The 44,939-nt window shown below is 40.5% G+C and carries 39 protein-coding genes and 1 riboswitch; of the genes, 20 read left to right on the forward strand and 19 right to left on the reverse strand.

Going from position 1 to position 44,939, the window contains the following annotated elements; translation table 11 throughout:
• Window positions 1–127 precede the first annotated feature (127 nt).
• From AC3WLU_RS07545 to galU, 5 genes are all read right to left on the reverse strand, one after another.
• Entirely contained in the window at window positions 128–298 is a 171-nt protein-coding gene (locus AC3WLU_RS07545) for a hypothetical protein (protein ID WP_156404290.1), read from the reverse strand.
• Between the two features lie 72 nt (window positions 299–370).
• The gene (locus tag AC3WLU_RS07550) at window positions 371–1,174 is read right to left on the reverse strand and encodes a cytochrome P450 (protein WP_492597062.1); all 804 of its coding nucleotides are present in this window, start codon (window positions 1,172–1,174) and stop codon (window positions 371–373) included.
• Window positions 1,123–1,755, reverse strand: coding sequence for a cytochrome P450 (locus tag AC3WLU_RS07555; protein ID WP_492597063.1), 633 nt, complete (start codon window positions 1,753–1,755; stop codon window positions 1,123–1,125). The genes AC3WLU_RS07550 and AC3WLU_RS07555 overlap by 52 nt, the downstream gene beginning before the upstream one ends.
• A gap of 192 nt (window positions 1,756–1,947) precedes the next feature.
• Complete coding sequence (locus AC3WLU_RS07560) at window positions 1,948–2,088, reverse strand: hypothetical protein (RefSeq protein WP_156404291.1); 141 nt, start codon at window positions 2,086–2,088, stop codon at window positions 1,948–1,950.
• Between the two features lie 262 nt (window positions 2,089–2,350).
• On the reverse strand, window positions 2,351–3,211 hold the full coding sequence (galU, locus tag AC3WLU_RS07565) for a UTP--glucose-1-phosphate uridylyltransferase GalU (RefSeq protein ID WP_034315138.1): 861 nt from the start codon (window positions 3,209–3,211) through the stop codon (window positions 2,351–2,353).
• Window positions 3,212–3,373: 162 nt separating this feature from the next.
• Here galU and AC3WLU_RS07570 point away from each other — a divergent pair, with 162 nt between their 5' ends.
• The 10 genes from AC3WLU_RS07570 (at window position 3,374) to AC3WLU_RS07615 (ending at window position 17,394) form a co-directional block, all read left to right on the forward strand.
• Window positions 3,374–5,044 (forward strand): DUF6044 family protein, encoded by a 1,671-nt coding sequence (locus tag AC3WLU_RS07570; protein ID WP_412101953.1) that lies wholly within the window; start codon window positions 3,374–3,376, stop codon window positions 5,042–5,044.
• Between the two features lie 15 nt (window positions 5,045–5,059).
• A complete protein-coding gene (locus AC3WLU_RS07575) occupies window positions 5,060–6,082 on the forward strand; it encodes a glycosyltransferase family 2 protein (RefSeq protein WP_034315136.1) in 1,023 nt (340 codons plus the stop codon).
• Window positions 6,042–6,497, forward strand: a complete 456-nt coding sequence (locus AC3WLU_RS07580; protein WP_328129702.1) for a GtrA family protein — start codon at window positions 6,042–6,044, stop codon at window positions 6,495–6,497. The genes AC3WLU_RS07575 and AC3WLU_RS07580 overlap by 41 nt, the downstream gene beginning before the upstream one ends.
• A gap of 351 nt (window positions 6,498–6,848) precedes the next feature.
• Window positions 6,849–6,995, forward strand: a riboswitch (cyclic di-AMP (ydaO/yuaA leader).
• 138 nt (window positions 6,996–7,133) lie between these two features.
• Entirely contained in the window at window positions 7,134–8,960 is a 1,827-nt protein-coding gene (locus tag AC3WLU_RS07585; RefSeq protein WP_098864973.1) for an APC family permease, read from the forward strand.
• A 1,381-nt stretch (window positions 8,961–10,341) separates the two neighbouring features.
• Window positions 10,342–11,055 (forward strand): helix-turn-helix domain-containing protein, encoded by a 714-nt coding sequence (locus tag AC3WLU_RS07590; protein WP_492597064.1) that lies wholly within the window; start codon window positions 10,342–10,344, stop codon window positions 11,053–11,055.
• Between the two features lie 191 nt (window positions 11,056–11,246).
• Window positions 11,247–12,719, forward strand: coding sequence for an aldehyde dehydrogenase family protein (locus tag AC3WLU_RS07595; protein WP_063577244.1), 1,473 nt, complete (start codon window positions 11,247–11,249; stop codon window positions 12,717–12,719).
• Window positions 12,720–12,979: 260 nt separating this feature from the next.
• Window positions 12,980–14,932 (forward strand): primary-amine oxidase, encoded by a 1,953-nt coding sequence (locus AC3WLU_RS07600; protein WP_492597065.1) that lies wholly within the window; start codon window positions 12,980–12,982, stop codon window positions 14,930–14,932.
• 48 nt (window positions 14,933–14,980) lie between these two features.
• A complete protein-coding gene (locus AC3WLU_RS07605) occupies window positions 14,981–15,556 on the forward strand; it encodes a hypothetical protein (protein WP_063577242.1) in 576 nt (191 codons plus the stop codon).
• A 182-nt stretch (window positions 15,557–15,738) separates the two neighbouring features.
• Window positions 15,739–16,593: a RhaT/GlcU family sugar-proton symporter gene (locus AC3WLU_RS07610; RefSeq protein ID WP_034315121.1), complete on the forward strand. Its 855-nt coding sequence runs from the start codon at window positions 15,739–15,741 to the stop codon at window positions 16,591–16,593.
• Window positions 16,594–16,608: 15 nt separating this feature from the next.
• Complete coding sequence (locus AC3WLU_RS07615) at window positions 16,609–17,394, forward strand: glucose 1-dehydrogenase (RefSeq protein ID WP_187050519.1); 786 nt, start codon at window positions 16,609–16,611, stop codon at window positions 17,392–17,394.
• Between the two features lie 77 nt (window positions 17,395–17,471).
• Here AC3WLU_RS07615 and AC3WLU_RS07620 read toward each other — a convergent pair whose 3' ends face one another.
• Together AC3WLU_RS07620 and AC3WLU_RS07625 are read right to left on the reverse strand one after the other, a co-directional pair.
• Window positions 17,472–18,017: an NADPH-dependent FMN reductase gene (locus tag AC3WLU_RS07620; RefSeq protein ID WP_057275635.1), complete on the reverse strand. Its 546-nt coding sequence runs from the start codon at window positions 18,015–18,017 to the stop codon at window positions 17,472–17,474.
• Between the two features lie 107 nt (window positions 18,018–18,124).
• A complete protein-coding gene (locus AC3WLU_RS07625) occupies window positions 18,125–19,090 on the reverse strand; it encodes a bile acid:sodium symporter family protein (RefSeq protein ID WP_440438715.1) in 966 nt (321 codons plus the stop codon).
• A 322-nt stretch (window positions 19,091–19,412) separates the two neighbouring features.
• Between AC3WLU_RS07625 and AC3WLU_RS07630 the strand changes: the two genes are divergently transcribed.
• The 4 genes from AC3WLU_RS07630 (at window position 19,413) to cobT (ending at window position 22,625) form a co-directional block, all read left to right on the forward strand.
• On the forward strand, window positions 19,413–19,829 hold the full coding sequence (locus AC3WLU_RS07630) for an RrF2 family transcriptional regulator (RefSeq protein WP_057275636.1): 417 nt from the start codon (window positions 19,413–19,415) through the stop codon (window positions 19,827–19,829).
• Between the two features lie 114 nt (window positions 19,830–19,943).
• On the forward strand, window positions 19,944–20,651 hold the full coding sequence (locus AC3WLU_RS07635) for a nitroreductase family protein (RefSeq protein ID WP_106026743.1): 708 nt from the start codon (window positions 19,944–19,946) through the stop codon (window positions 20,649–20,651).
• A 261-nt stretch (window positions 20,652–20,912) separates the two neighbouring features.
• Window positions 20,913–21,449, forward strand: a complete 537-nt coding sequence (lepB, locus tag AC3WLU_RS07640) for a signal peptidase I (RefSeq protein ID WP_034315582.1) — start codon at window positions 20,913–20,915, stop codon at window positions 21,447–21,449.
• A gap of 129 nt (window positions 21,450–21,578) precedes the next feature.
• Complete coding sequence (cobT, locus tag AC3WLU_RS07645) at window positions 21,579–22,625, forward strand: nicotinate-nucleotide--dimethylbenzimidazole phosphoribosyltransferase (RefSeq protein ID WP_098864976.1); 1,047 nt, start codon at window positions 21,579–21,581, stop codon at window positions 22,623–22,625.
• 86 nt (window positions 22,626–22,711) lie between these two features.
• On the opposite strand, the gene AC3WLU_RS07650 is transcribed toward cobT, so the two are convergent.
• Window positions 22,712–24,115 (reverse strand): sigma-54 interaction domain-containing protein, encoded by a 1,404-nt coding sequence (locus tag AC3WLU_RS07650; protein ID WP_492597066.1) that lies wholly within the window; start codon window positions 24,113–24,115, stop codon window positions 22,712–22,714.
• Between the two features lie 264 nt (window positions 24,116–24,379).
• Between AC3WLU_RS07650 and AC3WLU_RS07655 the strand changes: the two genes are divergently transcribed.
• Both AC3WLU_RS07655 and AC3WLU_RS07660 read left to right on the forward strand, forming a co-directional pair.
• On the forward strand, window positions 24,380–26,053 hold the full coding sequence (locus tag AC3WLU_RS07655) for an alpha-keto acid decarboxylase family protein (protein WP_492597067.1): 1,674 nt from the start codon (window positions 24,380–24,382) through the stop codon (window positions 26,051–26,053).
• Window positions 26,054–26,560: 507 nt separating this feature from the next.
• Window positions 26,561–26,704 carry a hypothetical protein gene (locus AC3WLU_RS07660; RefSeq protein WP_156500379.1) on the forward strand — a complete coding sequence of 48 codons (144 nt, stop codon included), beginning with the start codon at window positions 26,561–26,563 and terminating at the stop codon, window positions 26,702–26,704.
• A gap of 471 nt (window positions 26,705–27,175) precedes the next feature.
• Here the strand turns inward: AC3WLU_RS07660 and AC3WLU_RS07665 are convergent, their stop codons facing one another.
• From AC3WLU_RS07665 to AC3WLU_RS07685, 5 genes are all read right to left on the reverse strand, one after another.
• On the reverse strand, window positions 27,176–28,348 hold the full coding sequence (locus AC3WLU_RS07665; protein WP_492597068.1) for a C40 family peptidase: 1,173 nt from the start codon (window positions 28,346–28,348) through the stop codon (window positions 27,176–27,178).
• Window positions 28,349–28,636: 288 nt separating this feature from the next.
• On the reverse strand, window positions 28,637–29,473 hold the full coding sequence (locus tag AC3WLU_RS07670; RefSeq protein WP_063577236.1) for a TIGR03943 family putative permease subunit: 837 nt from the start codon (window positions 29,471–29,473) through the stop codon (window positions 28,637–28,639).
• 14 nt (window positions 29,474–29,487) lie between these two features.
• A complete protein-coding gene (locus AC3WLU_RS07675; RefSeq protein ID WP_222620109.1) occupies window positions 29,488–30,369 on the reverse strand; it encodes a permease in 882 nt (293 codons plus the stop codon).
• 357 nt (window positions 30,370–30,726) lie between these two features.
• Window positions 30,727–31,350 carry a DNA-3-methyladenine glycosylase gene (locus AC3WLU_RS07680; RefSeq protein WP_063577235.1) on the reverse strand — a complete coding sequence of 208 codons (624 nt, stop codon included), beginning with the start codon at window positions 31,348–31,350 and terminating at the stop codon, window positions 30,727–30,729.
• 115 nt (window positions 31,351–31,465) lie between these two features.
• The gene (locus AC3WLU_RS07685; protein ID WP_413004435.1) at window positions 31,466–33,031 is read right to left on the reverse strand and encodes an MDR family MFS transporter; all 1,566 of its coding nucleotides are present in this window, start codon (window positions 33,029–33,031) and stop codon (window positions 31,466–31,468) included.
• Between the two features lie 285 nt (window positions 33,032–33,316).
• On the opposite strand from AC3WLU_RS07685, the gene proC reads away from it, so the two are divergent.
• Complete coding sequence (gene proC / locus AC3WLU_RS07690; RefSeq protein ID WP_492597069.1) at window positions 33,317–34,123, forward strand: pyrroline-5-carboxylate reductase; 807 nt, start codon at window positions 33,317–33,319, stop codon at window positions 34,121–34,123.
• A gap of 82 nt (window positions 34,124–34,205) precedes the next feature.
• Window positions 34,206–35,573, forward strand: coding sequence for an FAD-binding oxidoreductase (locus AC3WLU_RS07695; RefSeq protein WP_492597070.1), 1,368 nt, complete (start codon window positions 34,206–34,208; stop codon window positions 35,571–35,573).
• Between the two features lie 242 nt (window positions 35,574–35,815).
• On the opposite strand, the gene ald is transcribed toward AC3WLU_RS07695, so the two are convergent.
• The 6 genes from ald to AC3WLU_RS07725 form a co-directional block, all read right to left on the reverse strand.
• Window positions 35,816–36,949 carry an alanine dehydrogenase gene (ald, locus tag AC3WLU_RS07700; RefSeq protein WP_034315093.1) on the reverse strand — a complete coding sequence of 378 codons (1,134 nt, stop codon included), beginning with the start codon at window positions 36,947–36,949 and terminating at the stop codon, window positions 35,816–35,818.
• A 171-nt stretch (window positions 36,950–37,120) separates the two neighbouring features.
• Complete coding sequence (locus AC3WLU_RS07705) at window positions 37,121–37,942, reverse strand: EcsC family protein (protein WP_413004429.1); 822 nt, start codon at window positions 37,940–37,942, stop codon at window positions 37,121–37,123.
• 52 nt (window positions 37,943–37,994) lie between these two features.
• A complete protein-coding gene (locus tag AC3WLU_RS07710; RefSeq protein ID WP_413004427.1) occupies window positions 37,995–39,251 on the reverse strand; it encodes a PucR family transcriptional regulator in 1,257 nt (418 codons plus the stop codon).
• A 129-nt stretch (window positions 39,252–39,380) separates the two neighbouring features.
• Window positions 39,381–40,379: an inorganic phosphate transporter gene (locus AC3WLU_RS07715; protein WP_492597071.1), complete on the reverse strand. Its 999-nt coding sequence runs from the start codon at window positions 40,377–40,379 to the stop codon at window positions 39,381–39,383.
• A gap of 15 nt (window positions 40,380–40,394) precedes the next feature.
• The gene (locus AC3WLU_RS07720) at window positions 40,395–41,015 is read right to left on the reverse strand and encodes a DUF47 domain-containing protein (RefSeq protein ID WP_034315087.1); all 621 of its coding nucleotides are present in this window, start codon (window positions 41,013–41,015) and stop codon (window positions 40,395–40,397) included.
• A 235-nt stretch (window positions 41,016–41,250) separates the two neighbouring features.
• On the reverse strand, window positions 41,251–42,249 hold the full coding sequence (locus tag AC3WLU_RS07725; RefSeq protein ID WP_096340227.1) for an inorganic phosphate transporter: 999 nt from the start codon (window positions 42,247–42,249) through the stop codon (window positions 41,251–41,253).
• A 395-nt stretch (window positions 42,250–42,644) separates the two neighbouring features.
• On the opposite strand from AC3WLU_RS07725, the gene AC3WLU_RS07730 reads away from it, so the two are divergent.
• Both AC3WLU_RS07730 and AC3WLU_RS07735 read left to right on the forward strand, forming a co-directional pair.
• Entirely contained in the window at window positions 42,645–43,475 is an 831-nt protein-coding gene (locus AC3WLU_RS07730; protein ID WP_492597072.1) for an aldo/keto reductase, read from the forward strand.
• 474 nt (window positions 43,476–43,949) lie between these two features.
• Window positions 43,950–44,204, forward strand: coding sequence for a GlsB/YeaQ/YmgE family stress response membrane protein (locus AC3WLU_RS07735; protein WP_170946860.1), 255 nt, complete (start codon window positions 43,950–43,952; stop codon window positions 44,202–44,204).
• Window positions 44,205–44,939: the final 735 nt, after the last annotated feature.

Consider the following 44,939-nt stretch of genomic DNA (forward strand, 5'->3'; position numbering starts at 1 on the left):
CAATCAACGTCCAAATTGTACAAGCCATAAAAATAGACAAACTCGATTTTCATCGAGTTTGTCTACAGTCTGAAACCGACCTATTAAAAGGTCGGTTTTTCTTTAATATAAGGTACGAAGCGGGAAACTATCCGTTCCCATTTGAAAAGGGGAGCGGCGCCTGTAGGTACTCGGTTTCTTGTTTCGGTTCAATCTCGCTTAAAAATTGCAGATAACCGGTATATACCTGTGAGGCCATTCCTAAATAGTGCAATTCAGTGTGGATGATTCCCTTTCGTGGTGAATGGAGCAAATACATTTTTTCATCCCTCCTTTTAAAAGGGTAGGCCAGTTAGTACAACGATATTTATTAGGGAAAAAACCCCTATTACTAAAAATTGGATGCACCAGGTTCAAAGGCTTCTGCAGCTCTTTCTTCTAACACCATGCGCAGTCCATTCTTGGGTCTGAGTGTAATGGAGGGAAGGGGAGTTACATCATGATGGTCAGGTGCAAGCTTTATCCTATATCTCTTTGCAATGCAGGCCAGGACAAACACCGCTTCCATCATGGCAAAGTGATTGCCAATACAGACCCGCGGCCCTCCGCCAAATGGAAAGTAAGCGAACGCAGGCAGGCTTTTCATAAAGTTATTTTCAAATCGCTCAGGGATAAATGATTCCGGTTGATCAAAATACTCTGGATTATGCTGCATCACATAAGAACTTATTAGTATCATATCGCCTTTTTTAAAGCGATATCCTCCTATTGTGACATCCTCCGTCACATCACGGGATAAGATATACAGTGGCGGGTAAAAGCGAAGTGTTTCATGAATGATATTTTGAGTGTATTGTAATTTCATGAAATCTTCAGGATTGGGTGTCCGCTGACCGATTATGCTATTGACTTCATTAAAAAGCTTGGCTTGAATTTCCGGATGCTTCGAAATTGCATACAGTGCCCAGGAAAGAGCATTAGCTGTCGTTTCATGACCGGCAAGAAAAATAGTCATTAATTCATCACGGACCTGATTGCTTGACATGCCTAACCCGTCGTCGGCATCACGGGCGTCCATCAAGATCCCTAGCATGTCTTCATGTTTTACTGTGTCGTTCTTCCGTTTTTCAATAATGCCGTAAATCACTTTATCAAGCCTTTGTATCGCCTTTTTATATTCACGGTTGGTACCCATAATGGCATACGGAAAATCTTTCTCATCCTTTTGACTGTTATTCTTAATGCAGTTTCCAGAGGTTTCCCAACGATTTCATATCCATCCTTGAATTCCATGCTGAACATGGTCTTGCTGATTATCCCGAGAGTGATGTTCATCATATCCTTCGTTATACTCCGTTCATCATCATGTTGCCAAGTTGATATATAATCCATTGTGATATCAATCATATCCTTGGCATATTGGCTAATATGAGTCTTTTTGAAAGAGGGTTGGATAAGCCTTCTCTGTCGCATATGAAAGTCTTTTTCGCTTGTAAGCAGACCTTCACCGATAAGCGGTTTTAAAAGATTGAAGTCACTGGATTTGACGAAAGATTGTTGTTTTGTTACAAGTATTTGTTTGATTAAATCAGGATTTAAAACGTGATAAACAGTTTGGAATGGTCCTAAACGGAATTTAGCAACTTCCCCATATTCCTTGGACAATCGGGTCAGGAACCCAATCGGATCTGTTTGGAACTCTTTTGTATGTCCGGAAACCAGCCTTCCTTTTGGAACCATTTGAGAAGTGCGGAAGACATCATCAGCGTGGCTCAATGAAGTTTTTCCCCTTTCTTTAAAATACTTACATGTAATCATTGTATGAGGATAAGCTAAATTGGTTTGGACAAGTCGTTAAAGAAAGGGCTGATAATTCTATTGAAGAAATAAAGTTACAGCGAAAAAACCCTGGATGAATATAGCCAGAGTTTTTCATGAGAGCTTTAGATTAATGAAGGGGGATTCAATTCAACTTCTTTCATCATCGCCCCTATGTTGGAAACGATCATTTTTTTCATTGATGGGCCCGCCAAATTGTGCATTGATCTCCTTAACCACTTTTTCTAAAAATTCATCAGATATTATTGGATTATTTGCTTTATTGTGCATGTGTTTCTCTACAATCCTTTCTGGATATCGTGTGTTTGGAACAATCATGAAGGATATGTTATCAACATAACCTCACTTATAGAAAACTATTCTTTCTCTGTTCAACTTTTTCTGCTGTAACATTTTACGGAAGCATAAACAGTTATATTTTACTTAGAGGATTATGGTAAGTGGATCATTTTACAACCAAAGGGGTCAATCCGATGTGGAAATGGCCCAATCACCTCTTTTTGGTAATTGGGCATGGTCTATATTAACTTCATTAAGGAAACAACTGCCTTAAATATTTTATTAGCTGATCACGAAGTTCAGGTCGTTTCATGGCGAAATCTATTGAAGCTTGAAGGAAGCCGAATTTATCGCCGACGTCATAACGATTTCCCTCGATGATATACGAATATAATGGTTCCTTTTCTAACAAAAGGTCTAAAGCTTCGGTAAGCTGGATCTCCCCCTTACGATCAGGCTGTACGTTTTCAAGGATTTCAAAAATCGCAGGTGATAAAATATATCGGCCAATTATCGCCTGTGTTGATGGTGCATCCTCCACTTTTGGCTTTTCCACCAAGTTTCTTACCAGAAATAAATCCTCATATCGTTCTTGGAAGTTTACGATCCCATACTTGGAGACATCGGCTGGTGATACTTCCTTACATCCGATAATGCTCGCTCGAACCTTGTTATACCGTTCCATTAACTGCTTCAAGGCTGGAACCTGGCTATCCACGATATCATCCCCTAACAGGACGGCAAAAGGTTCGTCTCCGATAAAAGTTTTGGCACATAAAACTGCATGACCCAGACCTAAAGGTTCCTTTTGCCTTACATAGTGAATATCGACCATGTTGGAAATGTTCTCCACGATCTTAAGCAGATCATTTTGACCTTTCATTTGCAGAAGCATTTCAAGCTCAATCGATTTATCGAAATGATCTTCGATGGCACGTTTGTTTTTACCCGTAACGATGATAATATCCGTAATCCCTGATTGTACCGCTTCTTCGATAATATATTGAATGGTCGGCTTATCGACAATCGGCAGCATTTCCTTTGGTTGAGCTTTCGTAGCAGGCAAAAATCGTGTTCCTAAACCGGCTGCTGGAATCACCGCTTTCCTTATCATAGCCCAGCCCCTTTTTAAGGTTCTTTTATATGCTTATTGCATTTTATGTGGTCATTGGTTGACCTATATCAAAATAGGTTAAAATAAATCCCTTAAAAAGAATAGATTTACCTCCGAAGCCAAATATTATGGATAGATGAATTTAATCAAGAGGTGGATATTTTGCCAATTGAAAATAAAGAGAGAAAACAAATCCTTTTTGCCTTACTCGTCATTGTTTTATATCTTTCGCCCTTAATCATCCTTGGAGAAAATGCGCATATTCGCGTACATGATAATTTGGATTCCAACCTTGCCTGGTATAAAGTCCTTTCAGAAAGCGGTGAGTTATTCGGTGCAATTGACGCCAGAATTCCTCAGATTATGAATGGGCTGCCCCGTAATGCTTTTGGCAGTGAGTTCAGTATTATCGTGTGGCTTCATGCTCTTTTTCCGACAATGGTCGCATATGCAATAAGCCAGGCATTAACAAGGTTTATTGCATTCTTTGGTATGTATATCTTATTGAAGGAACATTTGGTTACAGGAAGACAATCAGGTTGGATTAGGGTTGGAACATCCTTAGCCTTTGCCCTTACCCCATTTTGGCCATCGGGAATGCTCAGTACACTTGGGATGCCTTTAGCCCTTTGGGCTTTTTTGAATATCCGCAGCAAGGATCATTCTTGGAAGAATTATTTGGTCCTTACACTTTTACCGCTTTATTCAAGCATCGTGCTTGGCTTTTTCTTTTTCCTTGTTGCAATGGGCTTTCTTTGGCTAACGGATGTAATCAGGGGAAAAGGATGGAATATAACGTTTCTTCTTTCAATCGTTTATATGACCGTCATTTTTGGTTTGGTGGAGTATCGTTTGGTCGCTTCATTCATTTTTGATTCGGAGCCAAACAGCAGAGATGAATATTTTCACGCAAGGCTGCCGCTCGATTGGGTCATTAAGCTTACTTTCAAAAATTTCGTTCTTGGACATACGCATGTCATGACTGTACATGCGCTTATCATCCTGCCGATTACAGTCTTTGCTCTTTATATTATTCTGACAAAAAAATTGTGGAGACAGGAAAAGGTATATGTTTTTTTATTCGGCTTGAATTTCATGCTCTCAGCGTGGTACGCATTTTGGTTTTATAAAGGCTGGCTTCCTTTAACGGAAAGGTTCCACACCCTGGATACTTTTAACTTTGCCAGATTTCACTTTTTAAGGCCGATGATCATTTACTTGGGGTTTGCCCTTGCGATAAAAATCATTTGGGAATACAGCGACTATGCTAAGAAAACCCTTTCTATTTTCATCGCCGTTCAAATACTGATTTTAATCGGTTTCAATGAGGAAATCACTCACAATGAAAAGCCAACTTTTAAAGAGTTCTATTCAGAAAGCCTTTTTCAGGAAATAAAAGATCATATTGACCGTCCACAAGAAGAATATCGTGTTGCCAGCATTGGGCTGCATCCCGCAATCGCTCAATATAATGGATTTTACACGCTCGATAGCTATAACAATTTTTATCCGCTTTCTTACAAACATCAATTTCGTCAAATAATTGAAAACGAATTGGCTAAGAATAAAAACATCAGAATCTATTTTGATGAATGGGGAGGACGTTGTTACCTATTTACCGATGAGCTTGGGAAGCATTATATGTTCAAGAAAGGCTCGAAGAAAGAGCTGAAAAATTTGGACCTCAACATGGATGCGTTTAAAGGATTAGGCGGAACGTATATATTTTCTGCCATCCCAATCAACAACGCGAAGGAAAACGGATTGGTGCTGGATAGGGTTTTCACTAAAAAAGGAAGCGTATGGAAAATTCATTTATACAGAGTCATGTGAAAAGGGGGGAATAGAATGAATTCACCGATTGTAACGATTGTTGTACCTTGTTATAACGAAGAAAGCGTTTTGCAGGAAACCATTTCCCAGCTTTGTGGATTGATGAGGGGGTTGGTCGATGAAAACGTTGTTTCCGGTCAAAGTAAAATTTTGTTTGTCGATGATGGGAGCAAGGATCAAACTTGGAAGATCATTTACAAAGAAACGATTAATAATGAATATGTTCGCGGGCTAAAGCTTTCCCGGAATGCTGGACATCAAAATGCACTTCTGGCTGGGTTGTTTACAGCCAAGGAAGCCTCAGATTGTGTGATTTCCATTGATGCAGATTTACAGGATGATATTCAAGTCATCCCGGAATTCATTCGTAAATTCAATGAAGGATGTGAAATCGTATATGGTGTCCGCCAGAAAAGGGACCTTGATTCATTCTTTAAACGAACATCTGCAACAGGTTTTTATAAATTGATGAACAAGATGGGGGTTAACCTTGTCTATAATCATGCCGATTTCCGGCTAATGAGCAAGAGGGCGATCATGGAGTTGGAACGCTTTGATGAAACGAATCTTTTTTTACGGGGGATTGTACCGCTCATTGGGTTTAAGACGGACTCTGTTTATTATGACCGTAAAGAAAGATTGGCCGGGGAAACGAAATATCCATTTAAGAAGATGGTTGCTTTTGCACTTGATGGCATTACTTCCTTTTCAGTTACACCGATCCGGCTTGTATTATGGCTAGGATGTCTTTCCTTTTTCATTAGCTTACTCTTTGGGTCTTACTTTTTATGGTTGAAATTTTATGGGCAGACCGAAACTGGCTGGACCTCATTGATCACCTCCATATGGTTGATCGGTGGACTACAGTTGATTGCTGTAGGGTTGATTGGGGAGTATATCGGAAAAATCTATAATGAATCCAAACGCCGGCCTAAATATATTGTTGATCTTGATCTATTTAATCCGCTCGATTTAAAAAAACGGGAGCAACTAGACAATGAACGGAACAGTATTGAAAAACTATCTAAAACAAACTAACTCCTTTATCCGCTTTTTATTGGTTGGAATAGTCAATACAGCGGTTGGACTTTCCATCATGCTTTTTCTCATGAATGCTCTTGAATTATCTTACTGGATCTCCACCTTTATCGGCAATGGTACGGGAGCTGTAACGAGTTTTCTTTTGAACAGGACTTTTACCTTTAAAAGCGATATAGAATGGCGGCGAGGAGTTGCCCGTTTCTTTTGCGTCATCCTGATTTGTTATTCCACCGCTTATTCTATAGGCCAAGCCATTGCAGAATCACTGGAAGGAACCGTTCATTTATCCATACAACAAAATTTGGCTGTTCTGATAGGAACAATCTTTTATACAGTGCTTAACTATCTTGGCCAGAAATACTTTGTCTTTAAAAAAAGCAATTTGAGGCCAATTCAAGAAGGAAGGAACTAATTGGCGTAGATCAGTGGAATAATGCCCCCGAATGGACGGGAATTAAAAATGGAATCGGAAAGCGAAATTCTGATTTTATGACTATCCAAGCTGGGGCAGATCTGTTTTACTTAATCCACCACGTTACTTCATTTTTCCTTTTGGGGAATCTATCTTTTGTTCATTGTCTTCTTGAATATCTTCCTTTCAGACGTTTACTTTCCTTCTTTCCTACCATCGAATCATGTGTTTGCATGACTTTTGTTATATAAGTCAAGAATAAAACCTCGCCTATAAATAATAATTCTATTTCTGTGCAAAATTTTCATTTACTTTTCCATTTCACGGGAGTATGATAATCAACAGTTTCATATTTCTAAATCGCTTAAACCTCATGGTGCGGGGGACCCGTTATTGGGATTGTCTTTAACAATCCAAGGGGTGAATCCTTTATAAGGTAGGGCTACTCTTAGGTCCGAATCCGACAGCTAACCTCGTAAGCGTTATATGAGAAGGAAGGTGGAGCTTGTTAGACAAAAAAATTGATGTCTACAGGTCTATTTAGCTATGACTTGTAGGCATTTTTGTGTTTCGACTCGTTTTTTTGCGACAGCTGGGAAACATAAACTTATAAATTAAGCTGGTGGTGAATTCTTGATGTTATCTTCTATAAAGAGGTTCTTGATTGGGAGACCTTTAAAATCAAATGCACTTGGTGAACAAAAGCTTAACAAAACAAAGGCGTTGGCGATATTATCTTCAGATGCATTGTCGTCGGTTGCATATGGGCCGGAGCAAATATTGATTGTCCTGATCACGGTCGGTGCTGCGGCATTCTGGTATTCAATCCCTATCGCGATTGGAGTATTGATCCTGTTAACCGCTTTGATTTTGTCCTACAGACAAATCATTTTCGCTTATCCACATGGCGGGGGAGCCTATGTGGTTTCAAAAAACAATTTAGGTGTCAATCCAGGGTTGATAGCTGGAGGATCCTTATTGGTCGATTATATATTAACTGTCGCGGTAAGTGTTTCCGCTGGTACGGATGCCATCACGTCCGCTTTTCCCGGCCTGCATGATTATAATGTCCTCATAGCCATTATTTTTGTCATCCTACTTACTATCTTGAACCTTAGGGGGGTTACGGAATCGGCATCTGTCTTGGCCTATCCGGTGTACCTATTCGTTTTAGCCTTGTTCATCTTGATTGGGGTTGGAATTTACAAGATTCTGACGGGAGGAGTCTCACCGGAATTGCATGCATCAATCGGGACTCCGGTAGCAGGCATTAGTTTATTTATACTACTAAGAGCATTTGCATCAGGAAGCTCCGCATTGACAGGAGTCGAAGCGATTTCAAATGCAATCCCGAACTTTAAAGATCCAGCACCGAATAATGCTGCGAAAACATTAATAGCGATGGGTTCCTTACTAGCTGTTTTGTTTTCGGGAATCGTATACTTAGCCTATTATTTAAGCATTGTTCCTAGCGCAGAGGTAACGGTCGTCTCCCAGATTGCTGAAGAGATCTTTGGACGGAATTTCATGTATTTCTTCATTCAAGGTACAACTGCATTGATCTTGATACTTGCGGCAAATACTGGATATTCGGCTTTCCCTTTGCTTGCGGTAAATCTGGCGAAGGATAAATTCATACCAAGGGCGTTTACGATCAGAGGGGACCGTTTAGGGTATTCCAATGGAATTATCATACTTGGACTTGCATCCATCATCTTGATAGTCGCAGTTGAAGGACATACGGAAAATCTCATTCCGCTTTATGCGGTTGGTGTATTCATCCCATTTACGTTATCCCAGACCGGGATGATTGTTAAATGGATTCGCGAAAAGCCAAAAGGCTGGATGATGAAATTAACCATTAATTCAATTGGTGCCATAATTAGCTTTATCGTCACGATGATATTCTTTTTAACCAAATTTATTCAGGTTTGGCCTGTTTTGATTTTTTTACCTATCATCATTTTAATTTTTCATCGAATCAGAAAGCATTATGAGGCAGTTGGAGACCAACTAAGGATTACAACATGTGAGCCGATCTTACCAATCGAAGGAAATATCATCATTGTACCTGTTGCGGGTATAACTCATGTGGTTGAGAACTCTTTAAATTATGCAAAATCTCTATCTGCACATCAGGTCATTGCCGTTTATGTCGCTTTTGAAAGAGAAGATGAAAAGAAATTCGAAGAAAAATGGAAAAAATGGCAGCCAGATGTAAGGCTCGTTACACTGAATTCGTATTACAGAAGTATCATTCAGCCACTAACTAAATTTGTGGACACAGTAGAACATAAGGCTAGTGAATCCAACTATAAAGTTACGGTGATCATCCCCCAATTCATTCCGAAGAAGGGCTGGCACAATATACTTCATAACCAATCAAGTTTACTGATTAAGGCCTACTTGCTTTATAGAAGAAATGTGGTTGTTACGACAGTGCCCTATCATTTGAAGAAGTAAGTTCCATATTTAAGAAATATAGAAGCAGAATGTAGACAAATTCGATTTTCATCGAGTTTGTCTACATTTTTTTATGGCTTATACAATTTGGACGTGGATTTCCGCTCAAGAAACTCGCTATCCGCGGGCGGTGGGCGAGCCTCCTCGGCTTGCGCCTGCGGGGTATCCCAAGACGCGCTTTCCCGCAGGAGTCTCGTACACCCGCTCCACTCAACCTTGTTATAGTATGTAGTAAGGAACCATACTTGAGGGGTTGAAGTTGTGTTGGTTTGGGACCATCATTTGATGAAAGATAAGTTTTCCGTCTACAAATAATGTGGGTCCCGGTTTACATGATTGGGCATACGTTTTTTTTATGGCTTATACAATTGGACGTTGATTGGAACGTAAGGCACTCGCTTTCCGCGGGCGGTCCGCGAGCCTCCTCGTCTAACGCCTGCGGGGTCTCCCAAGACGCGCTTTTCCAGCAGGAGTCTCGTACCTTCCGCTACAATCAGCTTTGTTAGAGCATTTAGTTAGAAACCATACATGAGGAGTTTGGGACCATCATTTGATAAAAGATAAGTTTTCCGAACCCCTTTTGTCTCAAACTGGAGGAGCAAGCCTACATAAGGTTTGCTTTCTTATAATCTTAGAATTAAAAAGACTGCCCCTACATCGGTCTTTCAACAAGTGTCCCCGATGGTTGAAGAATAACATTAATTAAAAACTCATTAAATTTGCCATCACGATCATTGCTGATGAAGCCCATACAAGAAAAAGGATTGCAGTGAGATGTGGGGATACTTCATCTTTTATAGCTTTAATTAAGGTGAGTATAAAACTATAGCCAAAAATGAAAAATAAAATTACATATAAGTAAACCAATATATACATTCCTTTCGTAACATAGAGGCTAAAAGCTGGATTTGACTAGAACATTTTACCATATATTTCAGTATTCTTGACCAATAGTTAAACAAGAGCTTTTTCTCAGAGCCTTTTATTTTCACCGAAGGTAAAAGAGAACCCAAGTGTTCTGTAAGTTGGAAATTGTTTTAAATCTTTCAGTCAAAAGGGATTTGGAAATACTTGTCGAAAATTATAAAAACAACGCTCATATGGATAATGGCCAGGGGCGGAAGATTGATGAACGGCTCTCCCGACCCGTGAAGTGATGCGGATGACCACTCAGCCCAAACGATTACTGTAGTAATTGTGCAAGCCTATTGCAGTGGTAAAAAGGCTTTGGTGACAGTGTAATATAAAAGGAGCGTGATGGTATCTGAGCATCATTCAGGGTTTCAATAACTTCGACTATTTTCCATTTCAACCGGAATTCGAGATTCTATCAGATTATTATATAGAATATAAACAAAGAAATTCTGACCATTCCACTACATTGTTCTATCAATTTAAAATCAATCGGGATTTAATGAATCCAATGTCCGTCATTCCGGATGGGTGCATCGACATATTATTTTATTGCGATCCCGAAAGACCTTCCGCAGATGTGTACGGGACTGTCCTCAAGTACAAAACGATAAACTTTCAGGCTAATTGTGAATATTTCGGTGTGAGGTTTATGCCTAAGCAGGAAACCCAGCATTTTAAATATTCCATGAAGGAGGTAATCGATCGCCAAATCCCTTTAGCTGATATGTTAAAAATTGAACCTACCATTATGGAAAGGTTAATAACTGAACGGGATTTTCATGGAAGAATAAAGCTGTTCAAAGAAGAAATAGGGATTAATATTTTTACGTGTAACGGTTTGCCGGTAATTATAGAATATTCCTTGAACAAAATATATTCTTCTAAAGGAAATGTAAATATGAATCAATTAGCTGCTGAGACCGGATACTCTACAAGATACTTGCGAAAGCAATTTGATGCCCATGTAGGGATGCCGCCCAAATTATTCAGCCAAATAGTGAGGTTCCAAAACTCCCTGCATATGTTATTGAATAAACAGGCCTTTACAGTTTGGGATGTGATTAATGAGAATGGGTATTTTGATCAATCACATTTAATTAATGAATTTAAAAAATTTGGTTATCTGACTCCTACTGAATTCATCGATGCTGTTTCAAAGAAATTTTCAAACCCAATATAACGTTCTTGTTTTATAGTGATTACATTTGAAGGATCCCGTTCATGGTGACGAGGATCTTTTTTTTGGTTTTAATGCATACAAAAATATTCTGAATGTTCCGTTTTTTACAATAAAAAAATAGTGACCAGCCTTATTGTGTTAATAGATATGTGATTGTTGTTTTGATTGTCCAATAGAAAGGGGAAACGATGATGGGGAAAAAATATCGATTGTTCATTGATGGGAGATGGGTTGATTCAATATCTGGAAGAACATTCGAATCATTTAATCCTGCAACTGATGAAGTGAATGCTATAGTTGCCGAGGCAGGTCCGGAAGATGTTGATTTAGCGGTAAAAGCTGCACGAAGGGCGTTTGAATCTGGCCCGTGGGCTGAAATGGCACCGGGGGATAGAGGGAGGTTATTGAATAAGGTCGCACAGGCACTGTGGGAGAATGCCGATATGCTGGCCGAAGTCGAATCAAAAGATAACGGGCTGCCAATCAATGAAACAAAATTCATTGCGATGCCAGCCATGATAGATGTACTCGAATTTTATGCGGGATTAGCCAATAAAGTCCAGGGAAGTACCCTTGCCTCTCCCAATAACCGGTTCAATTTTACTTTGAAGGAGCCAATTGGTGTCATAGGGGCCATAGTCCCTTGGAACTTTCCGCTTATGCTGACGATGTGGAAGCTTGCCCCTGCTTTAGCGGCAGGCAATACGATTGTGATAAAACCAGCTGAGCAAACTCCTGTTAGCATTCTGGAATTGGTTAAAATCTTTCAAGAAGTCGGAATTCCAGATGGAGTCATCAATGTCATTCCGGGATACGGGAAGATAGCGGGTGATGCCCTCTCCTCCCATCCTGACGTCGATAAAATCGCTTTTACGGGTTCAACGAATACTGGCCGCCTAATCATGCAGGCAGCAAGTAAGAACTTAAAACCAATTAGCCTTGAATTAGGGGGGAAATCACCAAATATAGTTTTTGATGATGCTTCAATTGATAATGCAGTGAATGGATCCATGTTTGGTATCTTCTTCGCACAAGGTCAAGTATGCGCCTCCGGTACAAGACTTTTTGTGCAGGAAAGCATATATGATCGATTCATGGAATCATTCGTGAAGAAAGCGCGATCCATCCGTGTAGGGAATCCCTTAGACCATACGACCCAAATGGGACCGCAGGTTTCCTTGCAGCAACTTGACAAAATTCAACAATATGTAGCGGCCGGTCTGGAACAGGGAGCTAATCTTGTAATGGGAGGAGAAAGAAACACGGAGGCAGGAAATGGCTATTTCTTCACGCCTACTGTTTTTGAGAACGTTACCAATGAAATGACAATTGCCCGCGAAGAAATTTTTGGGCCGGTTTTGTCGGTTATCAAGTTCAAAGATGAAGAGGATGCATTGAACAAGGCGAATGACAGCTTGTATGGATTGGCTTCAGGTTTATGGACCAATGATTTAAAACGGGCGCACCGGATGGTAAGGGGGTTAAAAGCGGGGACGGTATATGTGAACACGTTTAGCATGCTTGATAGTGCAGCACCTTTTGGCGGCAGGAAGCAAAGCGGTTTCGGAAGGGAACTGGGTATCCAAGCGATGGATATGTACACGGAAACAAAAAATGTGTGGATCGATTTGAATGAGCAGGGTTTGAACTGGTATGGAGTTTAAGGGCAGGGAAGCGTCCTCATGGGCAGCTTGATTGAGTTGGATTTCCTGCTATCCGCTTGATAAATCGGTATGAGTGGGATGTGTTTTCTGATATTGGCTATCTTCATCATATTGAGTATTGTTGGGCCAAAGAGTCGACACCAGTTTCCGGGGAAGATGATGAGGTAGGCAAATGAAATTTTGCACTTTATGAACGAGGCACTTCGAGGAAGTTTACTTAATGGATAGAATGATATTTTACCAAAAAGGGAGAGGTTAAGATGGAAAAAACTTCTAGTGTGAAAGTAACGAGGGAAAATCACCCGCTTGATCCATTAACGGCAGAAGAACTTAAACTTACGGTCCAGATTTTAAAACGTGATAAAGGATTGGATGACCATTACCGCTTCGCTAACATCAGCTTACTTGAACCTGCAAAATCCATTGTTCTGGATTATCGTGATGATGAACAAATCAAGAGAGAAGCATTCTGCATCATTCTTCATAATAAAGAGGGAAAAACATATGAGGCTGTTGTTTCCATAACGGAAGGAAGCATAATGTCATGGAAACTGATTCCTGGAGTGCAGCCATCCATAATGGCCGATGAATTCATGGAGTGTCAGGAAGTTGTGAAAAGCCACCCTGAGATGATAAAAGCCTTTGCCAAAAGGGGGCTTACGAATATGGACAATATCATGGTCGACCCATGGTCAGCAGGGAATTTTGGAATTGAAGAGGAAATGGATGTACGAATCGTCAGGGCTTTATGTTATTACCGTTCATCATTATATGATAATGGGTATGCACGTCCCATTTCGGGATTATACGTCCTTGTCGATTTAAATAAGATGGAAGTCATCAAGATTGTGGATAAAGGTGTCATACCATTTCCGCCGCTTGATGGAAATTATACACCCGATCAAGTAGGTGACATGAGGCAGGATGTTAAGCCTTTGGAAATAGTTCAGCCTAAAGGACCAAGTTTCACGACGGAAGGACATGTGATCGATTGGCAGAAATGGAATATCCGCTTTGGTTTCAACTCCCGTGAGGGTCTTGTTCTTCATACGATCAGTTACAATGATGATGGAGTACAGCGGCCAATCCTGTATAGAGCTTCTTTATCTGAGATGGTGGTGCCTTATGGTGATCCGACTGATCCGGTTAATAGGAACAATGCTTTTGATGCAGGGGAATACGGCATTGGCATGTTGGCGAATTCACTTGAACTTGGGTGTGACTGCCTAGGTGAGATCAAGTACTTTGACGCGAACCTGGTGGATAGTAAAGGGAATGTAATTCAAATTAAAAATGCAATTTGTCTGCATGAGGAAGATTTTGGAATTGGGTGGAAACATACGGATTGGAGGACAGGTCATGTTGAAGTCCGCCGTTCAAGAAGATTGGTCTTATCGAGCATTTCGACAGTTGGAAATTACGAATACGGATTTTATTGGTATTTCTTTCAGGATGGGACGATACAGTTTGAAGTGAAATTGACGGGCATATTGCATACACAAGCCATCGAACCTAACCGGAAGCACCCGCATGGCAATCTAGTCGCACCTCAATTATTTGCTGCACATCACCAGCATTTCTTTAATATGAGGCTTGATATGATGGTTGATGGAATGAATAATTCAGTTTATGAAGTCAATACAAAAAGCATGGAAAAGGGTCCGGACAACCCATATGGAAATGGTTTTTATCCGGTTTCTACTTTGCTTAAAAATGAATCCGAGGCTGTCCGGGACCTTGATTTGCATACTGTGCGCTTCTGGAAAATCGTCAATCCCTCAAAAACGAATATATTGGGGGAACCGGTTGGTTATAAATTGTTTGCTGGGGAGAATTGTTTTCCGTTCGCCCATGATGATTCGCCTTTATTAAAACGGGCTGGATTTTTAAAACACCATTTTTGGGTGACGCCATTCGATCCTGAAGAACAGTTTGCTTCAGGGCGATACCCAAATCAACATGCAGGGGGAGAAGGGTTGGAAGATTGGGTTAAAGCCGATCGCTCCATTGAAAATGAAGATGTTGTGGTCTGGTATAACATGGGACACCATCATATAACACGACCTGAAGATTGGCCAGTCATGCCGACCGCTTATATTAGCTTTATTTTAAAACCGACGGGCTTTTTCAATCGGAATCCAGCTCTTGACGTGCCTCCATCAAAAACAAAGAATTCAGCTTGCCAGATGGACGGTCATTCTTCCTGTCATTAAAATCAGTCGTTTCACTAACTATTGCTCGAAAAGGGGGAAACGAATCGAATGCTGCTGCTGACCAGTTTTATGATAGTCGTGGCTTATACAATTTACTTTTCTAAAATAGCCCATCGGAAAAAAGAGAATATTGGTGTTGGCCTAGGTAAATGCATGGTCATGATGTTAAGCATGACGACAAGTTTAACCTTAAGTTTAATGCTGTCATTCCTGATGCCCGGCAAGCTGGCGGTTTTAACCGTTCTAGCCATCGCAATATGTGCAGTGGCAGGCTTCATCATCGGAAAACCATTCGGTCTAACAGCGGTTATGGAGTCTCTGTCAACAACTCTGATGGGGGCAATGATGGGAGCCATGCTTGGGGTCATGCTGCCTCTTGATTCACAAACTTTCATGCTCGTTTCGATGGATCTAATTTACCTATGCAGTATATTCTTTGTGACTTTTTATATAAAAAGAGAGGATGTAAAAGAGACAAAATGTGGGAGGGGGGTTGCTCCTTTCTTTCTGACCCTCTTGTTCTCCATCATCATTATCGGAACGTCGGCTGTTTGGGAACGTGATTATTTCAAGGTTGGTGGAGATTCGGAAATGGACATGCAACATCATCAACATGGCGGTTAGCTGTTACAAGAATATCAATATCATCAAAAGGGCTGCTTCTGCAGCTCTTTTTGTGTTGAACAATTCTTTTAGGGAAACACTTCATAAAATTACCAAGGGTCAATTCAAATAATGCGAACATATTAAGAAGACAAAATGAAATTTCCTGCTTAGTTTTGTACTTACATATATGGGGGTTGAAAATGGATATACTATTAGCTCTCTTGCCGGCATTATTCTGGGGAAGCATCGTTTTATTTAATGTGAAACTCGGGGGTGGACCCTATAGTCAAACACTAGGTACAACGATTGGAGCCTTGATTTTTTCAATTGGTGTTTATATTTTTGCCGATATTAAGCTGTCACTTTTGGTGTTTGGTGTCGGAGTCGTATCTGGATTGTTTTGGGCCGTTGGACAAGCTAATCAGCTTAAGAGCATTGATTTAATGGGAGTTTCTAAAACAATGCCGATTTCAACAGGATTGCAGCTCATTTCAACCACTTTATTCGGGGTCATAGTTTTTAACGAATGGTCTACAATGAAGGCGATTATTTTAGGCGTATTGGCATTGATCTTCATTATTATAGGAATCATCTTGACCTCCTTGGAAGATAAAGAATCGAAAGAGGGCAAGTCGGGAAACTTGAAGAAAGGAATTGTTATTCTCCTCATCTCGACATTCGGTTATTTGGTTTATGTGGTCGTGGCCCGTCTTTTTGATGTTGACGGGTGGTCAGCGTTGTTCCCTCAAGCGATTGGGATGGTAATAGGCGGTCTGTTATTGACTTTTAAGCATAAACCGTTTAACAAATATACGATTCGTAATATCATTCCGGGATTGATATGGGCTGCAGGGAACATGTTTTTATTCATTTCCCAGCCACGTGTGGGAGTGGCCACTAGTTTTTCACTTTCGCAGATGGGCATAGTCATCTCAACCCTTGGCGGGATCTTCATTTTACGTGAAAAGAAAACGAAGCGCCAACTAATTGGAATTGTAATTGGGATTATCTTGATCATCATAGCTGGGATTATGCTGGGATTGGCAAAAAGTTAATTGGAGGATGATTACATGTATACAGATTTAGAAGGTAAGGTAGTTGTTATTACCGGATCATCCACTGGTTTAGGAAAAGCGATGGCCATTCGCTTTGCTAAGGAAAAGGCAAAGGTCGTGGTTAATTATCGCACTAAATCAGAGGAAGCGGATAGTGTAATGGAAGAAATCAAAACAAATGGCGGGGAAGCCATTGCCGTAAAAGGCGATGTCACCGTTGAAGAAGATGTTATTAACCTTGTTCAATCAGCGATAAAGAACTTCGGGAAACTCGACATATTCATCAATAATGCAGGGATTGAAAATCCGGTTCCATCTCACGAGATGCCGTTAAGCGACTGGAATAGGGTAATCAATACTAACTTAACCGGAAATTTCCTAGGCTGCCGTGAAGCTATCAAGTATTTTGTCGAGAACGGTATTAAAGGGAATGTTATAAACATGTCCAGTGTACATGAGATGATTCCCTGGCCTTTATTCGTTCACTATGCAGCTAGCAAGGGCGGGGTCAAGCTGCTTACGGAAACCCTGGCTCTTGAATATGCACCAAAAGGGATCCGTGTGAACAGCATTGGTCCTGGAGCCATCGCCACGCCAATAAATGCCGACAAGCTTGAAGATCCCGAAAAGAAAAAAGACCTTGAAAGCATGATTCCGATGGGGTATATCGGAAAGCCTGAAGAAATTGCTGCGGTTGCTGCATGGCTGGCATCTTCAGAATCCAGTTATGTAACGGGCATCACTCTATTCGCTGACGGAGGAATGACAAAATACCCTGCATTCCAAGCGGGAAGAGGATGAAATGAGTTTAATTCCTCTTTTATGATGCAACAAGAATCCCAGCAGGATCATTCCTGCTGGGATTCTTGTGTAAAGCATTAACGAGTATGATGATTATACCAGCTAATGAAATTATCGACGACCGTATCGATAAACTGGACAGTTGACTCATGTGTAAGCCTGCCTTCGTTATCGATTTTGTCATGCACTGCACCAACATATACTTCATTCCCAGGAAGGAGTGGGGAGGAGATGCCTATTGCGAATAAGATTTCACGCAAATGCAATTGAGCTTTTACCGTCCCTAATTGCCCCATTGACGCACCCATGATCCATGATGGTTTGCCGATCAAGACTTTATCGACACGTGATAACCAATCAATTGCATTGCCCAATACACCTGGAATCGTCCCGTTGTATTCAGGTGTTACCCACAAGACTGCATCTGCTTCGGCCACTTTGCTTTTAAATTCTTTTACAACCAATGGAGGATCATTTTCAATATCTTGATCATAAAAAGGTAAATCCCGAATGTTCAAGATTTCGAGATCAAAACGATCTTGATATTTAGTTTGAATATATTTGGCTAGCTTAAGGTTGTATGACTCTTTACGGATACTTCCCACTATGGCAACAACTTTCATCTCCAATACCCCCAATGATTTTATAATGGATAATCATGTAAATATGTTCCACTTCCCTATTATAATTGGAATGTAATTGAAAGGGAAAAAGGATGCTTGGGAAATAATCATTCGGCGGATGGCTCTTCAATCACATCACGATGAAAATGTCTTTCCATGACATACCCAAAAAAGGAGGCAAGCATTTGTTGAAACAGCATGCCAAGTACAACGGGTACCGCAACGGCAGCAGGGAAATAGGTGGTTGCAAGAACGGCTCCAGCACTGATGTTTCGCATACCGCCTGTAAATGTCAAGGTGATGATATCCGCCTTTTCCCATCTTAAACATGCACCGACCATCCAAGAAAGGGCATAACCTGAAGCGGCTATGAACAAAACCAAGAAGGCCATGATCATTATTTTCTTATCGAAATGGGTTAAGAAAGGCGCTATTTTTGAACTGTTCAATATGACTACGATTCCAACGCTTATCTTGGAGAATGGAGCTAATCGGGGAGATAGTGAATATTGTATCTTTCCTTTTGTAGCCTGATTCAAGAACATGGCAAGCATGGAGGGCAGAACGACCATTCCGATTAATCCTTTCACTATCGACCCCAAATCCATTTCGATCGAACCGCCTCCGAAAAAGGAAATGCTGTAAGGGACGATGAATGGCGAGAGTAGGGTGTCGATTAAGATGATGGTTAGGGCAAGTATGGCATTACCCTTATAAATGGATACCCAGATCATACTGGTGACACCGGTTGGAATCACTACTGCGAGGACTAGGCCGGTAATTGTGAAAGCATCACCATGAAACACTAAATGACCGAGGCCAAAAGCCCAAATTGGCATAAGCATATGAAGGATGATCAATACGATGAAAACGGGTAAAGGGTGGGTGACTGCCTGTTGCAGAGATTTAAAGTTAGAGCCTAAACTCCCGGAAAATGTAATGAAGGCAAATATCCATGGAACAAGAAAGGTGTAATCCATTAGATGTTCGGACAATAATACCCCAATAATCACGCTTATCGGCGTGATGAGAGGCATGACTTTATCGAGTTGTTCATTTATTGTTTTCAGCATCATTCATCCACTTCCTCATCCATTCTATTAAGTAAGTTTACCATATTCCAAAACATATAATTTGTAAGACAAGAATTTTGTCAATTTATTTTTGAAGATGGTGAAATGCATTTAATGTAAGACTATATAAAATAGGCCAAGTGGGATGCTAATATATCCATTCTTTTTGTGTTCTCCATTCCTTTCGCTGCTATGAAACAAAAAGGGCTGCAAGCTTTCCCTGATGGATGGTTTTATAAGGAGGTTTTTAGGCAGGATTGTTCGATGTAACGTTGTATATTCAATGAAAAATAGTTTAAAGTAGAGGAGAGAGGTGAAAGAAATGGCAGAAAAGGTTTCCAGTATAATGTGGTTTAGTCTTGCAGTACAAGCCCTGCTTGTTCTTGCTGATCATGATGGATTATGCAATAGTAATAAATTGGCCGTTAAGCTTGATTCGGAGTCAGGTTTTCTTAGAAAAATATTAAGTAATTTAGTGAAGGCAGGGCTGATTCAAGCGAAGGAAGGAAGAGATGGGGGATATTCACTTGCCAAAAATCCCGAACAAATCATTCTTGCAGATATATACTCTGCAATTAAATCCGAACCTTTTTCAAAAGGCTTTCTTGATGTGAATGCTAAAAAATGCTTTCAACCATCTTCCCGCGAAGCTTTATGCGGCTTGAAAAACGAGATGGAGAGCTGGATTATACAAGGCTTGGAACAAAAGACGATTGCTGATTTACTTTCAAAATCCTGATTTGAAAAACGAAACTGCCAGGGTTTCGTTTTTCTTAAACTGTATTTGACAAAAGAACAGTATGCGTTATATACTGTTCCTGTAATAATTACAGTTAAATGGAGGTCATTATCAATGACAAAAAATATAATGAGTAAAGAAGAGTACCTGAATAAAGCTAAAGAATTGAATGTACCGCTTGAAAAGCCGAAAGTCCTTAATGATACGGATTTCATTACGGTAGCAAAAGAACGGAGATCTGTTCGCCAGTACGATGCTGAATACGTGATGACTGAAGAGGAAATTCGTGAAATCTTGGAGATTGCGATTCAAGCGCCGTCTTCTTCCAACTTACAGCCATGGAGATTCCTTGTGATTCAAGATAAGCAAACCCAACAAGAATTGCTACCCATCGCAAATAACCAACAACAAATCGTCGATGCATCTGCTGTCATTGCCGTTTTAGCTGATATAGAAGGTTACAAAAATGCAGAACGGATTTATGGTGAATTAGTCAATAAAGGGATCATGAAGAATGAAATCAAAGAGCCATATGTAGCCTCTATTCTGCATAATTACGGAAACTTTTCCGCTGAGAAGGCTTTAAGCGTAGCCATGATTGACGGTGGCTTGGTTTCCATGCAGATCATGTTGGCTGCAAAAGCAAAAGGATACGATACAGTCCCAATGGGAGGGTTCGATGAAGCCAAATTTGTGGATGCGTTCAATGTACCGGAAAACTTCAAACCTGTCATGTTGATTTCCCTTGGAAAAGGAACTAAAGCAGGCTTTGAAAAAGTCCGTTTGCCACTCGATGATATATTGACTTGGAATAAATTCTGAGGAACAACTAAGAAAAAGGATAGCTAAAATCGCTATCCTTTTTCTCATGGTTTGATTTTGACTCTGAAAAATCATTTATTCTCGCGAGCAATAAATGAATGTGTTACAATTTTTCCAGATATTTCTTTGGAATGTTTCCTCTAAAAATCACCGACCGGCAAATTAAGCTAATGAATTCTTTTTGGCGCTGCTAGCCAAAATACAGCAATTATCGTGGGTTTAGCCGTTGACAATGGATGGGAGGGAGTCCGTGTGAAGAATATGAAAAGTGAAGTGTTTTCGTGGTTGAAAGCTATCTTATTCGCTTTAATGATCGTGTTCATTTGCCAACAGTTTTTATTTACGCCAGTCACGGTAAAAGGTGAATCAATGGAGCCGACTTATGAAAATGATGACCGGATCGTGGTAGCTAAAATCGGAAAGCCGGAGCGTTTCGATATGGTCGTATTTTATGCTCCGGACGCGGAAGAGAATTATATAAAAAGGGTGATCGGTTTACCAGGGGACAGCGTCGAAATGAAAGATGATGTCTTATATATCAATGGGAAAAAGTATACAGAACCATATTTGAATACAAAAAAAGGAGAAATTCCACCTGAAGAGAATCTGACGGAGAATTTCACCCTAAGTGATTTACTCGGGAAATCCAAGGTACCTGTCGGTCATTTGTTTGTCATGGGGGATAATCGAAGGAATAGTTGGGATGGAAGAAGATTTGGTTTTATTTCTGAAAAATCACTTGTGGGCAAGGTGAAATTTCGCATCTACCCTTTAAATGAAATGGGAGTGCCGAAGTGAAACGACCACAGTGAATATAAGTGAAAGCTTGGATGATAATGATATGGACTAAGTTGTATTTATAGCAGATGATGGATAAGAACCTTTTCCTATGGTTAAGGTTTTTATTTTGGATTGTGGGGGATTAATATGAAGAATGGTTTATCTGCCATTTCCATCCCGATGCTGGATGAAGAAATGGGACGTCAGGTTAAAGGACATGTCGATTCGCTGACGGTTCCTCAGGGAAGCTTAGGACGGCTGGAAGAATGGATAATTGAACTGGCCAAGATGACAGGGGAGGCATTTCCGGACATTTCGAAACCGGGGGTGATCGTGTTTGCAGCCGACCATGGAATTACGGAAGAAGGCATTTCCGCGTATCCAAAAGAAGTGACGGAACAAATGGCACTTAATTTCCTGAATGACGGTGCTGCTATCAATGTATTAAGCCGTGCGATAGATGCTTACTTGGACATTGTCGATATAGGGATCGATGCAGATATCGAAGCACCGGGGTTAACTTCCAGAAAAGTCCGTAATGGAACTAGAAACTTTTATAAGGAAGAGGCTATGACAAAGGAAGAAGTAAATCAAGCGCTTGACATTGGGTATGACCGTGCAGAGAAAATGATTGCCCGTGGGGTGAACTGCCTGATTCTTGGTGAAATGGGAATCGGAAATACGACATCCAGTACCGCCATCATCTCCATCATAAGCGGGAAAAGCGTCGAATCACTAGTGGGGCAGGGAACAGGATTGAAGTCAGAAGGCATTTTACATAAGCGAAGAATAATTGAAGAAGCGATTTCATTAAGAAATCCTAATCCTGATGATCCAATCAACATTTTGATGAATATCGGTGGATTCGAAATTGCAGGTATGGCAGGGGCCATGCTTGCTGCAGCGAATAACCGTATACCCATTCTTGTTGATGGTTTCATTACAACAACGGCTGCTGTTTTGGCAAACCTGATTTCCGGACGTGCAGCCGATTATATGTTTGTTGGACATCGATCTGCAGAACCTGGTCATAGAGCGGCCATAGAACTGCTTGGCAAGGAACCGATCCTCGACCTGGGAATGAGAATCGGGGAAGGAACAGGGGCTGCCCTATCATACCCCATTCTCAAGGCGGCGACATTGGTCATTAAAGAAATGGCAACATTTGAATCTGCGGGCGTGTCAAATAAGTAAGAAAAAGGAGACCTCGATAACGCTGGTCTCCTTTTTATACAGGTGAAAAATTGGATACTGCATTGAAACATTCTTCTATTCCGCTGTTATTTAATAGGCAGATGATCTTTATATTTCTTCATTTTCCTGACGACGGAAGGCTGGCTGATACCTAAGAATTTAGCCATTTCATATGTGGACTTGCATTGTTTACTCGCTTTCATCAACATCCATTTTTCGACTTGTTCGAGAGCAGTATTGAGATCACTATCATCAACCATCATATTGTCGATCATTAGGGTATCATCTATTTTCTCCAAAGATTCTTGTCTATGGAAATGGGAGGGGAGAAAGCCTGGGAAAATGATGGAGTCTTCCGAGGTCAAAATGAGCCGTTCAATCAGGTTTTCCAATTCACGCACGTTTCCTGACCATTTATGCTGAATCAGTATTTCGTAAGTGGAAGGGTGCAATTTCTTATCCGACTTGTATTTCTTATTGATGATTTCGAGATTATGATTGATTAAGATGGCAATGTCTTCTTTTCTTTCTCGTAACGGCGGTATTTGGATGGGAATCACATTTAAGCGATAATACAAATCGAGCCTGAATGTTCCCTTCTCCACCATTTCCTCAAGGTTTTGATTGGTTGCCGTCACAAGCCGGAAATCAATTTTATGCTCTTTTTTTCCTCCCACTCTTTTAAAGGTCTTCTCTTGCAGGACATTTAATAACTTCACTTGCATATCGAGGGGAAGCTCCCCGATTTCATCCAGAAATAAGGTTCCGTTATCTGCTTGTTCGATCAGCCCTTGCTTCCCCTGCTTCTGCGCTCCGGTGAAGGATCCCGCTTCATATCCAAAAATTTCGGATTCAAAGAGACTTTCTGGGATGGTACTGCAGTTGACTTCGATGAATGGCTCTTTGCTGCGGTAACTCTGATTGTGCAGCCGGCGGGCGAATACGCTCTTTCCCACACCGGATTCCCCAAGTAGCATGACTGTCGCATCCGTTTTGGAAACACGGTGTATCGTTTTGGCGATTTGCCGCATTTCCTTGCTGCGATAGATCAACTCCTCCTGTTCCCTTAGTTCCTCGACCTCCGATTGGTATTCTTGAATCTTTTTCTCCAATTGACCGTACTGATCCTGGAGGTTCCTGATTTCAGTTTGATCTTGGGCATAGCTGACGACACGAATCAATTCACCATCATCATCAAAGATGGGATAGGCAGTCGACATGACGATTTTTCCCGTCTTCGTTTGCTGCATGATCTGGATAGGCGTTTTCTCTTTCAATACCATGGCGGAAATCGAAGGTGAAAGGATTCCTTCCGTTTCGAGCTGGTAAACGGATTTTCCAAGGTAATGTTCTGGTTCGATTCCATATATCCACCAATGGTTAGGATTCGTGAATAAAATGAATCCTTTTTCATCGGTCACGGTAATATTATTATTGGATGTGTTGATAATGCATTCCAAAACTCTTTTGACGTTGTTATCACTCATCATTTTCCCCCTTATCACTGTGCCGGTGATTCAAATATAAATCAAAAACAGAAACGAAATCAAGAATTTTCAGATATTTCGATTTGGAATTGAATCATTTTTTATAAGAATCATGCCTGAGATAGTCTCACTCACTTCATTCATCAAGCTAAAACTAGAGTAATAGAGACGCCACCCACATTAAAGCAAATGGATACTTATACGGTTAACCTACTTATGTTTGGGTATAAATAAAGTAGAGAGTAATCGATTGAAGGAGTGATTGACTTGGCTGAAAATACAACCTTGGGACAATATTTATACGACTGCTTAAAAGCAGAAGGCATTACAGAGATTTTTGGTGTGCCTGGAGACTATAATTTCTCATTGCTAGATACTTTGGAAGATTACGATGGGATTGAGTTTATTAATGGACGAAATGAACTCAATGCTGGTTACGCAGCGGACGCATATGCCCGGGTGAAGGGCATGTCGGCACTGATAACCACCTTTGGTGTCGGTGAAATGAGCGCATGTAATGCAATCGCTGGAGCGTACAGTGAAAATGTGCCGCTCATCCATATTGTCGGCTCGCCAAAGACCATGATGCAGCAGGAAAAGGAGCTTGCCCACCATACGTTAATGGATGGAGATTTTGATGTTTTCCGTAAGGTTTATGAGCATATTACCGGTTATACAGCAATACTTACACCAGAAAACGCGGCTAGGGAGATACCGGCTGCAATCAAAATCGCGAAAGAAAAGAAAAAGCCCGTTTATTTGGTAGTGGCTATCGATCTCGTTGAAAAACCATTGCTTTCTCTCGGTAAGACATCAGAAAACATGACAAAAACGAATGTCGATGCTTTGCAGTCAGCAGTGAAGCATATAAAAGGCATGTTAGAACATGTAAATAAAGCCGTTCTGCTTGTCGACGTGAAAACACTTCGTTATAACTTGCAGAAACCCGTACTGCAGCTCGCTGAGAGGTTAAATGTTCCAGTTGCTTCATTGATGCAGGGGAAAAGCGGGTTTGATGAGAGTCATCCCCAGTATATTGGTGTATACGGCGGAGCTTTCGGAAGTAAGGATGTAACTGAGACTGTTGAAGAAGCGGATTTGATCATAGCCGTTGGTACTGTTTGGTCAGACGTCAATACTTCCAAAGGTACAGCAAAGCTTAACCCGTTGAAAATGGTGGAAATTCAACCTGACACATTAAAAGTGGGGGAAGCCAGCTATATGAATGTCAAGGCGGAGGAAATACTAAATGCGCTCCAGGACATTGGCTACCGTCAGAACGAATCTGTCGGAAACATCTCGTTTCCGTTTGACACAATGGTGGAAGACCCATCTGCACCACTGAAAGCGACTTCCTATTATCCTCGAATTCAGCAAATGTTGAAGGAAAATGACATTGTGGTCACGGAAACAGGAACATTCTCTTATGGCATGTCACAGGTCAGATTGCCGAAAGGGGCGACCTACATAGCCCAGGGAGGCTGGCAAAGCATTGGTTATGCGACGCCTGCAGCTTTCGGTGCTTGTATAGCGGATAGAAACCGGCGTGTCCTTTTGTTTACCGGGGACGGATCGATACAGCTGACAGCACAGGAAATAAGCTCGATGCTGGAGAACGGCTGTAAGCCCATCGTGTTTATCCTCAACAATAACGGCTATACGATAGAAAAATTCTTAAACGTAAAAGTCGATATAGAAAAACAGAAATACAACGAGATACCAGAGTGGAATTATACAAAACTGGCTGAAGCATTTGGTCAAGAGGAATTCACAGCAAGAGTCGAAACGAATGGTGAACTGGATGAAGCCATTACAAATGCCCAAGATATGAACGCCGATAAACTTTGCCTTATAGAACTGGTCGTGAAAGATCAGATGGATGCACCGGATTATTTGAAAAAAATAAGGCAGTACCTTGAAGAGCAAGAGAAACTAAAGTAATTAATCCTTGAGTTTTTTTTACATTAATCCTTAAAGGATGGAAGAAATTTGCGACACTCCTGCCGAATAACTGGCTAGCCGAGACCCCGGAGACGTTTACGTCGAGGAGGCTTGGCAGACAGTCGGCGGAAAGGGAGCGGATTTCTGGAATCGACTGGAACTTTTTTGAAATAAAAAAGCTCAGGCAAACTTACTCTTCTTATTAGTATACTTTCAGAAAAGGTCTTCTGTGATGAAGGCCTTTTTTTGTTGGAAATGTAGATAATGTACTTACTTATATCTGCACGGCCCGATCAAGGACAAGAATGCTAGTTGAAAAAGTGAACAGGATATACCCAGAATGACAATACCAATATTGGTAACGGTCATTTCAAAATTGAAACCAAGAATTTTTAAACTAAGAGTATTATGAAAATATCATGAAGTAATAGGAAAAATATTCTTCCTTAGCAGAGAAAACCATTCTTTTTCCTGCTAGCAATTTCTGTAGAGAAGGAGGTCCAAAAAATGCGTAAAAATGTATCATTAGCACGGTTAATAGAGTCTAATAAAGAAAATCTCAACAATAATCAGATGTTCATAGAGCTTATAGAAGAAAAAGTCCATAGAAAGCAGGTTGAAATGCAGGAAAGACAAGGAAGGATGAAATAGGCCAACGAAAGGAATAATCAAGCTTTGAAGGAGTCCGTATCAGTAATCAACTGAATTATGCGATTGTGGAAATGCAAGGTTAATGCGCCAGGTATGAGGAAAGAGAGGATAAAAAAGGTTAGCTTAACTTTATATTTTATTCTACCTATTGATAAAGAGTAATTATTGGTATTATAAAATATTTTTAACGGGTGTGTTTATCATTGCTGCGAGTATCTATTATACATTTGGGTTTACTAGTGAAGGTTTAGTTTATTTTGTATATTTTAATGTGTTTTGAGTATTTTTAATCGTAAAATCAATTATAAAAAAAGACTTAATACTTTAACGAATTATAAGCATATTTTAATGCGAGGTATAAGCCATAACACCAGTTGGCGGCTAGTTAACATTATCATAAGCAAAAAAGCGTGTATGATCATTTTATCGAAACACGCTTTTTTGCTTTTTATCGTTTACTGCCACGATCATTTAGTTTAGGACTCGGACTGCCTTCACAAAGCTTGGTCCCCAGTAGGAATTGTTAATATTAGCGTAGGATACACCTTTAGATGTCGAAGCATTCAGCATTTGACCGTTACCGGCATAAATTCCTACATGATTGATTACTCCATCATTATTGGTATCGAAAAATACTAAATCCCCTTTTTGCAGGGCCTTTGAGGATACAGCTTTACCAACGTGTGATTGGGCCACTGAATTTCGAGGCAAGGAAATACCTGCACTTTGGAATGCTCTTAATGTGAATGAAGAGCAATCAAATACATCAGTGCGTGAAGTGCTCGCACCGTATACATACTTGGCTCCCAAGTATTTAGCGCCAGCTGCCAAAACTTGATCTGCCTTGTTGGATTTGGACGGTTTATTAATTGCAGATACCGAGGCCTTCCCTGAAACCCGGATGGTTTGGCCGATACGAATACGATCTGAATTGGAAATGTTAGGGTTTATTTTAAGTAAGGCACTAAGGGAAAGGTTATATCTTTTAGCGATTGTTGATAAGGAATCCCCTAATTTAACGATATAAACGCCTGTTGTATTTTTACCTTTATCCGGATTGCTGGTAATGGCATTAACCTTCAAGACCTGACCTGGAAAAATGAGAGTGCTAGTCAAATGATTCATAGACTTTAATTGTTGGACAGTCATATTATTGACTCTGGAAATTTTGCCCAGGGTATCCCCGGATTTGACTTTATATGTAGCATTTGAACTATTTTTAGCCGTAGAGCTGGATCCGGACGTTTGTCCGGAAACCCGGATGGTTTGGCCAATATATATCCGGTCCGAACTAGAAATATTAGGGTTTAATTTAAGCAGGGCACTAACGGATACATTATATTTATTGGCAATTTTAGATAAAGAATCCCCAAGTTTAACCACATATTTTTCGGTTTTATCTTTACTTTTATCTGTATGGTTGTTAAGGGTATTAAATTTCAAGACTTGGCCGGGAAAAATAAGGTTACTAGTCAAATGGTTTTGAGATTTTAAGTGCTGGACAGTTGTATTATTGGCTTTAGAGATTTTATCCAGGGTGTCCCCTGATTTAACTTGATAAGAACCAGCATAAGCAGAAGTGCCGGCGATTAGGGTACCTATAATGGTCCCCGCAAGAATGAAAGAGTTTTTAGAATTGTTCATTTAGGAAAGTTCCTCCTGATGTGGTAAAAAAATATCTAGCATTTATATTATAAAGGTAAGGAATATAAAAAACATGACCCATATAAATAAAATTCAACTTTTTCGTCATTTTTCGGGTAATCTTGCTACAGGGAAATGGGCATTTATGGGATTTAGGTGGAGTGTAAGAGGGCCATACTGTAATTTCACATAAATGGATAAAAAGGGCATTTCATAAAAATGGAGGTTTTAGGTGATTAAAAAGAAAGGTAAGGATGGCATATCCTTACCTTTCCATGATTCATTTTTTTAATATTGTCTATAAACGTAGGGATCATCCGGTTCAGCGATTTTACTATGTGATGATACTTTGAGCAGGGGAATGGTTTTCTTGAATGGCTGATAATAAATGGATTCCAATTCACCTGTCACGGAATACCACTCATCATTTTTAGGATGCATTCCTTCAGGAAATTCGATTAACATACCGAATACCCCAGAGTCAGCGACACAGTGAATGACCCCAAAACGAAACAGGAATACCTGGTTTTTGGCTAGCTCATCTGAATTGTACGAAAATCCGGTTAACGTTATTTGTTTGCCAGTGAACTTTCCAGGAGAGTAATAGATGGCTTCTAAATCGTTTAGATAGTTTTCATCTGTTAATTGGAGACTATCACGATCGACCAGGCCTTTGAGAGAGTTATCCATTAAAGTTAAATAGTCATCCTTGCCATAATAAAGACTCGTATCCGGCTGCAGGAATTGATGCTGGCTATATTCATCCGAGTCTTCATATACAGGGAAATGAAAACCTTTTTTTTCTACAATATTGGAGTCCATAGTGGCAACAGGCAAAAAGAGACCGGTTAAAATGGGAATGAAGTATAGGAAGTAAGTAAGGTTCCTTTTCCATTTCTTATTTTCCCGGGAGTGATCATGTCCGCACTGACAATCAACACCTTCTTCTTGATTACCTTCCTTAAAATATAAGTAAGATCCCATTAAAGTGAATATTGCCAGTATATAGATAGCAATCTGTGAAACATATGAATATTCCATATTAATGTATTTCGATATATTCCCTGAGGCGTGTAAATGCATGAATAAAAAAGTAAGTCCAAGTAATATGAATAATCTTCCCATATAAAACACCCTCTTTAAGAAATAAACAATAAAGTTAGGCCTAAGACGGAAATAAATATATAGGCCATCAAACATAAAACGAATTTTGTTTTGAAGGTACCTAAAAGCATGATCGTATTTTTAATATCAAACATGGCCCCAAATACAAGAAAAGCAACTAGTGAAGAGGGAGAGAAGGTACTTCTAAAAGAACTTGCAACAAAGGCGTCCGCTTGGGAACACAAGGACATGACATAGGATAAAGCCATCATGACTGCATTCCCTGATAGTTTTCCTTGACCGATTTCAAGCAATAGGGATGTTTTCAAAAAGGTTTGAATGGCAGCCGCCAGCAATGCACCAATGATTAAGTATTTTCCAACAGAAAAGAACTCTTCAATCGAATGTTTGAACATCCCCGTTATTTTGTCATTAAATGTAAGTTTATGGTGATGTATATGTTCGATATGTTCCTGTTTAAGCTGATTTGTCTTAAATTGAAAAGACAGGATGAATGCAATGATCAGGACGACCGCGAATGCAATTCCGCCACGATAGAAAACCATGCTCCAGCTATTGCCAAACGCTATATAGGTGGAAAACAGGACGATCGGATTGAGAATGGGTGCAGAAAGCATAAAGGCAATGGCCGCTGAAAGAGGAACCCCTTTAGCGATCAAACGGCGGGTGATCGGGACGATTCCGCACTCGCAGGCAAGAAAAAAGACTCCTGCACCTATTGCGGATAGAACAGATAAGATCGGATTTTTCGGAATGATTTTTGCAATCATCTCTTCCGACACAAAAATTTGGATGATTCCAGATATAAGGACTCCCAGTAAAATGAAGGGAAGGGATTCAATTAGGATACTAATAAAAATTGTATTCATTTGCAAAAGGGCCTGAACGTTCATCATAAACCACCTTCCATATTGCTGACTTAACTATATTAGATTCGTAATAGAAGGAAGTCAATTTATTATTACTGGGGAAATAGGCTGGAAGATGAATGGGTAAGGAAATTTTGGAAATTGAATTATGGGATATTGAGGGGACTTGAATAATCTAATGTATAAGTTTGGCAGAAATTAAACTTCAATTAAAGTCTTGTTCCTTTTGAGGCTAGGGCTGTCATTAGCTTTATTCATAATACTTTCATATACGATACTTGATATGGATTTCGGGATGCTTACCGACAAAGCAAAATCCCCTCTAAGTTGTGTAACATACACAGAATTACAATGTTCGCTTAGAGGGGAATAACATCATGGAGACTATTTTGGTCCCCTTTTATTAATTAAGTTCTTACGGGATATAAATGGATTGTCGGTAACCCAGAAACGCCAAGGGTAATCCTTTGCTTCCCCGGAGTTGTCGATTCCGACGCGGGGACCGCTGGATATGTGGCCAGGCTTTTTTCCGGCAGCCAGATATAGCGGGGGATCGGTAAAGGATCGGCCATAATCATCCATGGTGATGCCTAGTGCCTTTGTTAGCTTCCCTGGTCCATCGGTCCATTTACGAATATCGGCAATTCCGCGTCTTTCATGCATTAACTCGAGCCCTGAATACGGTTCAATCGCACGAATTAAAATGGCTTCCGGATTTTCAGGTCCGCCGCTTACGACATTGACCAGTGTATGTGTGTGCATGACGTATGTATAGATCAAACCGGAATTTCCGAACATCACTTCCGTCCGTTTTGTCCGTCTATTTCCAAAACTATGTGCGGCCCTGTCCCCAGGTCCCATGTAGGCTTCTGTTTCAACAATGAATCCAGAAGCGGTTCCTTCCGCTGTTTCTTTTACGATCAGGCAGCCAAGAAGCGATTTCGCCAGTTCAAGTGTGGGCTGCTGATAAAAATCAGCAGGCAAAATTGAATCGTTTATCTTGTCCATAGTATCACCCCATTTAGTCTCATACAGGTAAAATGCCCTTATCAAATGAAAAAGAAACATAGGATTGAAGGGATGAAAAAGGCCGGCTGATATATCAGCCGGTCCCGAGCCTGTTTTAGCTTAATTCTTTTTCCGTTTCTTGATCTCTTTTGATTCGGCCCGAACCCACGGAAAGTGCCACTAATATCCCTGCGGAAACGAAAAAGATACCGGTGATGAAAACACTGGAGAATGCATCGATCCAAGCATTTTCTATCGTTTTAACAAGGACATTGCTGACTTCTGCGGGCATTTTTAGGTTTTCGGGATAAAGCATGATGTTGAATAACGTATCCGTTTTATCGGCTAATGCTTTCAGTGCCTCATGCAATATAGGGTCTTTTTGACTTACGACCGCATCATCCATATTTTGCTGGAGATTGTGATTCATGACAGCATTCAAAATCGTGATGCCCATCGTTCCACCTATTGAGCGGAAGAAGGTTGAAGCCGCTGTAACCGACCCTAGCTGCGATTTTGGAAATTCGTTTTGAACGGCAATCATCAGTGTCGGCATGACAAGCCCCATACCTATCCCAAGGATGGCCATGAATGAGTACGCAGTGAATATAGTCGTACTGCCGTCCATCATACTCATTAGGAAAAAGCCAAGCGTCGCAAAGGCCATTCCAAAGGTAAGCACGGTACGAAAACGGAATTTCAAAAGTAACCGCCCGCCAATGATGCTGGAAAGAATCATACCAATCATCATCGGAGTCATGGTCGATCCCGCTTTTGTTGGTGAAACTCCCAAAACGCCTTGCATGAACAGCGGGACGAACATGATTGCCCCAAACATGCCAAGGCCAAGCAGGAATCCTAAAATATTCGTGGTGGAAAAAACTCTATTTTTAAAAAGGGATAAATCAAGGATCGGTTCGACCGCTCTTCTTTCAAAAATGATGAATAGGACAATGAAGACAATGGTGCTGCCGAAAATCAAGATAGATTCCAGTGATAACCATTCGAATTTATCCCCACCGAAGGTCAAGCCAAGCAATAACAGGACAATACCAGGAATCAAAGTGAAGATTCCTAGATAATCGATATTCACTTTCTCAGTTTTCCTTATCGCTTCATGTTTCAATCCTACATAAATCAAAATGGCCGATAGCAAGCCTGTCGGTACATTGATCAAAAAGATCCAATGCCAGCTGATATGGTCAACGATCAGGCCGCCCAGAAAAGGGCCGATGACAGAACTTAATCCAAAAAGGGCTCCGAATACACCCTGCCATTTGGCTCTTTGTTCCGCAGAGAATATATCGCCGATGATTGTTTGGGACAAAGGCATGATCATTCCGCCGCCGATTCCCTGCAGACCTCTGTAGATGATCAATTGCTCCATCGAAGTGGCTGTGGCACATAAAAACGAACCGATCGTAAATATGATTGTGCCAAGCAGATAAAGGGAACGCCTGCCATATAAATCAGATAGCTTTCCAACAATGGGTACAACAGTCGTTGAGGCTATTAAATAGGCAGTCGTTACCCATGCAAAGATGGTGAATCCATTCAATTCCCCGATAATTGTCGGCATGGCCGTACCGACGATCGTCTGTTCCAATGAACTGAAAAACATTCCTATGATCAATCCTGTTAAGACAAGCTTGGTATTGACCGCTTTTTTTTCCATTTGCATAGCATTTCTCCATTTCTATAACTGTATTTCTTATTCGTTTGTGACTAATAGGTCAAAATTATAAATCTCTAATGACCAATTAGTCAACATTTTTTTTTGCAAAAGAATTCAATTACTTGACTATAGTGGTAAAGGTGAATATACAAATTCATCCATATCACTTTAAGTAATTCGACCAGAAACCACCAAATCCTTCCTGTTTAATATCTCCAACGTGTTTCCATTTATCATATCCGATATAATAAAGTGGGAACATAGATGAACTTATGATTGGAAGTGTAAGATATGAATAAAAAAATCGGTTTTATTGGATGCGGCAAAATGGGTGAGGCAATGCTTGAGGGCATGCTGCATGCAGAGGTCATTTCACCTGAAGGAATCATGGTCAGTACTTCGAGTGCGGAGACCAAAACTAAAGTCACCACGAAATATAACGTTAGAGGTACTTTGGATAATAAAGAGGTTGCCGGTTTTGCCGATTTTCTCTTTCTGGGGATCCAACCTGCCATGCATAAGCAAGTACTTGAAGAAGTGAAGAATCATGTTAAAGAAGACACCGTTATCATCACTATGGCAGCAGGGATCACTGTATCTCTAGTTGAGAACAGCTTCGAAAAAAGAGTGAAGGTAGTCCGGACGATGCCAAACACTCCTTCGCTTGTCGGTGAAGGCATGACTGCCATGTGCATCAATGATGAAATTACCGATGCTGATATAGAGGATGTGACTGCACTGCTGAATAGTTTCGGTAAAACGGAAATCCTGCATGAAGATTTGATGGACGCAGTTCCGGCCATCAGCGGTTCGTCGCCTGCTTATGTTTATATGTTCATCGAGGCGCTGGCTGATGGAGGGGTCCGTGATGGCATTCCACGAAAACAAGCATACCGAATGGCAGCACAAGCTGTAATGGGAGCTGCTAAAATGGTACTGGAAACGGAAAGACATCCTGCTGCTTTAAAGGATGATGTCTGCACGCCGGGCGGATCAACGATTTCTGCGGTAGCGGCTTTAGAAGAGAATCAGCTAAGATCCAGCATTCTGCAAGCAATGAAGGCCTGCACGGATAAAACGAAAGGTTTCAGTAAATGAAGAAAGATGGATTGCCTATTAGCGGGCAATCTCATTCGTGGTACATTTTCAGAATGTTCGGGGAAAAGAGGAGGCTGTAATAATGAAAGGTTATATAGAAGAATTAAGGAAGATACTTTCGGAAGAACAAGTAACGGTGAATGAAACTTTATTGGAACAGCACAGCCATGATGAATCATATCACAGCCCGCATTTACCGGATATGGTCATATATCCAAGGGATACTGCAGAAGTAAGCGCAGTCATGTGTTATGCGAATGAGCGTGAAATACCAGTCATTCCTTTTGGGTTAGGATCAAGTTTGGAGGGACATGTCGTTCCAGTCAAAGGGGGTATTTCCCTGGATTTGTCCTTGATGAATCAAATATTGGAAATCAGGGAAAATGATTTCCTTGTTAAGGTCCAACCGGGTGTGACAAGGACGCAACTTAATAAAGAATTAAAAAAATACGGTTTGTTCTTTTCCGTCGATCCTGGCGCCGATGCTACATTGGGTGGGATGGCAGCTACGAATGCAAGTGGGACGACCTCGGTCAAATATGGGATAATGCGCGATCAAGTCAGGGATTTGGAGGTGGTTTTAGCAAACGGTGAAGTGATTCATTCCGGAAGCTTAGCGACAAAATCATCTTCAGGCATTCATTTGAATGGCTTGTTTGTCGGCTCTGAAGGTACGCTGGGTGTATTTACTGAATTGACATTGAAGGTATATGGCATCCCTGAAGTCACAATGGCCGGAAGAGCCTCATTTCCAACCGTCGAACAGGCAGTATCTGCGGTTAATGGGATCATGCTTGCTGGAATCCCGATTGCACGAATTGAATTGGTGGATGCCGAGTCCATAAAAAAAGTTAATCAATTCATGGATAAATCCTATGATGTCCAACCAACTCTATTCCTCGAGTTTCATGGGAATTTTGCCGGACTGGAACAGGACGTCAAATTTGCCAAGGAAATCGTAAGTGATTTTGGCTGTGGAGATATCCAGTTTGAAACCGATTCAAAAGCACGGGACGCCTTATGGGAAGCGCGCCATAATCTCGCGTACGCTTTCATTCATAGTTCACCCGGAAAAAAGCTGATGGTGACCGACGTAAGTGTGCCACTACATGAATTATCGAATGCCATACTGGATACAAGGAAGAAAGTCGAACAATCCAAAGTGGAGGGGGCGATTGTAGGACATGTAGGTGACGGGAATTATCACGTATTGTTCATGATTGATTTGAAAAATCCTGAAGAAGTTAAAGAAGCGAAGAGGTTAAATGAAGAAATCGTCGAATATGCATTAACAAAAGGCGGTACATGTACGGGTGAACATGGGGTAGGACTTGGAAAATCGAAGTATCAGCGAAGGGAGCATGGAGCTGCTTATGAAGTGATGAAAACGATCAAACAGGCTTTGGATCCGAAAGGAATAATGAATCCAGGAAAGATTTTCATGGATTAAGAGAAATATTCTATTTTGATTATTAACCGGGGAAAGGGCAGACTTGATCAAGAAGTGGCATATCTTATATCTCCGGAAAAATCGCCCGTCCGAGCAGATAATCCAACCCATATGAGGATAATTCGACCCTTGTGCGGAATATCCCGGCCTGATCCAGATATCATACGGAGAAGCTCAGCTTCATTGAGGCCCTCGACCAAAAAAAATAAGACTCCAGACAAGATTCTGGAGTCTTATTAATATTAAGCGTTAATGTTATTCGGGTTTAAGGCGTTTTCAACACTTACGTAATTGTAGCCAAGGTCTGTGGCAACTGCTTCGAACGTGATTTCACCGTTGGCCACATTGACTCCTTTTGCAAGAGCATCATTTTCAAGGATCGCCTTGATGGCACCTTTATTTGCAATTTGAAGTGCAAATGGGACTGTTACGTTAGTTAAAGCTACTGTAGAAGTTTGAGGCACTGCCCCTGGCATATTCGCCACTGCATAATGAACTACTCCATGTTTAACATAAGTAGGGTTATCATGTGTTGTTATGTGGTCGACCGTTTCAAAGATACCGCCTTGGTCGATTGCAACATCGACAATGACTGAACCTGGAGACATCGTTTTAACCATTTCTTCAGTAACGAGCTTAGGAGCTTTAGCACCTGGAATCAATACGGCACCGATTACTAAATCGGCATCTTTGACTGCTTCTGCAATATTATAAGGGTTGGAGATGAGTGTAGTCAGTTCATTTCCGAAAATATCATCAAGCTGACGCAGGCGGTCAGGGCTTAAGTCAAGAATGGTAACATCTGCGCCTAAACCAATAGCGATTTTAGCAGCATTCGTTCCAACCATTCCTCCGCCGATTACAGCGACTTTACCGCGTTTAACTCCAGGAACTCCGCTTAAGAGTATTCCTTTACCGCCGTTATTTTTTTCTAGGAACTGAGCACCGATTTGTGCAGCCATGCGGCCTGCAACTTCACTCATTGGTGTCAATAATGGAAGTGTGCGGTTTACTGCAACCGTTTCATAAGCAATGGCCAAGACACCGCTTTCTTTTAGTGCCTGAGCTAGTGCCGGCTCTGCCGCAAGATGTAAATATGTGAAAAGGATTAAATCTTTTCTGAAATATTTATATTCAGATGAGATAGGTTCTTTTACTTTCATGATCATTTCTGTACTTGCCCAAACGCTAGCAGCGTCCTCGACTATAACAGCACCAGCTTCTTGATATGCTTCATTTGTGAAACTGCTTCCTAGACCTGCGTTCATTTCGATTAATACTTCATGTCCTGCATTGACTAATGCCACGACCCCAGCTGGAGTGATAGCTACACGATTTTCATTGTTTTTAATCTCTTTTGGAATTCCTATTCTCATCTTAATCCCTCCAATAATATGTTTTACTATTTGTATCACAAGTATAGTTGGAAAAAGAAACAGTTAGTATGTGGAAATCAGAAAAATGAAAAAGGTGTATTTGTGGAATTCCACAAACGCAGTTTCAAAAACCATGGACTTGCGAGGATCAAGACCTTTGTAAAGCTGAAGTCAATTCTTTGCAATAGGCTCTTGAATGCGCTCTAAAATCCTTCTTTTCTTGTAAAGCATGATTCCCGTATCGGCGATATCGGCAATCATTGAACGATTTGTAATGGCGCCAAATATTATTCCGGCAACAGGAACCATTTGCAAAAGCTTTTTCCAGCCAAACTGATCGCGGTATGTATAAACGACTTCTCGCCACCCTTGCAGTTCGGATGCTATTTCCCTTTTTGATTGGGAATCAGTCTGGTTCATTTTCGACAATTCATTTAATAGAGCCTTTTTGCCGACAACATCCGATGTTGTAAATTGCAGACATTTGACGATGAAAATACGTTCTTGGCGGTCCCTAGGATTGAAGCCATATGTGATGGCGATATCCTGAAGGGTTTTGATGGACATCCCGAGAAGAAGCGGGATGTCGATGGCCAAGGTGAAGAATCCGCCAATCCCGGTAGTGGCACCTTGAACCGTTGCCAATTTGCTGCCTGAAGTTTTAATATCCTGACTCACGCTATCCATGATATGGAGGGGGATTCTTGAAACATCTTCCAGGTCATTAATATTCAACTCGGGAACCTTGGCTTGCAGCTGACTTAGAATATGGGCTTCTTTCGTTAAATATTTTCCGCCATTCTGAATGTAGCTGCCGATTTCATCAAGCATGACACCCAATTTTTTTTGAATGAAATCCGGAGTCAACTTATCCAATAGCTTGAAGGGGATGCGCCCAATCCGTTCCCAAAACCATAGTCCTTTCTGATCTTTCTCCCATTTTTCAATGATTGTTAATTCTTTTTCAAGTTCTTCTTTTGTTTCTAATTTCATATGATCAACCTTTCCACACTTCTTTTAGCATTCCATATCTGGGAATATATCATTAATTTTTTTTGGAAAATTCATCATATTGATTAAGTTTAATGTTAAGAAAGAGGGACATTTTTTGAATTGGATCCTTTAATCGAATATTTCCAACTTCAGAGATTCTTTTTAATCGGTAATTCAAAGTATTTACATGGATATGAAGATTTTTTGAAGCTTCATTTGGGTTGCAGTCTTTCTCTAGATAGACGGTGAGTGTTTGCAGCAATTCCGTCTGGTTCTTCATATCGTATGCTTTAAGTTTAAGGATGGAAGGATGAACACGGCGCTGTTTGTTGCTTGCGAGTGATTCAATCATTTGAAACATGCCAAGTTCTTCATAATGTAAAATGAGTGCCATGTCATCAGGGAATATATTCTTCATTTTTAGGGTGTATAGAGCTTCTTCGTAGCTTGATTTAACATCCATTAAGTTTTTATACATATTGCCAGCCGTTCCAAGGATATGCTCAACACCGAAACGCCGTTTCATCTCCAGAATGAAAAAGGGGATGAACTCATAAATCGATGAAGTGAAAGAAGGGCTGTTTTCCTGGTTGGCTCCCGCGAAAAGAATGAGCTTGTTATGGTCAATGGCAAATAAGGAACTGTTTATCTTTTGAGTGGTCGTTAACATGTATGAAATGTAGCGCTCCACTTCGCGATTGATCTCTTTAGGAAATTCGAATACCAATATGGAAAAAACCACTGGAACATGGATTGAGAATTTCTTGTAATTTTCAATTATTTCCGTTTCCTCTTGGTAGTGCCCGGTCAACATGCGCCATAGGAACTCTTGATGACCTGCTTCTTTCCTTTTCTTTTTCAATTGCAATTGCTGTAACTGGTTCTTTGCCTCCTTGGCAGCGAATTGCAGAAATTTCATATCTTCTTCGGTGAAAGGTTCATTTACTTCCAAGGCCCAAATGAATCCAAGCACTTCATTATTTTTCCGGATGGAAACCGCAACCCTGTTACCAAGACCGACATCATTGATGGCCCCGATTTTAATGGGGGCATCTTCCTTCAATAACGCAGGGATGAAGCCATCTTTCCATAAACTGTTGATGACCTTTTCAGGGACACGTCTTCCGATTATGGTCATGATACGGGCCTGATCCGTAGTATCATCGTGAGTGCTATAGGCAAGTAAGCGGTGGTTACCGTCCTCGATTGTAATGGGGCAACCTAAAACAGAACTGATTCTATCGGCAAACTCCATCATATCTCCATAAAGGTCTTTAAAAATATCTCTATTTTTTTCGAATTCCTTCATTTTTATTTTGCCCCTCGCTAAAAAAAATTCCTTCTACTTGAATTTTAAACGATTTCCTATTGATAAGCATAGATAAATCCTTTGTAAAACAGAAAATCCCTACCGATGGAAACCGGAAGGGATTTTATTTTAGAATAGGAAGTTAATTAAAAGATAAAGCAAACCAGCTAATGTTGCCGAGATGGGAATGGTAATGAACCAAGTGATGATCATTCTTTTTGCCGTTCCCCATTTTACTCCCTTGACACGATGCGCAGACCCAACACCCAGTATTGAAGACGAAATAACATGGGTTGTACTGACTGGCATGTGTATTACAGTCGCGCCGAAAATGATGAAGGCTCCGGTTAAATCGGCTGCAACACCATTGACCGGGCGGATTTTCATGATTTTGCCGCCAACGGTTTTAATGATTTTCCATCCGCCGACGGAAGTTCCAAGTCCCATTGCGAGAGCACAGGAGAACTGAACCCATAAGGCGATATCGGTACTTGATGCATAACCATTTGCAATAAGGGCCATCGTGATGATACCCATCGCTTTTTGTGCGTCGTTCGTTCCGTGGGTATACGATTGAAGTGCTGCAGTAGCAATCTGTATAGTCCGGAATCTTTGGTTTGTTTTTGTCAGGTTATTGTTTTTAAAGACAACTTTAAAGATGCTGTATACGATAAACCCGATTACAAAAGCAATTAACGGGGAGAAGATCAAAGCTTGAAGAATTTTCATGAAACCTTCCCATTTAATTCCAGTGAATCCCGCTGCAGCAATGGCCGCACCAGCAATCGAACCGATCAATGCATGGGAGGAACTGCTTGGTATTCCGTAATACCAGGTTAGAAGGTTCCATATGATAGCGGCAAGCAGGGCAGCCATAATTACATATGAACCATTCGGAAGCGTGAACGGGTCCACGATATCCTTCGTTATGGTCTTCGCCACTCCAGTAAATGTCATGGCACCGACGAAATTCATGACGGCTGCCATGATGATGGCATGCCTCGGCTTCAAGGCCTTTGTTGAAACGGCAGTCGCTATTGCATTGGCTGTATCATGAAAACCATTGATGAAGTCAAATGCTAAAGCAAAGAAAACGATTAATATTGTTATAATTAATAAAGTATCCATTTATTGGGGTACTCCTTAGGCGTTTTTCATTATGATTGTTTCAAGTGTATTGGCCACCGCTTGACAGTGATCGGCAATCTCCTCAAGGCTTTCGTAAATTTCTTTATATTGAATGATCCTGATTGGATCTTTTTCAACTGTAAACAAGTTTTTGATTGATTGACGTTGGATTCCGTCACAAACGGATTCAAGATCTTTAATTTTGATTGCATGTTCACGTATCAATGGCAATTTTTTAGTGGATAGTGTATCGACAGCATTTTCAATCTCATACGTACACTGTTTGATTGCATCCACAAACTTAAGCATATACTCATCTGCATTTACAATTGAGTACATTTCGAATAATGCCGCACAGTGTTCCAAACCGTCTATGACATCATCCATTCTCATGGTTAATTCAAGGATATCCTCCCGTTCGATAGGAGTGATGAAAGCATTGTTCAGCTCTTTGATCACATTATGAACCATTGAATCGCCTTTATGCTCATAATCTTTCATCGTATCTGAAAATACTTTTAGATCGGAGATATTTTTGAGTTTATAATCCGCGAAATAGTCAGCACCTTCTTTAAGGTTTTGAGCGATGTTAAAAAGCATTACAGCGAATTTGTCTTTTTTTGATTTAAAAGCCATGTTAAAGCCTCCCAATTAGTCATGCAAATTTACGCACTTTAGTCGTACGCTTAGTATTAACAAATTGATTGTAACGAATTCATGTAGGATCCGGGAAGGTTTTTCGACGAAAATTTACAAAATCTTAATAAAACTTTACATAAAAAAACAAGGAAAATTAAAAAAGGGGAAAAACCTGCATTTATAAGGGGGTATTTGTAAAAAAAGCCTTTCCGATATGGAAAGGCAAAAGGTTCTATAAAAATAAAGCAATCAAATAGTAAATGACTCCAGCTAAGGAAGCGGAAATTGGCAATGTAATGAACCAAGTGACCAACATGTTTTTTGCGGTTCCCCATTTTACCCCTTTGATGCGGTGCGCAGAACCGACCCCAAGTATTGAAGAAGAAATGACATGAGTCGTGCTGACCGGCATGTGCAGGAAGGTTGCACCGAAAATGATCGCTGCTCCAGTTATATCGGCAGCCACACCATTAACCGGGCGGATTTTCATGATTTTACCGCCAACGGTTTTGATGATCTTCCAACCTCCGATCGATGTACCAAGCGCCATGGCTATTGCGCAAGATAATTGTACCCAGAAAGGAACTTCAGAGGTAGAGGCATATCCGTTAGCGATCAAAGCCATCGTGATGATACCCATGGATTTTTGAGCATCATTCGTCCCATGTGTATAAGACTGGATGGCCGCCGTGACAATTTGTATTCTCCTGAATCGTGTATTGGTTTTTCCTAAATTATTATTTTTGAATACTACCTTGAAGATACTGTAAACAATGAATCCAAGCGTAAAGGCAAGGATGGGAGATAGGATCAATGCTTGTACAATTTTAGTGAATCCACTCCATTTAATAGCATCGAATCCACTGGCCACGATGGCTGCTCCAGCTATTGAACCAATGATCGCATGGGAGGAACTGCTTGGAATGCCAAAATACCAAGTGATTAAATTCCATATTATTGCCGAAATTAGTGCAGCAAGGATAACATAAGAACCATTATTCAATGTGAAAGGATCGACGATATCCTTTGTAATGGTATGCGCTACACCGGTAAAGGTCAGTGCTCCCAATAAATTCATGACCGCAGCCATGATGATTGCATGACGTGGTTTAAGTGCCTTGGTTGATACGGCTGTAGCGATGGCGTTAGCCGTATCATGGAAACCATTGATAAAGTCAAAGACCAAAGCAAAAATAATAATTAGCGCGGTTAAGATGAGAATGCTATTCATACATGGAGGACTCCCTTGATTTCAAGTATGTAAAGTGTATATAGATTATGGCCGATGAATGGGCAAAGGACAGCTTGCACTCCTCAATATATAGCATGGGAGTTTTAGTTTTGATTATTCTTAAAAGATGGCACCTTCTTTTTTACATGGTTTAAAGTCGAACTATACTATTGTAACGAATTACATACCTATTAGGATAGATGTTTCGTCATTTTTATACAAAATATTTAACTTAATGAATGATTAAAAGGTAAAAATGCATCCTTTAATACATATAAATGGTATTTAAGTGTTGTTTTCGCGCTCAAGGACTTTATAAATCCCGATGCTTATGGTTAGAAATAGAAGGTGGAGGGATGTATAATTGGTAAATAAAAGTAAGGGGGAATGATGGAATGATTTCGAATATTGGGGAAACGGTCACCTTACATAATGGAGTTAAAATGCCACAGTTGGGTTTCGGTGTATTTAAAGTGAAAAACGGCAATGAAACGGTTGAGTCCGTCAAAAAAGCGGTCGAAGTCGGTTATCGTGCGATTGATACAGCGGCCATTTATGAAAATGAAGAAGGTGTAGGCCAAGCGATTCGGGAATGCGGAGTGCCACGTGAAGAATTGTTCATAACTTCCAAAGTGTGGAATACCGAGCAAGGATATGAAACGACGCTCAAGGCATTTGAAGATAGTTTAAATCGACTTGGATTGGAATATTTGGATTTATACCTGATCCACTGGCCGGGAAAAGATAAATATCTGGAAACCTGGAGGGCATTGGAGAAGCTTTATAAGGATGGAAGGGTGAAATCAATCGGTGTAAGTAATTTCCATGTTCATCATTTGGGAAATTTACTTGCAATCAGTGAAGTGAAGCCGGTCGTCAATCAAATTGAATTGCATCCACTTTTGACTCAAGTCGAAATTCGTGATTACTGTGCAAAACATGAAATAAAGGTAGAATCTTGGAGCCCGCTAGGCAGAGGGAACCTTTTGGAAGAGCCGACAATTAATCATATAGCAAAGAAGCACGGGAAAAGTCCAGCACAAGTGTTGATTAGATGGCATTTGCAACATGATCTAGTTGTAATACCTAAATCGATTACGCCATCCCGTATCAAGGAAAATGCACAGGTATTTGATTTTTCATTGAGTTTAAATGAAATGAATCAAATAGATGCCTTGAACAAAAATGAACGTTTCGGCAGCAATCCCGATGAACTTTTGTTCTAAAAAGAATACTGCAAATGATAGGAGGGTGTCCCGATAATGGGGCATCCTTTTTCTTTTTGCTTTATGAACATAATTGAGACGAATGCTGCTTATACTAACTATGTGACAAAGTTAAGCCTATGGTATACCCGTTTAATATATCTGATAATCCTGTTTTTATTGCCAAATATTTTTAAAAAAAATTAGGTTTTAGATTAATTAAACGGGGAAAATAATGAGTACAGCAGCAAACAAAAAGAAAAAATTCACTAACATGAGGATTGTTCAATCAGTTACTCAAGGGCTATAGCTAGCTAACACTACCCAATAACTAAACATTCACATTCATTAGATATTGTGCGAATCGGCATCATACCATTTGAATGTAAAGGTTAAAAGTACTGAAAAAAAGCATGACAATATGGAAGTGATTTAATTTCTTGGAGTCTGCTGCAGAAAATCAAAAAATAACTAATTTGAAGGAGGAAATATATTATGGGATTTTTATGGTCATTAATTATCGGAGGTATCATCGGTTGGTTAGCAGGTATGATTGTTGGACGTGACGTACCATTTGGAATTATCGGTAACATTATCGCTGGTTTTGTTGGTGCATGGTTAGGTTCATTAATTCTTGGGAACTGGGGACCTTCAGTGGCAGATTTCGCTATAATTCCAGCATTGATTGGTGCAATCGTATTTGTCTTCATCTTAAGCCTTATCTTAAAAGGCATGAGAAAAGCTTCATAAATACAAAAATAAAGCTGGCCCAAGTGGCCAGCTATTTTTTTATGCCAAAATGAACGGATTTCGTCCCAACATGTGTATATTTCGGCCGTGTAGCGTAAAAAAAACTCGACCCAACATGCAGAAAATCTGTCCGCTGAAAAAAATATGAGCGACAATTGGGATAATATTAATGAAGAAATAAGAACACCGTCCGGTATGTCACAAATCCGAAATTAATTGAGTTTGCAAAAAAGTGTTGATCTCCACTTCAGGCACTCGCTTTCCGCGGGCGGTCCGGGAAGCCTCCTCGGCACTTTGCGCCTGCGGTGTCTCCCCTGGACACGTATTCCCGCAGGAGTCTCGTACCTTACGCTCCAATCAACTTTGTTTTACCTTTTAGATAGAGTTCCATTTGACTAAAACTCGATAATAATTGATTTTTCCTACAGTATTTTTGAGTGTTTATAGAATTGAAACGTTGATTTCCACTCAAGGCACTCGCTTTCCGCGGGCGGTCAGGGAAGCCTCCTCGGCACTTTGCGCCTGCGGTGTCTCCCCTGGACACGTATTCCCGCAGGAGTCTCGTACCTTACGCTCCAATCAACTTTGTTTTACCTTTTAGATAGAGTTCCATTTGACTAAAACTCGATAATAATTGATTTTTCCTACAGTATTTTTGAGTGTTTATAGAATTGAAACGTTGATTTCCACTCAAGGCACTCGCTTTCCGCGGGCGGTCAGGGAAGCCTCCTCGGC

The sequence above is a fragment of the Peribacillus sp. FW305-BF15 genome (assembly GCF_058783805.1).

What these genes read in the sequence shown, in the direction of transcription:
- AC3WLU_RS07625 (WP_440438715.1), bottom strand. Translation starts at nt 19,090, where the DNA reads ATGCTGAAAACAATAAATGAACAACTCGATAAAGTCATGCCTCTCATC.
- AC3WLU_RS07720 (WP_034315087.1), bottom strand. Translation starts at nt 41,015, where the DNA reads ATGGCTTTTAAATCAAAAAAAGACAAATTCGCTGTAATGCTTTTTAAC.
- cobT (WP_098864976.1), top strand. Translation starts at nt 21,579, where the DNA reads ATGAAGAATGGTTTATCTGCCATTTCCATCCCGATGCTGGATGAAGAA.
- AC3WLU_RS07560 (WP_156404291.1), bottom strand. Translation starts at nt 2,088, where the DNA reads ATGCACAATAAAGCAAATAATCCAATAATATCTGATGAATTTTTAGAA.
- AC3WLU_RS07705 (WP_413004429.1), bottom strand. Translation starts at nt 37,942, where the DNA reads ATGAAATTAGAAACAAAAGAAGAACTTGAAAAAGAATTAACAATCATT.
- AC3WLU_RS07735 (WP_170946860.1), top strand. Translation starts at nt 43,950, where the DNA reads ATGGGATTTTTATGGTCATTAATTATCGGAGGTATCATCGGTTGGTTA.
- AC3WLU_RS07610 (WP_034315121.1), top strand. Translation starts at nt 15,739, where the DNA reads ATGGATATACTATTAGCTCTCTTGCCGGCATTATTCTGGGGAAGCATC.
- AC3WLU_RS07600 (WP_492597065.1), top strand. Translation starts at nt 12,980, where the DNA reads ATGGAAAAAACTTCTAGTGTGAAAGTAACGAGGGAAAATCACCCGCTT.
- AC3WLU_RS07665 (WP_492597068.1), bottom strand. Translation starts at nt 28,348, where the DNA reads ATGAACAATTCTAAAAACTCTTTCATTCTTGCGGGGACCATTATAGGT.
- AC3WLU_RS07675 (WP_222620109.1), bottom strand. Translation starts at nt 30,369, where the DNA reads ATGATGAACGTTCAGGCCCTTTTGCAAATGAATACAATTTTTATTAGT.
- AC3WLU_RS07660 (WP_156500379.1), top strand. Translation starts at nt 26,561, where the DNA reads ATGCGTAAAAATGTATCATTAGCACGGTTAATAGAGTCTAATAAAGAA.
- AC3WLU_RS07630 (WP_057275636.1), top strand. Translation starts at nt 19,413, where the DNA reads ATGGCAGAAAAGGTTTCCAGTATAATGTGGTTTAGTCTTGCAGTACAA.
- AC3WLU_RS07595 (WP_063577244.1), top strand. Translation starts at nt 11,247, where the DNA reads ATGGGGAAAAAATATCGATTGTTCATTGATGGGAGATGGGTTGATTCA.
- AC3WLU_RS07580 (WP_328129702.1), top strand. Translation starts at nt 6,042, where the DNA reads ATGAACGGAACAGTATTGAAAAACTATCTAAAACAAACTAACTCCTTT.
- AC3WLU_RS07605 (WP_063577242.1), top strand. Translation starts at nt 14,981, where the DNA reads ATGCTGCTGCTGACCAGTTTTATGATAGTCGTGGCTTATACAATTTAC.
- AC3WLU_RS07710 (WP_413004427.1), bottom strand. Translation starts at nt 39,251, where the DNA reads ATGAAGGAATTCGAAAAAAATAGAGATATTTTTAAAGACCTTTATGGA.
- lepB (WP_034315582.1), top strand. Translation starts at nt 20,913, where the DNA reads ATGAAAAGTGAAGTGTTTTCGTGGTTGAAAGCTATCTTATTCGCTTTA.
- AC3WLU_RS07635 (WP_106026743.1), top strand. Translation starts at nt 19,944, where the DNA reads ATGACAAAAAATATAATGAGTAAAGAAGAGTACCTGAATAAAGCTAAA.
- ald (WP_034315093.1), bottom strand. Translation starts at nt 36,949, where the DNA reads ATGAGAATAGGAATTCCAAAAGAGATTAAAAACAATGAAAATCGTGTA.
- AC3WLU_RS07575 (WP_034315136.1), top strand. Translation starts at nt 5,060, where the DNA reads ATGAATTCACCGATTGTAACGATTGTTGTACCTTGTTATAACGAAGAA.
- AC3WLU_RS07545 (WP_156404290.1), bottom strand. Translation starts at nt 298, where the DNA reads ATGTATTTGCTCCATTCACCACGAAAGGGAATCATCCACACTGAATTG.
- galU (WP_034315138.1), bottom strand. Translation starts at nt 3,211, where the DNA reads ATGATAAGGAAAGCGGTGATTCCAGCAGCCGGTTTAGGAACACGATTT.
- AC3WLU_RS07650 (WP_492597066.1), bottom strand. Translation starts at nt 24,115, where the DNA reads ATGATGAGTGATAACAACGTCAAAAGAGTTTTGGAATGCATTATCAAC.
- AC3WLU_RS07685 (WP_413004435.1), bottom strand. Translation starts at nt 33,031, where the DNA reads ATGCAAATGGAAAAAAAAGCGGTCAATACCAAGCTTGTCTTAACAGGA.
- AC3WLU_RS07585 (WP_098864973.1), top strand. Translation starts at nt 7,134, where the DNA reads ATGTTATCTTCTATAAAGAGGTTCTTGATTGGGAGACCTTTAAAATCA.
- AC3WLU_RS07550 (WP_492597062.1), bottom strand. Translation starts at nt 1,174, where the DNA reads ATGGGTACCAACCGTGAATATAAAAAGGCGATACAAAGGCTTGATAAA.
- AC3WLU_RS07715 (WP_492597071.1), bottom strand. Translation starts at nt 40,379, where the DNA reads ATGGATACTTTATTAATTATAACAATATTAATCGTTTTCTTTGCTTTA.
- AC3WLU_RS07730 (WP_492597072.1), top strand. Translation starts at nt 42,645, where the DNA reads ATGATTTCGAATATTGGGGAAACGGTCACCTTACATAATGGAGTTAAA.
- AC3WLU_RS07615 (WP_187050519.1), top strand. Translation starts at nt 16,609, where the DNA reads ATGTATACAGATTTAGAAGGTAAGGTAGTTGTTATTACCGGATCATCC.
- AC3WLU_RS07620 (WP_057275635.1), bottom strand. Translation starts at nt 18,017, where the DNA reads ATGAAAGTTGTTGCCATAGTGGGAAGTATCCGTAAAGAGTCATACAAC.
- AC3WLU_RS07670 (WP_063577236.1), bottom strand. Translation starts at nt 29,473, where the DNA reads ATGGGAAGATTATTCATATTACTTGGACTTACTTTTTTATTCATGCAT.
- AC3WLU_RS07695 (WP_492597070.1), top strand. Translation starts at nt 34,206, where the DNA reads ATGAAAGGTTATATAGAAGAATTAAGGAAGATACTTTCGGAAGAACAA.
- AC3WLU_RS07725 (WP_096340227.1), bottom strand. Translation starts at nt 42,249, where the DNA reads ATGAATAGCATTCTCATCTTAACCGCGCTAATTATTATTTTTGCTTTG.
- AC3WLU_RS07680 (WP_063577235.1), bottom strand. Translation starts at nt 31,350, where the DNA reads ATGGACAAGATAAACGATTCAATTTTGCCTGCTGATTTTTATCAGCAG.
- proC (WP_492597069.1), top strand. Translation starts at nt 33,317, where the DNA reads ATGAATAAAAAAATCGGTTTTATTGGATGCGGCAAAATGGGTGAGGCA.